The organism is Fictibacillus sp. 7GRE50 (assembly GCF_015903875.1).
GTDB classification, from domain to species: domain Bacteria; phylum Bacillota; class Bacilli; order Bacillales; family Fictibacillaceae; genus Fictibacillus; species Fictibacillus phosphorivorans.
The window spans coordinates 573,922-631,592 of record NZ_JACZDW010000002.1 but is presented as its reverse complement, the minus strand read 5'-3'; the positions used below and the strand labels follow the sequence as shown (position 1 = coordinate 631,592).

General features: G+C 40.5%; 63 protein-coding genes and 1 riboswitch (1 of these 64 running past the window's edge). Of the genes, 50 read left to right on the top strand and 13 right to left on the bottom strand.

Translation table 11 applies throughout. The features are described 5' to 3' along the window. The first annotated feature begins 56 nt into the window (after positions 1-56). From IHV12_RS10390 to paaX, 20 genes are all read left to right on the top strand, one after another. A complete protein-coding gene (locus IHV12_RS10390) occupies positions 57-719 on the top strand; it encodes a type 1 glutamine amidotransferase domain-containing protein (RefSeq protein ID WP_144702828.1) in 663 nt (220 codons plus the stop codon). A 93-nt stretch (positions 720-812) separates the two neighbouring features. After that, positions 813-1,793 carry a zinc-binding dehydrogenase gene (locus IHV12_RS10385; RefSeq protein ID WP_197190808.1) on the top strand — a complete coding sequence of 327 codons (981 nt, stop codon included), beginning with the start codon at positions 813-815 and terminating at the stop codon, positions 1,791-1,793. A 12-nt stretch (positions 1,794-1,805) separates the two neighbouring features. Beyond that, complete coding sequence (locus tag IHV12_RS10380) at positions 1,806-2,096, top strand: putative quinol monooxygenase (protein WP_197190807.1); 291 nt, start codon at positions 1,806-1,808, stop codon at positions 2,094-2,096. A 76-nt stretch (positions 2,097-2,172) separates the two neighbouring features. Next, positions 2,173-3,048, top strand: coding sequence for a LysR family transcriptional regulator (locus IHV12_RS10375; RefSeq protein WP_197190806.1), 876 nt, complete (start codon positions 2,173-2,175; stop codon positions 3,046-3,048). A 56-nt stretch (positions 3,049-3,104) separates the two neighbouring features. Further along, positions 3,105-3,839: an MBL fold metallo-hydrolase gene (locus tag IHV12_RS10370; protein ID WP_197190805.1), complete on the top strand. Its 735-nt coding sequence runs from the start codon at positions 3,105-3,107 to the stop codon at positions 3,837-3,839. A 27-nt stretch (positions 3,840-3,866) separates the two neighbouring features. Next, entirely contained in the window at positions 3,867-4,856 is a 990-nt protein-coding gene (locus IHV12_RS10365) for a lipoate--protein ligase (protein ID WP_197190804.1), read from the top strand. A 333-nt stretch (positions 4,857-5,189) separates the two neighbouring features. Continuing rightward, positions 5,190-6,518 (top strand): phenylacetate--CoA ligase family protein, encoded by a 1,329-nt coding sequence (locus tag IHV12_RS10360; protein ID WP_197190803.1) that lies wholly within the window; start codon positions 5,190-5,192, stop codon positions 6,516-6,518. Positions 6,519-6,588: 70 nt separating this feature from the next. Beyond that, entirely contained in the window at positions 6,589-7,554 is a 966-nt protein-coding gene (gene paaA / locus IHV12_RS10355) for a 1,2-phenylacetyl-CoA epoxidase subunit PaaA (protein WP_137790508.1), read from the top strand. Positions 7,555-7,577: 23 nt separating this feature from the next. Then, positions 7,578-7,925 carry a 1,2-phenylacetyl-CoA epoxidase subunit PaaB gene (gene paaB, locus IHV12_RS10350; RefSeq protein WP_066391438.1) on the top strand — a complete coding sequence of 116 codons (348 nt, stop codon included), beginning with the start codon at positions 7,578-7,580 and terminating at the stop codon, positions 7,923-7,925. Continuing rightward, positions 7,922-8,728, top strand: a complete 807-nt coding sequence (gene paaC, locus IHV12_RS10345) for a 1,2-phenylacetyl-CoA epoxidase subunit PaaC (protein WP_197190802.1) — start codon at positions 7,922-7,924, stop codon at positions 8,726-8,728. Before paaB ends, paaC begins: the two co-directional genes overlap by 4 nt. A 26-nt stretch (positions 8,729-8,754) precedes the next feature. Further along, on the top strand, positions 8,755-9,255 hold the full coding sequence (paaD, locus tag IHV12_RS10340; protein WP_370568792.1) for a 1,2-phenylacetyl-CoA epoxidase subunit PaaD: 501 nt from the start codon (positions 8,755-8,757) through the stop codon (positions 9,253-9,255). A 37-nt stretch (positions 9,256-9,292) separates the two neighbouring features. Beyond that, a complete protein-coding gene (locus IHV12_RS10335) occupies positions 9,293-9,598 on the top strand; it encodes an EthD family reductase (RefSeq protein ID WP_066235887.1) in 306 nt (101 codons plus the stop codon). Beyond that, entirely contained in the window at positions 9,591-10,367 is a 777-nt protein-coding gene (locus IHV12_RS10330; RefSeq protein ID WP_197190801.1) for an enoyl-CoA hydratase/isomerase family protein, read from the top strand. The genes IHV12_RS10335 and IHV12_RS10330 overlap by 8 nt, the downstream gene beginning before the upstream one ends. A gap of 13 nt (positions 10,368-10,380) precedes the next feature. Then, entirely contained in the window at positions 10,381-11,154 is a 774-nt protein-coding gene (locus tag IHV12_RS10325) for an enoyl-CoA hydratase-related protein (RefSeq protein WP_197190910.1), read from the top strand. 27 nt (positions 11,155-11,181) lie between these two features. Next, positions 11,182-12,687 (top strand): aldehyde dehydrogenase family protein, encoded by a 1,506-nt coding sequence (locus IHV12_RS10320; protein WP_197190800.1) that lies wholly within the window; start codon positions 11,182-11,184, stop codon positions 12,685-12,687. 52 nt (positions 12,688-12,739) lie between these two features. Beyond that, on the top strand, positions 12,740-12,982 hold the full coding sequence (locus IHV12_RS10315) for a hypothetical protein (RefSeq protein WP_197190799.1): 243 nt from the start codon (positions 12,740-12,742) through the stop codon (positions 12,980-12,982). A gap of 32 nt (positions 12,983-13,014) precedes the next feature. Next, positions 13,015-13,887, top strand: a complete 873-nt coding sequence (locus IHV12_RS10310) for a 3-hydroxyacyl-CoA dehydrogenase (protein WP_197190798.1) — start codon at positions 13,015-13,017, stop codon at positions 13,885-13,887. Next, entirely contained in the window at positions 13,887-15,092 is a 1,206-nt protein-coding gene (locus IHV12_RS10305; RefSeq protein ID WP_197190797.1) for a thiolase family protein, read from the top strand. The genes IHV12_RS10310 and IHV12_RS10305 overlap by 1 nt, the downstream gene beginning before the upstream one ends. A 14-nt stretch (positions 15,093-15,106) precedes the next feature. Continuing rightward, complete coding sequence (locus IHV12_RS10300) at positions 15,107-15,883, top strand: enoyl-CoA hydratase-related protein (RefSeq protein WP_197126901.1); 777 nt, start codon at positions 15,107-15,109, stop codon at positions 15,881-15,883. A gap of 188 nt (positions 15,884-16,071) precedes the next feature. Next, positions 16,072-16,965, top strand: a complete 894-nt coding sequence (gene paaX, locus IHV12_RS10295) for a phenylacetic acid degradation operon negative regulatory protein PaaX (RefSeq protein WP_197126902.1) — start codon at positions 16,072-16,074, stop codon at positions 16,963-16,965. 65 nt (positions 16,966-17,030) lie between these two features. Here the strand turns inward: paaX and IHV12_RS10290 are convergent, their stop codons facing one another. Then, positions 17,031-17,546, bottom strand: coding sequence for a gamma carbonic anhydrase family protein (locus IHV12_RS10290; protein WP_197190796.1), 516 nt, complete (start codon positions 17,544-17,546; stop codon positions 17,031-17,033). A 66-nt stretch (positions 17,547-17,612) separates the two neighbouring features. On the opposite strand from IHV12_RS10290, the gene IHV12_RS10285 reads away from it, so the two are divergent. From IHV12_RS10285 to IHV12_RS10270, 4 genes are all read left to right on the top strand, one after another. Beyond that, positions 17,613-18,563 carry an NAD(P)H-dependent flavin oxidoreductase gene (locus tag IHV12_RS10285; RefSeq protein ID WP_197190909.1) on the top strand — a complete coding sequence of 317 codons (951 nt, stop codon included), beginning with the start codon at positions 17,613-17,615 and terminating at the stop codon, positions 18,561-18,563. A 36-nt stretch (positions 18,564-18,599) separates the two neighbouring features. Next, positions 18,600-19,934: a sodium-dependent transporter gene (locus tag IHV12_RS10280; protein WP_197126905.1), complete on the top strand. Its 1,335-nt coding sequence runs from the start codon at positions 18,600-18,602 to the stop codon at positions 19,932-19,934. Positions 19,935-20,036: 102 nt separating this feature from the next. Continuing rightward, positions 20,037-20,756: an SDR family oxidoreductase gene (locus tag IHV12_RS10275; protein ID WP_197190795.1), complete on the top strand. Its 720-nt coding sequence runs from the start codon at positions 20,037-20,039 to the stop codon at positions 20,754-20,756. Positions 20,757-20,913: 157 nt separating this feature from the next. Next, positions 20,914-21,333, top strand: coding sequence for an AhpC/TSA family protein (locus IHV12_RS10270; RefSeq protein WP_197190794.1), 420 nt, complete (start codon positions 20,914-20,916; stop codon positions 21,331-21,333). Positions 21,334-21,513: 180 nt separating this feature from the next. On the opposite strand, the gene IHV12_RS10265 is transcribed toward IHV12_RS10270, so the two are convergent. Next, positions 21,514-21,924 carry an HIT family protein gene (locus IHV12_RS10265; protein WP_197190793.1) on the bottom strand — a complete coding sequence of 137 codons (411 nt, stop codon included), beginning with the start codon at positions 21,922-21,924 and terminating at the stop codon, positions 21,514-21,516. Between the two features lie 166 nt (positions 21,925-22,090). Between IHV12_RS10265 and IHV12_RS10260 the strand changes: the two genes are divergently transcribed. The 12 genes from IHV12_RS10260 (at position 22,091) to IHV12_RS10210 (ending at position 33,320) form a co-directional block, all read left to right on the top strand. Beyond that, entirely contained in the window at positions 22,091-22,486 is a 396-nt protein-coding gene (locus tag IHV12_RS10260; protein ID WP_197190792.1) for a thioesterase family protein, read from the top strand. A gap of 93 nt (positions 22,487-22,579) precedes the next feature. Further along, positions 22,580-23,680 (top strand): Leu/Phe/Val dehydrogenase, encoded by a 1,101-nt coding sequence (locus IHV12_RS10255; RefSeq protein ID WP_197190791.1) that lies wholly within the window; start codon positions 22,580-22,582, stop codon positions 23,678-23,680. Between the two features lie 15 nt (positions 23,681-23,695). After that, complete coding sequence (gene pdhA / locus IHV12_RS10250) at positions 23,696-24,760, top strand: pyruvate dehydrogenase (acetyl-transferring) E1 component subunit alpha (protein WP_197190790.1); 1,065 nt, start codon at positions 23,696-23,698, stop codon at positions 24,758-24,760. Beyond that, on the top strand, positions 24,760-25,755 hold the full coding sequence (locus tag IHV12_RS10245) for an alpha-ketoacid dehydrogenase subunit beta (RefSeq protein WP_197190789.1): 996 nt from the start codon (positions 24,760-24,762) through the stop codon (positions 25,753-25,755). Before pdhA ends, IHV12_RS10245 begins: the two co-directional genes overlap by 1 nt. A gap of 13 nt (positions 25,756-25,768) precedes the next feature. Further along, positions 25,769-27,046, top strand: a complete 1,278-nt coding sequence (locus tag IHV12_RS10240) for a dihydrolipoamide acetyltransferase family protein (RefSeq protein WP_197190788.1) — start codon at positions 25,769-25,771, stop codon at positions 27,044-27,046. Then, positions 27,047-28,480: a dihydrolipoyl dehydrogenase gene (gene lpdA / locus IHV12_RS10235; RefSeq protein ID WP_197190787.1), complete on the top strand. Its 1,434-nt coding sequence runs from the start codon at positions 27,047-27,049 to the stop codon at positions 28,478-28,480. Positions 28,481-28,925: 445 nt separating this feature from the next. After that, positions 28,926-29,990, top strand: a complete 1,065-nt coding sequence (locus IHV12_RS10230) for an undecaprenyldiphospho-muramoylpentapeptide beta-N-acetylglucosaminyltransferase (RefSeq protein WP_197190786.1) — start codon at positions 28,926-28,928, stop codon at positions 29,988-29,990. Positions 29,991-30,071: 81 nt separating this feature from the next. Then, positions 30,072-30,797, top strand: a complete 726-nt coding sequence (locus IHV12_RS10225) for an AzlC family ABC transporter permease (RefSeq protein ID WP_370568791.1) — start codon at positions 30,072-30,074, stop codon at positions 30,795-30,797. Then, complete coding sequence (locus tag IHV12_RS10220; RefSeq protein WP_197126916.1) at positions 30,790-31,095, top strand: AzlD domain-containing protein; 306 nt, start codon at positions 30,790-30,792, stop codon at positions 31,093-31,095. The genes IHV12_RS10225 and IHV12_RS10220 overlap by 8 nt, the downstream gene beginning before the upstream one ends. A gap of 96 nt (positions 31,096-31,191) precedes the next feature. Beyond that, entirely contained in the window at positions 31,192-31,323 is a 132-nt protein-coding gene (locus tag IHV12_RS22880; RefSeq protein ID WP_255520061.1) for a hypothetical protein, read from the top strand. A gap of 128 nt (positions 31,324-31,451) precedes the next feature. Then, positions 31,452-32,312, top strand: coding sequence for a Cof-type HAD-IIB family hydrolase (locus IHV12_RS10215; RefSeq protein ID WP_197190785.1), 861 nt, complete (start codon positions 31,452-31,454; stop codon positions 32,310-32,312). A 150-nt stretch (positions 32,313-32,462) separates the two neighbouring features. Beyond that, positions 32,463-33,320, top strand: a complete 858-nt coding sequence (locus tag IHV12_RS10210) for a glycerophosphodiester phosphodiesterase (protein WP_197190784.1) — start codon at positions 32,463-32,465, stop codon at positions 33,318-33,320. Positions 33,321-33,345: 25 nt separating this feature from the next. On the opposite strand, the gene IHV12_RS10205 is transcribed toward IHV12_RS10210, so the two are convergent. The 4 genes from IHV12_RS10205 to IHV12_RS10190 all read right to left on the bottom strand — a co-directional run bounded on the left by IHV12_RS10205 (position 33,346) and on the right by IHV12_RS10190 (position 36,441). Then, positions 33,346-34,038: a YetF domain-containing protein gene (locus IHV12_RS10205; protein ID WP_197126919.1), complete on the bottom strand. Its 693-nt coding sequence runs from the start codon at positions 34,036-34,038 to the stop codon at positions 33,346-33,348. Between the two features lie 91 nt (positions 34,039-34,129). Further along, positions 34,130-35,179 (bottom strand): ABC transporter permease subunit, encoded by a 1,050-nt coding sequence (locus tag IHV12_RS10200; protein WP_197190783.1) that lies wholly within the window; start codon positions 35,177-35,179, stop codon positions 34,130-34,132. Further along, on the bottom strand, positions 35,169-36,053 hold the full coding sequence (locus IHV12_RS10195; RefSeq protein ID WP_197190782.1) for an ABC transporter ATP-binding protein: 885 nt from the start codon (positions 36,051-36,053) through the stop codon (positions 35,169-35,171). Before IHV12_RS10195 ends, IHV12_RS10200 begins: the two co-directional genes overlap by 11 nt. Next, positions 36,037-36,441 (bottom strand): GntR family transcriptional regulator, encoded by a 405-nt coding sequence (locus IHV12_RS10190; RefSeq protein WP_197126922.1) that lies wholly within the window; start codon positions 36,439-36,441, stop codon positions 36,037-36,039. The genes IHV12_RS10195 and IHV12_RS10190 overlap by 17 nt, the downstream gene beginning before the upstream one ends. Before the next feature lie 143 nt (positions 36,442-36,584). Here IHV12_RS10190 and IHV12_RS10185 point away from each other — a divergent pair, with 143 nt between their 5' ends. Both IHV12_RS10185 and IHV12_RS10180 read left to right on the top strand, forming a co-directional pair. Then, positions 36,585-37,412: an HAD family hydrolase gene (locus tag IHV12_RS10185; protein ID WP_197190781.1), complete on the top strand. Its 828-nt coding sequence runs from the start codon at positions 36,585-36,587 to the stop codon at positions 37,410-37,412. Between the two features lie 88 nt (positions 37,413-37,500). After that, positions 37,501-38,766 (top strand): M48 family metallopeptidase, encoded by a 1,266-nt coding sequence (locus IHV12_RS10180; RefSeq protein WP_231618093.1) that lies wholly within the window; start codon positions 37,501-37,503, stop codon positions 38,764-38,766. Positions 38,767-39,257: 491 nt separating this feature from the next. Here the strand turns inward: IHV12_RS10180 and motB are convergent, their stop codons facing one another. Further along, entirely contained in the window at positions 39,258-40,031 is a 774-nt protein-coding gene (gene motB, locus IHV12_RS10175; protein WP_197126924.1) for a flagellar motor protein MotB, read from the bottom strand. After that, positions 40,024-40,809, bottom strand: coding sequence for a flagellar motor stator protein MotA (motA, locus tag IHV12_RS10170; protein WP_197126925.1), 786 nt, complete (start codon positions 40,807-40,809; stop codon positions 40,024-40,026). The genes motB and motA overlap by 8 nt, the downstream gene beginning before the upstream one ends. Positions 40,810-41,034: 225 nt before the next feature. Here motA and IHV12_RS10165 point away from each other — a divergent pair, with 225 nt between their 5' ends. From IHV12_RS10165 to IHV12_RS10150, 4 genes are all read left to right on the top strand, one after another. Next, positions 41,035-41,607 (top strand): RNA polymerase sigma factor, encoded by a 573-nt coding sequence (locus IHV12_RS10165; RefSeq protein WP_197126926.1) that lies wholly within the window; start codon positions 41,035-41,037, stop codon positions 41,605-41,607. Next, positions 41,585-42,340 (top strand): anti-sigma factor, encoded by a 756-nt coding sequence (locus tag IHV12_RS10160; RefSeq protein ID WP_197190780.1) that lies wholly within the window; start codon positions 41,585-41,587, stop codon positions 42,338-42,340. The genes IHV12_RS10165 and IHV12_RS10160 overlap by 23 nt, the downstream gene beginning before the upstream one ends. A 151-nt stretch (positions 42,341-42,491) precedes the next feature. Beyond that, positions 42,492-43,061 carry a TlpA disulfide reductase family protein gene (locus IHV12_RS10155; RefSeq protein ID WP_197190779.1) on the top strand — a complete coding sequence of 190 codons (570 nt, stop codon included), beginning with the start codon at positions 42,492-42,494 and terminating at the stop codon, positions 43,059-43,061. Between the two features lie 265 nt (positions 43,062-43,326). Next, on the top strand, positions 43,327-44,742 hold the full coding sequence (locus IHV12_RS10150; RefSeq protein WP_197190778.1) for an ATP-binding protein: 1,416 nt from the start codon (positions 43,327-43,329) through the stop codon (positions 44,740-44,742). Between the two features lie 56 nt (positions 44,743-44,798). Here IHV12_RS10150 and IHV12_RS10145 read toward each other — a convergent pair whose 3' ends face one another. Together IHV12_RS10145 and IHV12_RS10140 are read right to left on the bottom strand one after the other, a co-directional pair. After that, positions 44,799-45,416, bottom strand: a complete 618-nt coding sequence (locus tag IHV12_RS10145; RefSeq protein ID WP_197190777.1) for a CAP domain-containing protein — start codon at positions 45,414-45,416, stop codon at positions 44,799-44,801. An 88-nt stretch (positions 45,417-45,504) separates the two neighbouring features. Beyond that, positions 45,505-46,038 carry a histidine phosphatase family protein gene (locus IHV12_RS10140; RefSeq protein WP_197190776.1) on the bottom strand — a complete coding sequence of 178 codons (534 nt, stop codon included), beginning with the start codon at positions 46,036-46,038 and terminating at the stop codon, positions 45,505-45,507. Between the two features lie 332 nt (positions 46,039-46,370). On the opposite strand from IHV12_RS10140, the gene IHV12_RS10135 reads away from it, so the two are divergent. Continuing rightward, entirely contained in the window at positions 46,371-47,000 is a 630-nt protein-coding gene (locus tag IHV12_RS10135) for a hypothetical protein (RefSeq protein ID WP_197126932.1), read from the top strand. A gap of 286 nt (positions 47,001-47,286) precedes the next feature. On the opposite strand, the gene IHV12_RS10130 is transcribed toward IHV12_RS10135, so the two are convergent. Genes IHV12_RS10130 through IHV12_RS10120 form a run of 3 tightly spaced genes read right to left on the bottom strand, consistent with a single transcriptional unit; the run spans position 47,287 to position 50,134 of the window. Beyond that, the gene (locus IHV12_RS10130) at positions 47,287-48,279 is read right to left on the bottom strand and encodes an NAD-dependent epimerase/dehydratase family protein (protein WP_197190775.1); all 993 of its coding nucleotides are present in this window, start codon (positions 48,277-48,279) and stop codon (positions 47,287-47,289) included. Positions 48,280-48,288: 9 nt separating this feature from the next. After that, the gene (locus IHV12_RS10125; RefSeq protein WP_197190774.1) at positions 48,289-49,536 is read right to left on the bottom strand and encodes an MFS transporter; all 1,248 of its coding nucleotides are present in this window, start codon (positions 49,534-49,536) and stop codon (positions 48,289-48,291) included. Between the two features lies 1 nt (position 49,537). Then, complete coding sequence (locus tag IHV12_RS10120; protein ID WP_197126935.1) at positions 49,538-50,134, bottom strand: ArsR/SmtB family transcription factor; 597 nt, start codon at positions 50,132-50,134, stop codon at positions 49,538-49,540. A 173-nt stretch (positions 50,135-50,307) separates the two neighbouring features. Between IHV12_RS10120 and IHV12_RS10115 the strand changes: the two genes are divergently transcribed. From IHV12_RS10115 to IHV12_RS10085, 7 genes are all read left to right on the top strand, one after another. After that, positions 50,308-50,775 carry a MarR family winged helix-turn-helix transcriptional regulator gene (locus tag IHV12_RS10115; protein ID WP_197190773.1) on the top strand — a complete coding sequence of 156 codons (468 nt, stop codon included), beginning with the start codon at positions 50,308-50,310 and terminating at the stop codon, positions 50,773-50,775. Positions 50,776-50,988: 213 nt separating this feature from the next. Then, positions 50,989-52,119, top strand: coding sequence for a stage II sporulation protein P (gene spoIIP, locus IHV12_RS10110; RefSeq protein ID WP_231620703.1), 1,131 nt, complete (start codon positions 50,989-50,991; stop codon positions 52,117-52,119). A 569-nt stretch (positions 52,120-52,688) separates the two neighbouring features. Further along, a complete protein-coding gene (gene cls, locus IHV12_RS10105; RefSeq protein ID WP_197190772.1) occupies positions 52,689-54,191 on the top strand; it encodes a cardiolipin synthase in 1,503 nt (500 codons plus the stop codon). 107 nt (positions 54,192-54,298) lie between these two features. Beyond that, positions 54,299-55,081 (top strand): undecaprenyl-diphosphate phosphatase, encoded by a 783-nt coding sequence (locus tag IHV12_RS10100; RefSeq protein ID WP_197190771.1) that lies wholly within the window; start codon positions 54,299-54,301, stop codon positions 55,079-55,081. A gap of 78 nt (positions 55,082-55,159) precedes the next feature. Further along, a riboswitch (cyclic di-AMP (ydaO/yuaA leader) is annotated at positions 55,160-55,315 on the top strand. A 139-nt stretch (positions 55,316-55,454) separates the two neighbouring features. Next, complete coding sequence (locus tag IHV12_RS10095; protein WP_144702694.1) at positions 55,455-56,111, top strand: potassium channel family protein; 657 nt, start codon at positions 55,455-55,457, stop codon at positions 56,109-56,111. A gap of 3 nt (positions 56,112-56,114) precedes the next feature. Then, positions 56,115-57,467 (top strand): TrkH family potassium uptake protein, encoded by a 1,353-nt coding sequence (locus IHV12_RS10090; protein WP_231618094.1) that lies wholly within the window; start codon positions 56,115-56,117, stop codon positions 57,465-57,467. Positions 57,468-57,607: 140 nt separating this feature from the next. Then, positions 57,608-57,671 carry the 5' portion of a GerAB/ArcD/ProY family transporter gene (locus IHV12_RS10085; RefSeq protein WP_197126940.1) on the top strand. 1,049 nt of this gene lie beyond the right edge of the window, so only the first 64 of its 1,113 coding nucleotides appear in the window; its start codon is at positions 57,608-57,610; its stop codon lies beyond the right edge, outside the window.

The following is a 57,671-nucleotide window of genomic DNA, read 5'->3' as shown; positions in this document are numbered from 1 at the left end:
ACTACAATAGGTATTGTTAGAGTAATAACTTACTTTTTGTTAGGAGGAATTAGACGATGTCTAAACATATATTAATGGTCGTAACTACGGCTGATAACATGAACAACGAACACTCAACAGGATTATGGCTTTCTGAATTTGGTGAAGCCTATGTGGAGTTTGCCAAAGCGGGTCATACTATTACTGTTGCAAGTCCTAAAGGTGGAAAAGCGCCTGTAGATGACCGCAGCTTAGAGGGTGAAGTGCCTCAAGAGATACTAGACACAGCCAAATATCTTGAAAACACATTAAAACTAGAAGAAATCAAAGACCTTGATGGTTTTGATGCTGTCTTCTTGCCAGGCGGACATGGAACTATGTTTGACCTTCCAGAAAACACAAAACTGCAAGAAGTCATCCGCGACCTATATGAGCAAAATAAAGTAGTAGCAGCGGTATGTCATGGTCCAGCAGGTCTAGTTGGAGTCAAACTTTCTGACGGTACTCCGTTAGTAGCTGGGAAAAAAGTGACTGCTTTTACAGATGCTGAAGAAGTAGCAACAACGCTTGATCAATATATGCCGTTCTTGTTAGAAACACGCATGCGTGAACTAGGTGCACAATTTGTCGCTGCTGAAAATTGGTCAGATCATGTCCAAAGAGATGGACAACTCATTACGGGTCAAAATCCACAATCTACAGTTTCTGTGGCTAAAGAAGTTCTAAAACAGTTAGCATAATTATAGGTGAACCTGCAGACCTTTATAATAAAAGGTTTGCAGGCTTTATTTTTTGTGAACATTGAAAAGGAATATGGGAGAGGAGAATTTCGGATGAAAGCATTACTTTTGAAAGATCTCAATCAATGGAAAAAAATGAAGGTAGAAGAAATAGACATGCCAACTGCAGGAAATGGAGAGGTAGTAGTAAAAATTCATGCGGCTGGCCTAAATCCTGTAGATTATAAAACGGCAACTGGAGGAAATCCGAACTGGACGTATCCTCACATTTTAGGGCTTGATGCGGCAGGTACCATACATGAAGTTGGAGAAGGTGTAACGGATTGGAAGATCGGTGATCGTGTTGTGTATCACGGAGATTTTAACAAAAAAGGGGCATACGCTGAATATGGAGTAACAACAGCACATACCATCTCACGTATTCCAGATTCTCTATCATTTGAAGAAGCAGCGGCTCTTCCAACAGCAGGCTATACAGCTTATCAGGCACTGTTTAGAAAATTACCTATGTCTTCAATCGATACGATCTTGATCCATGCAGGTGCGGGTGGTGTAGGTGGGTTTGCGGTTCAGCTTGCAAAACATGCAGGGAAAACGGTGATCTCTACTGCTTCATCTCACAACCATGAGTACGTTCGTTCTTTAGGAGCAGATCTTGTGATCGACTATAAGGAAGACGACGTTAAGGAAAAAGTGATGGCTTTTACAAACGGTAGAGGTGTTGATGCAGTTCTAGATACAGTCTCTAGAGACAATGCAATTGCATCACTCGACTTGATCGCATACAACGGGCACATCGCACATATTGCCGGCGCACCTGATTATTCGAAAGTAAAACCATTCACACGAGTGATCTCATTCCATGAAGTGGCATTAAACGCCATCCATCATAACCAAGACGAAGTGGCAGAACGCGACTTAGCCAAAATGGGTGATGAATTGTTGGCACTGGTTGCAGAAAAGAAAGTTTCTTCTTTACTTGAACAAGTGATCACACTTGAAGAAGTACCTGAAACTCTTGTAAAACTTTCAGAGAGACATGTTAAAGGCAAGATTGTTTGTAAGATTGTTTAAGGAGATGATTTTTTGACAATTACCATTAACGCAATACTCAAAGCAAATCCAGGTAAAGAGGAAAGTTTGCGCGAAGAATTGATTAAGGTTGTACAAGCATCAAGGAAAGAAGAAGGATGTATCAGCTATACACTTCACGAATCTACTGAGAACCCTGAGACGTTTGTTTTTTATGAAAACTGGCGTGATGAAGATGCGCTTAACAGGCACATTGATTCACAGCACTATAAAGCCTATCGTAAGAATATAGAAACACTTGTTCAGGAAAGAGAAGTATACCGCTTAAACATCATTGATCTATAGGATAAAATTCTGCATCGTGCCTCATCCGGATCGGTGCAGTTTTTTATGTTGATTCTTTAGAAGGGGGGCGATTTTTATGATTGATTTTGAATGGTACAGAAGCTTCATCAGCATCTACAAACACCGTTCTGTTTCTGCTGCTGCAAAAGCTAGAATCTTAACACAGCCTGCTATGAGCCAGCATCTAGCAGCTTTAGAAGCAGAAATAGGAGAGTCTCTATTTATTCGTGCTCCCCGTAAAATGGTACCAACGGATAAAGGCAAAGAACTGTATACAAAAATTGTTCCGCTCATTGAGAACTTGGAAAATACGACACTTCAAATGCTTCATAGTTCATCTGGCAATGGACGTGCACCTGTTATTCGAATCGGTTCGCCTGTAGAATATTTTACGATACGAACTCTTCCTAAAATCCGAGATTTAGATATTCGTTTTTTATCTCAGTTTGGAGTGGCGGGTACGTTACTCGAAAAGTTAGAGAAGGATGAAGTCGATCTTATTCTGACGACTCAAAAAATGCAACAGCAAGGAATTGAATTTCAAAAACTTGAAGACGAAGTATTTGTTGCTGTGGGACCACCAACCTATGAAACGAGTGCAGAAAGTACTGCTGAAATAGAGGCGTGGCTGAACAAAAAGAACTGGCTGAGCTATGGATTAGAACTTCCTATCATAAGAAGGTATTGGCGTGATCATTTCAAAAAGCGACCAGACTTTCAACCTTGCCACGTGATACCTGATCTAAGATCGATCTTAGAGGGCATCGAAAATGGGTTAGGAATGAGCATACTTCCCACTTATCTTTTTGAAAAATCATTACTAGAAAAACGTGTGAAGGTATTATTTCCTGAACTAACCACAGAAAACACAATCTATGCCGCATATAAAGTAGAACATAAAAACAACCCCGTTTTAGTAAAAGTACTAGATGCTCTAAAACGCAAAAACTAGTGTGAAGAGTCGGGCATTGTGTAAACTAGTAAATAAAAAGGCGGAGGGCTAGAGTTATGAAACTAACGGTCATCGGATATTGGGGTGGTTATCCAGGAGTGGGAGAAGCCACATCGGGATATCTTCTTCAGAGTGGGGGATTCAATCTGCTCATCGATTGTGGAAGCGGCGTTCTCTCACAACTTCAAAAGTATATAAAGCCAGAAAAATTAGATGCGGTCGTATTATCGCATTATCACGCAGATCATTTAGCTGATGTAGGTGTTCTTCAATACAGTCGTCTCATCCAGTCGTTTTTACAAAAAGGAATACAGCCACTTCCAATCTATGGCCACGATAAGGATCAAGATGGTTTTCGCTCTCTCACGCACGGGACTACCACAAAGGGAATTCCTTATCATCCAGATGAAGTGTTGAAGGTCGGCCCTTTTACGATTACGTTTCAACTGACAAAGCATGCTGCGGTTTGCTATGCGATGCGCATTACAGACGGAAAACATACCATCGTATATACGGCAGATACTGCGCTCATTCCTGAACTCGTTCCGTTCAGCCGATATGCGGACTTGTTAATCGCAGAATGTAACTTTTACAAAGGAATGGATGGAAGCGGCCCAGGCCACATGACATCAGAGGATTGCGGCAAGCTAGCACATGAGTCCGAAGCTCGTGAACTGCTTCTTACTCACCTTCCTCATTTTGGTCAGTTATCACAGCTTGTCACAGAGGCAAAAGAGGTGTATAACAATAAAGTGGAGCTTGCCTCTTCCGGCTGGACGTGGGGAGCTTAAAGATAGGGACTGAAAGAGGAGAGAAATATGCTTTTTATTGATAATGAAAATATTACAGACCCAAGAGTGAATCTAGCTATAGAAGAGTTCGCTTTAAAACATTTAGACATCAATGAAACGTATTTGCTTTTTTATATAAATGAACCATCGATCATCATCGGTAAGAATCAGAATACCGTTGAAGAGATCAACGCGGACTATGTTCGTGATGAAGGAATTCATGTGGTTCGTCGTTTATCAGGTGGCGGTGCCGTATATCATGATCTCGGAAACTTAAACTTTAGCTTTATCACAAAAGATGACGGTAATTCGTTTCATGATTTTAAGAAGTTTACCGATCCTGTTGTAAAAGCACTGAAAAAACTCGGTGTGAACGCTGAATTAAGTGGACGAAACGATATTCTGGCTGACGGTAAGAAAATTTCCGGAAACGCACAGTTTTCTACAAAAGGCCGTATGTTTAGCCATGGAACATTACTTTTTGATTCTGAGATCGAAAATGTAGTTTCTGCCCTAAACGTACGAATGGATAAGATCGAGTCAAAAGGTATCAAGTCTATCCGCAGCCGAGTAACCAATATCCGTGAGCACTTGGATGAAGATATGACGATGGAAGAGTTCAAACAAACCCTTCTTACGTATTTATTCGAAGAGTTGGATTCTGTACCGAAATACGAATTGACCGAAAGCGATTGGGAAGAGATCCGCAAAATCTCAAGAGAACGTTATGCAAACTGGGATTGGAACTACGGAAAATCACCAAAGTTCAATGTTGAACTTTCAAACCGATTTGCAGCGGGTTCTGTTGATATCCGTCTTCACATCGTTAAAGGAATCATTCAAGAAAGTAAGATCTTTGGAGATTTCTTCGGTGTAGGTGACGTATCAGATATCGAAAACAAGCTGAACGGTGTTCGTTATGACCGTGAAGCGATCGAGGAAGTGCTTGAGGATCTAGATTTAAGTCACTATTTCGGAAATGTAACGCGTCAGGAGTTCCTTGATCTATTATATTAGGGAGAAAACCGCCTTTTCATGGGCGGTTTTTTGTTGTTTTTATCGTTTATAAGTCTTCAGTTTGATTTATAAGTCTTCAAAAAAATTTATAAGTCTTCAAATTTTTTTATAAGTCCTCATCATCAATTTATAAGTCTTCACCATTTCATGTGTCTAAACGGCCTAAACGGCCTAAACGGCTGTTTCAGCACTCAAAATCATTTGACAGAAAATTATTATAAATGATAAGCTGAAACCAAATACATCACACAATAATTAGATAACGGTACAAAAACGTCATATTTTTTTAATCTCAATTGTAATCGCTTACATATTATAAAGGGAGATGAAAGAATGATCCTCCATCCACAAGTGGAATGTATGAGTCGTGATGAAAAAGAAGAGCTTCAGTTTCATCGGTTAAAGCAGACGATACACAATGTATATGAGAATGTCCCTTTTTATAAACATGCATTTGATGAAAAAGAAATTCACCCTTCTACGATCGAATCATTAGAAGATCTTCAAAAACTTCCTTTTACCGTAAAAAAAGATCTTCGCGATCATTATCCTTTTGGACTTTTCGCAGTTCCGAACGATCACCTTGTCCGACTGCATGCCTCTTCTGGAACGAGCGGTAAACCGACAGTGGTGGGCTATACAGAAGGAGACATCGAGCGATGGAGTAATATGGTTGCACGTTCTATCGCGATAGCAGGGGGAGAACCAGGTCACGTGCTTCATAATGCATATGGTTATGGTCTGTTTACTGGAGGGCTCGGCCTTCATAACGGATCAGAGCGGCTAGGCATGATTACCGTTCCTGTTTCGGGAGGAAACACAGAGCGGCAAATCATGTTGATCGAAGACTTTAAACCGCAGGTGATCTGCGGAACGCCATCTTATATTTTAACCATCGCTGAAAAGATGGAGGAGATGGGAAAAGATCCGAAAGCGACTTCGATAAAATACGGAATATTTGGAGCAGAGCCCTGGTCTGAAGAGATGCGTGCGACGCTTGAAGAGAAGCTTGGCATCAAAGCAATGGACATTTATGGATTAAGCGAAGTGATGGGTCCTGGTGTAGCGATGGAATGTCATGAAGCACAAAACGGGCTTCATATTATGGATGATCATTTTTTAGCTGAAATCATTAATCCTGATACGCTTGAACCTATGCCTGACGGTCAGTATGGCGAACTTGTGTTTACGAGTTTAACGAAGGAAGCTTTTCCGATCATCCGATATCGTACAGGAGATATTGCTTCCATCAACCGCATGCCTTGCAGTTGCGGAAGAACTTCCATACGAATGAGTCGTGTTAAAGGACGGATCGATGACATGATTATCGTTCGTGGAGTTAACGTGTTTCCGTCTGAAATCGAGAACTGTCTTCTTTCTATAGAGGATATCGTTCCTCACTATCAAGTTCATATCTTAACAGAAGGATTAAAAGAGCATATTGAACTTCATGTTGAGATGACGGAACAGCTTTATGCTGTAACAAACGGTGACGAAAATCATGAGGCGACACACCTGTTAAAGAAGACGATCACAAAAAAGATCAAAGACACATGCCTCGTATCTATGAATATTAAAGTGTATCCACCAAAAGGAATACCACGTTCTGAAGGTAAGGCGATTCGTGTGGTCAGACAGATACAGAAAAAAATGGGTGTTTAACTACTTTTCAATCGTATGACGTTAATTTATAATTACGGTAAATAAACGTAATATAATAGGAGGGAACAACATGACAGTTGGTATGAGTTTTAATCAGCTTAGTGAAGAAGAGAAAATGACTCATTTTCTTGATCGGATCAACGCCGGTGAGAAGATCGAACCGGATGACTGGATGCCGGAAGATTATCGCCTGCAGCTGATTCGTTTGATTTCGATGCATGGCATTTCTGAAATTATGGGAGCGCTTCCAGAGAAAGAGTGGGTTCCTAAAGCGCCTTCACTTCACCGCAAACTCGCGATCATGGCTAAAGTTCAGGATGAGATGGGACATGGACAGCTCTTGCTTCGTGTGGCAGAAGATTTGATGGCCCCTCTTGGCAAGAACCGCCACGACATCATGGAAGATCTTTTTTCAGGTAAATTAAAATTTCATAACGTGTTTCATATGGATGCTCCAACTTGGGGTGATGCGGGAATTATCGCTTGGCTTGTGGACGGGGCGGCAATCATCTCTCAGAGCATGATGCTTGATTCTTCTTATGGGCCATACGCCAGGGCGTTAAAGCGTATCTGTGCGGAGGAAGTTTTCCACGCGCAACATGGGGAGAGCATCATTTTAGCGATGGCAGAAGGAACTCCGGAACAGCGTGAAATGCTGCAGGATTCGTTAAACCGCTGGTGGGAATCACTGATCATGTTCTTTGGACCAAAGTCAGCAAAAGAAACCGGAAATTCAAACGCTGACAAGAACATCATGTACAAGATTCGTACAAAAACAAACGAGGACCTCAGACAAGAGTTCTTCACAAAATATATTCCGCGTATTTGGTCGCTTGGGCTAACGATTCCAGATGATACGATCCGTTTTGATGAAGACAGTCAGATGTGGATCTATAAGGATGCTGACTGGAGCACGTTCAAACAGATCGTTTCTGGTAACGGGCCACAATCACAGAACCGTTTAGATCTTCGACGCCGCTCATATAAAAATAACGAGTGGGTTCGCGCGGCACTCGCTGCTAAAAAGGCGATCTAACAGCGGAAAGGAGAGAAACAAAGGTGAACGAATCAACAAATGAATTTTACAACGTGTATGAAGTATTCAGCAAAAAAACAGATAAATCTCCGTTTCAACATAGCTTCAGCCTTTTAGCACCAAACGCGGATATGGCACTCATCATGGCAAAAGAGAACTTCTTCAGAAGAGAAACGGTCGCTGACATCTGGGTTGTGAAAAGAGAGAACATAAGGGGTCTTAACCAGGACGAAAGAGAAATGCTTAAACGCCTAGATAAACAATATAGAGAAACAAAAGGATATGGCTATCTGAAGAAGAAGTGGCGTGACTACAACCAGGAGCAGTTTACCGAACAGCACATCCTTGGCGGAAGGGGAGACAATTCATGACACAGGAAACGTTAAAACCACAAGAAAAGAAAGCGTTGATCGAGCTTCTTTATCAGCTTGCAGACGATGATTTTCTTCTTGCGTTTCGCGGATCGGAATGGCTTGGTCTAGCACCGCACATTGAAGAGGATGTTGCCTTCTCTTCTATCTCACAAGACATGATGGGACACGCAAATTTGTACTATAACCTGCTAGAGAACCTTGGAGAAGGCGAAGCAGACAGGATTGCTCACTTGCGATCTCCTGATCAGTTTCGAAATGCCATCATCTTAGAAGAAGTGAACGGACCTGGCACGTACTTAAAAGAACCAGATTACGACTGGGCGTTTACCGTTGTACGAAACTACTTTTACGCGGTTCACAAGCATATTCGTTTAGACTCATTGCGTCACTCTTCCTATGAACCTCTAGCAGAAGCAGCCCGTAAAATCATGACAGAGCAGTATTACCATCTGATGCACTGGGAGATTTGGTTCAAGCAGCTTATGACAAGTACAGATGAAGCAATCCTGCGAATGACAGCAGCAATCCAAAAGGTTTGGAAAGATTTTGGCGGAGTTCTTACGCTAGGACCGTACTATGAAGATATCGTGAAAGCAAATTTTATTGATGACGAGAACGTTATGAAAAAGAGATGGAACAACAAGATTGAAGCTGTCTTAAAAGAAGTAGGTGCATCCTATCCGGGTGAACCTCGCATGGAAAGAGGCAATGGCCGAAACGGCGTGCACACGGAAGACTTGAAGCAAGCAACTGCAACACTTTCTGAAGTTTATGCAACAAATCCTTCAACTGGCTGGTAAGACGATTTAGAAAGGAGATGAACCACGTGTCCGAATTAAAGAGCAGCATGACTGATAGTGTGATGGACGCGCTTGGGGATGTAAAAGATCCTGAAATCGCCTCTGTCAGTATATTGGATCTCGGTATGGTGCACGAAGTTGACGTGACAGATGATAGGGTAAGAATTTCTGTTCTTCCTACGTTCTCTGGCTGTCCAGCTCTTCACATCATCGAACGAGATATAAAAAAAGCGATTGAAAATGTAGAAGGAATTACTTCAGCAGAAGTGAAATTTGTATTTACACCATCGTGGACAACAGATCGCATTACAGCCGAAGGGCGTGAGAGGTTAAAAGAGTTTGGCATCTCACCGCCACCTGCGAACCATGTGATGGGTGAACCTTGGGAGATCGATTGTCCGTATTGTGGATCAACGTACGTAACGATGGAAAACATCTTTGGGCCAACAGCCTGCAGAAGTATCCTATATTGCAAGTCGTGCAAGAACCCGTTTGAAGCGATGAAACCTGTTGCTGACATGGGGTAAGAGAAATGATGATTTTAAAAATAGGGAGGAAACACACATGGTAAAACTAATCGCACTTTACAAAACACCTGAAAACTTGGAGCAGTTCGACGAGCACTATTTTGGACATCATACAGAGATCACGAAAAAGATTCCTGGACTTCGCAAAATGGAAGTAACAAAAATCGTAGGTTCACCGATGGGGAAAAGCGACTATCACATTCTTTGTGAGATGTACTATGACGATCATGATGCGTTGAAAGCCGCTATGAAGTCTGATGAAGGTAAAGCTTCAGGAAAAGACTTGATGAGCTTTGCAGCTGAACTCGTAACGCTTATGATCGGTGAGGAAATCAATGAGTAATTACGAAACAATTCTAACCTCTGTTGAAGATGGAATCGCCTCTATTCAATTAAACAGGCCGCGTGTGTTAAACGCGATCAATAGGCCGATGGTTACGGAACTATTAGATGCTTTTGAAAGCTTCGACCGTAATGACGAGGTAAAAGCAATTGTTTTAACAGGCAGTGAGCGTGCATTTGCAGCCGGTGCCGACATTGATGAGATGAAAGAAGATACAGCGGTCTCTCTTGAACTATTAAATCAGTTTAAAGAATGGGATCGTCTCGCAACGATAAAAAAGCCGATCATCGGTGCAGTCAACGGCTATTGCTTTGGAGGAGGCTTTGAACTAGCATTATGCGCAGACATCCTCTTCGCAGCAGAAAATGCACAGTTCGGATTTCCTGAGATCAAACTTGGTGTGATGCCAGGTGCTGGTGGAACAGTAAAACTTACAAAACTTATGGGTCAAAAGAAAGCACTTGAGTGGCTATGGCTCGGTGATCCGATGACAGCGGATGAAGCTCTTCAATACGGAGTGATCAACCGTGTCATCGCACCTGAACTTGTTGTGGACGAGGCGAAAAAATATGCTAAAATCGTAGCTTCGAGAGCACCTTTATCTACTCGTTTAATAAAAGAGACCGTTTATAAGTCTATTGATTATTCCACACACGAAGGCATGCAGTTCGAACGTAAAAACTTTTATCTATTATTCTCGTCTCAAGATCAAAAAGAAGGCATGAAGGCTTTCGTTGAAAAGCGTCCAGCCGAATTTAAAGGGAAGTAGAGGGGATATGAACATGTATGAAACGATCAGCTACGAAACAAGAGGAAAAACGGCTTGGATTACTTTAAATCGTCCGGATAAACTCAATGCATTCACATCACTCATGCATAAGGAAATGGTTTCAGCGATAAAGGAAGCTAACAAAGACAGCAATGTAAGAGCCGTTGTTATAACTGGCGCTGGGCGTGCATTCTGTTCCGGTCAAGATTTAACTGGTTCACCAGAGGGCGCTGATTATGGTGATGTTCTTCGTAAAGGATATAACCCTATGGTGCAAGCATTAGTTGCCATGGAAAAGCCAGTCATCGCAGCTGTGAACGGGGTAGCAGCTGGTGCAGGAATGAGTCTCGCTCTAGCTTGTGACTTCCGTATCGCAAGTGAGAAAGCGAGCTTTATAGAAGCGTTCATCCATGTTGGTCTCGTACCTGATTCTGGGAATCTTTACTTCTTGCCTCGTTTAGTCGGTCATGCAAAAGCGATGGAGTTAGCTGTGTTAGGTGAGAAGATCACCGCTCAACAAGCGAAAGAGTTTGGTCTCGTTACTAAAACAGTTAGTGAAGAGGAGTTCATGCTCGAAGTGGAAACGTTCGCTGAGAAACTAGCAAATATGCCAACAAAAGCGATCGGCCTCATCAAACGCTATATGAATAAAAGCTGGGAAAGCGATTTGAACGAAGTGTTGGAATATGAAGCTCAAGCGCAAAAAATTGCTGGAGAGTCAGCGGATCATCAAGAAGGTCTGCATGCATTTATAGAAAAGAGAAAACCAGCATTCACAGGAAAATAGACATCTAGACTAAAAGGAGTGGAGAACATGAGTACAAAAACAGAAGTTAAAGCGGTAAAACGTGACGTATATGAAATGGTGATCGGCGGACAAAGTGTTGGTGGATCTGAGGGAGAATACTTTGTTACATATAACCCGGCAACAGGTGAACCGTTAGCGAAAGTAGCAAAAGCAACAAAAGCGGATGTGGATTCTGCTGTAAAGGCTGCAAGAACTGCTTTTGAAACAGGAAAATGGAAGCGCTCTCCTGTGAATAAACGTTCTCGCACGATGAACAAAATCGCTAGTATCATGCGTTCTCGTTATAACGAACTTGTTGAGCTTGAAATTTTAAACAGCGGAAAATCGTTAAGTGCTGCACAAGGTCAAGTCATGCAAGCGATTGAAGATTTTGAGTTTTACGCTGGGGCTATCGTAAGCCACCGCGGTGCTGTAAACCCGATGCCAGGACCGTTCATGAACTACACGTTAAAAGAACCTCTAGGTGTTTGTGCACAGATCATTCCTTGGAACTATCCGATGATGATGGCAGCGTGGAAGATCGCACCAGCAATCGCAACTGGTTGTTCGGTCATTCTAAAGCCTGCGAGCTTAACGCCACTAACAGCGATCGTAATGACAGAGATCTGCCATGAAGCGGGTGTTCCAGAAGGTGTTGTAAACATCATTACAGGTGACGGAGCTACAGTAGGTTCATACCTTGCTGAACACGAAGGTGTTGATAAAGTCGCGTTCACTGGTGAAACAGGAACAGGAAAAGACATTATGGCTAAGGCGTCTCAAACGTTAAAACGTGTAACGCTTGAACTTGGCGGGAAATCTCCTAATTTAGTTTTTGCGGATACAGATATTGATGCGGCAGTCGACGGCTCATTATTTGGTATTTTTTATAACACAGGTCAATCTTGTGAAGCACGTTCTCGTCTTTATATCGAGGAAAGTGTATATGATGCATTCATGGAAAAGTTCGTTGAAAAAGCGAAGAAGCTTGTACTAGGTAATCCACTCGATCAAGGTACACATGTTGGAGCAATCATTTCAGAGCGCCAGCTTGAAGTGATCGACGGTTACGTGAAATCGGCTGAAGAAGAAGGAGCAACTATCCTTCTAGGCGGTGGACGTGCAAAAGTGGACGGTTATGAAAACGGTCATTGGTACCTTCCGACGATCATCACAGATGTAAATGAAGACATGAAAGTAGTTAAAGAAGAAATCTTCGGACCGGTTGTCGTGGTGTCTACGTTTAAGGACGAAAAAGAGGCTGTGAAACTAGCAAACAACACAGACTTTGGTTTAGCAGCAGCGATCTGGACGAAGGATCATGCGAAGGCAACTCGTGTTGCAGGCATGATTCAAGCTGGAACGATCATGATCAACTCACCGTTCTCTGCATTCCCGGGAACACCGTTCGGAGGCTATAAGCAATCCGGTTTCGGCCGCGAGCTATGTATCGAGACACTTGATCTTTATTCAGAAACAAAGAGCGTCGTGTCCTACACAGGATCACGTCCGTTGAATCCTTTTAATCTGTAATTTAGTTTATGTCTAGCTCTGTTAACTTGCGTTGAGAGATCTAGTAACAAACTTGGAAAAGCGGGCCATCGTGCTCGCTTTTTATACAATGTTTTATTTGAAAAGGTTCTTTATCTATAGCTTCAATGACCAGTTGTTTGGAGTGCAAGGTGCGAGACTCCTGCGGGACTGGCGGTCAGGTGAGACCCTTAAGGGCGCAAAGCGGCAAGGGGCTCACCGCCTGCCCCGCGGAAAGCGAGCATCCTGGAGCGGAAAACAACTACTTACAAAAGCATCTATGCATACAAAACGTTAAACACTTGTTTAAAAGAAAGGCAGGAGAGACTATTGATACAAAATGCTGTTGTCATCGGATCTGGTGTGATGGGAAGAGGAATCGCCTATGTGAGCGCAGTTGGCGGTTTTGATGTTCAGCTCGTTGATGTAAAAGAAGAACAACTACAAAATGCAAAAAAAGAGATCGATTCTATTTTTTCAAAAGCAGTATCTCGCGGAAAGTTATCACAAAGTGTAGCTGAAGAAGCGCAAGCGAGGCTTTCATATGCTACGAATCTCTCAGCGGCCGTTAGCGGTGCAGACCTAGTGATTGAAGCTGTTCCAGAAAACATAGAGATCAAGCGTGCTGTTTTTGAAGAACTAGACCGTTCTGCACCTGAACATTGTTTGCTTGCGACAAACACTTCTACGATGAGTCCAACTGAGATAGGATCTTTTACGAAACGTCCGGAAAAAGTAATCGCCATGCACTTCTTTAATCCGGTCCATAGAATGCCACTCGTTGAGATCGTTCGCGGGCATGAAACAAGCGATGAAACGGTTGAACTCGCTAAGGAAGCTGCTGTGAAGATGGGTAAAGAAACAGTAACCGTTAATGAGTTTCCAGGATTCGTTACAAGCCGAATCTCTGCCATGATTGGGAATGAAGCTTTCTATATGCTGCAAGAAGGTGTTGGTACACCAGAAGATATCGATAAAGCCATTAAACTTGGTTTGAATTTTCCAATGGGGCCGTTCGAGCTCGGCGATTTAGTAGGTCTTGATACACGACTGAATAACTTGAACTATCTTCATAAAACGTTAGGCGAAAAATATCGTCCGGCACCCCTATTAGTGAAGTATGTTAAAGCGGGAAGACTTGGCCGAAAGTCAGGTAAAGGGGTATACGACTATACCAGGGAAGACAGCGGGGTGAAAAAGTAATGAAAGAGGTCGTCATCGTTGATGCTGTCCGTACGCCTATAGGAAGATATAAAGGTGGACTAAAAACGGTTCGCCCCGATGATTTAGGAGCAGTGGTAATCAAAGCGCTTGTTGAAAGAAACCCTGAACTTCCTGTTGGAGAGATCGAAGAAGTAATATTCGGAAACGCCAATGGAGCAGGAGAAGATAATCGTAACGTGGCAAGAATGTCTGCTTTACTCGCTGGACTTCCTGTTGAAGTAGGTGGAACGACGATCAACCGCTTATGTGGATCTGGTATGGATGCGGTCATTTACGGTGCCAGGGCTATCTTGGCAGGAGAAGGTGATATCTTCATCGCGGGTGGAACGGAGAGTATGACACGCGCACCACTCGTAATGGGAAAGCCTGAGGTCGACTATCCTCGTGGTGATATGAAAATGTTTGATACGACGATCGGATGGCGTTTCGTTAATCCGCTTCTGCATGAAAAGTTCGGTACAGACTCTATGCCTGAAACAGCAGAGAACGTAGCGAAGAAATATGGAATTACAAGAGAAGAACAAGATCAGTTCGCATATGATTCTCAACAAAAAGCAAAAGAAGCTACCCTACAGAACCGATTTAAAGAGGAGATCGTTCCTGTAAGAATAGTAGACCGAAAAGGAAACGAAACGTGGGTGACAGAAGATGAACACCCTCGTCCTGAAACGTCGCTTGAAAAGCTTGGTATGCTTAAACCGTTATTTAAAAACGGAAGCGTCACAGCGGGAAATGCTTCTGGGGTGAACGATGGAGCTTCTGCATTACTGTTGATGAGCCGTGAAAAAGCAGATCAGCTAGGATTAAAGCCTTTAGCTCGATATGTCTCTTCAGGTGTTGCAGGTCTGGAACCAGCTATAATGGGTGTAGGTCCGATCGAAGCTTCCAAAAAAGCATTGAAGCGGGCGGGTCTCTCTATAGCTGACCTTGATTTGGTCGAGTTAAATGAAGCTTTTGCATCACAATCTCTTGCCTGTATGAGCGAACTGGGACTTGATCAGAGTAAAGTTAACGTGAACGGCGGTGCGATTGCGTTTGGCCATCCACTTGGAGCTAGCGGTGCGCGCATTTTAACAACGCTTATTCACGAAATGAAAAAGCAAGGATCGCGCTACGGTCTCGCAACAATGTGTATCGGTGTTGGTCAAGGTATTGCTTCCATCGTGGAAGCGATCAATGAATAGGAGGGTCACCTAAAGTGAGTGCTATTTTATACGAAGTAAAAGATTATGTTGCTTATGTAACATTAAACCGTCCGGAAGTATTGAACTGCTTTAATTTTTCAACGTTAAAAGAGCTTGAAGAAGTAGTAGAAGACATTCATCACAACAGTGATGTTCGTGTTGTAATTTTTACAGGTGCAGGGGAGAAAGCATTCAGTGCAGGAGCTGATCTAAAAGAACGCCGTACGCTGAGTGAATCAGAAGTAAGAAGAAATGTGCGCAAGATTCGCGATGTGTTCTCTGCTGTTGAAGCTTTGCCGCAGCCTACGATCTGTGCAATCAATGGCCATGCTTTTGGAGGCGGCTTCGAGTTGGCTCTAGCTTGTGATCTTCGAGTTTCTGTGAGAGAAGCGTCAATGGGTCTTACAGAACTTAGTTGGGCAATCATCCCTGGTGCGGGAGGAACTCAGCGTCTTCCGAGACTGATCGGACAAGCGAAAGCGATGGAACTGATCTTAACAGCAAAAAAAATGATGGCTGAAGAAGCTTTTTCTTACGGCATCTTGAACCAAGTGACGTCAAGAGAAGAATTGATGGCGGTTTGTGAAAACTATGCTGGTCTTATTATGAAGAATGGACCAGTAGCTGTTCAGCAAGCAAAGTATGCGATCAAGCATGGAACAGAAGTTGATCTGCAGACAGGACTTGCGATTGAGGCGAAAGCGTATGAAGTGACGATTCCTACAAAAGATCGAATGGAAGCGCTCGTTGCTTTTGGAGAAAAAAGACCACCTGTATTTAAGGGAGAGTAACTTGTTTCTGTCTCAGTAATCCTACTATTATAGAGTATAACTTTTTTGCATGATGTTTTTCGACGAGGTTCCAGATTTAAGTCGATCGTATGAGTGCAACTAAATTGAAGTGAAAGACTTGATGTCAGCTAAGTTTTCTTTATGGTAGGATTGTACAGACAATAACAGGTACAAATGAGGGTATGAACATGCAGAATAGTTTAAACACACGCTCCATGATTTTCACATTGTACGGAGACTATATCCGGCATTATGGCAGTGAGATATGGATCGGCAGCTTGATTCGATTGTTAGAAGAGTTTGGTCACAACGAACAGGCCGTAAGAGCAGCGATTTCCAGAATGAATAAGCAAGGCTGGATCGCAGCTAGAAAACAAGGGAATAAAAGTTATTATTATTTAACAGAGCGTGGAAAGAAGCGGATGGATGAAGCGGCAAAGAGAATCTTTAACGCACAACAGGAGCCGTGGAACGGCGAATGGATGATGTTCACCTATACGATTCCTGAAGAGAAAAGAAGCATTCGTGATGAGCTTCGAAAAGAACTGGTCTGGAGCGGGTTTGGTCTACTGGCAAACAGCTTTTGGATCTCACCGCACGCATACTCAGAGCAGATTCAATCTATGATCGATAAATATGACATCAAAGACTATGTTCATTCTTTTACAGCCGTTTACAATGGGCCTAATGAGAATGAAAAGCTAGTTTCTGAGTGTTGGGATTTAAACGACATTAACGAGAAATACAACGAGTTTATCGTAACGTATTCTCAAAAATATGTGATCGATAAGAATAAGATTGAAAAAGGTGAGATGACAGACGGAGAATGCTTCGTAGAGCGCACTAAGCTTGTTCACGAATACCGTAAGTTTCTTTTCATCGATCCAGGTCTACCGAAGGAGCTTCTTCATGCAGAATGGCTAGGTGATCACGCAGCTTCACTCTTCAGTGATTATTACCGTGCACTTGCAGGACCAGCAAGTCGTTTCTTTGAAAGCATCTATTCGGATGGAAACAATTTAAAGAAAGATTCAGAGTTTGATGCTCTTAATCATCCTCTTATTCAGGAGAACCGGTCATAAAAGAATTAGGTTAGATACAACTAAAAAAGCACTTTCGCAAGTTATCGTACGAAAGTGCTTTTCTACTATTCTTTTAATTCGTCACGAAACTGTTTCCCTTTTTCATAATACGTGTCGATCGTAAGCTGAATAAGCTTTAGATCATCGTCGTTCAGTTCGCGTATGATTTTACCCGGTGAACCCATGACCATGACACGCGGCGGTATTTTTTTGCCGGGAGGAATTAGTGTGTTCGCACCGATGAATGCTTGTTCGCCAATTTCTACACCATCAAGAATGGTAGACCCCATGCCAACGAGTGCACCTTTTTTAATCGTACATCCGTGCAGGATGACGTTGTGACCGATCGACACCTCATCTTCTAGAATGAGGGGATACCCTTCATATAGGTGAAGGGTACAATTGTCTTGAACGTTAGTCTTTTTACCGATGGAGATAGGTCCTTCATCACCGCGAAGAACAGAGTTAAACCAGATGCTTGCTCCTTCTTCTACTGTAACGTCGCCAATCAAGTGAACCCCAGGCGCGATAAAAGCGCTTTCATGAACATCTGGTGTTTTGCCATTAAACGTGTATTTCATAATGAGCCTCCCTCGTAACAGGTTATAGGTTCAGTATAACAAAGGTTAGAATGGGAAGTGGAGAAATTGAATTCCATCTGTGAAAAGTTAAACATTCAGTATCCGATCCTTCAAGGCGGAATGGGAAATGTTAGTAATGCAGAACTAGCTTCTGCTATATCAAATGCAGGTGGGTTAGGCACGATCGGTGCTGGTACGATGTCACCTGAAGAGGTAGAAAATTTGATAATTGCAACAAAGGGGATGACAGACAGGCCATTTGCTGTTAATGTACCTTTAACCGTTGCATCAAATGTACAAGAAATTCTTAGACTTCTGATCAAACATAAAGTGGAAGTTGTTTCCTTATCTGCAGGTAATCCAGCACCTTACATACCGAAATTAAAGGAACATGGATTGAAGGTTATCTGTGTTATAGCTTCTGTCTATCATGCCAAAAAAGCAGAAGCAGCAGGAGCAGATCTGCTAGTAGCTGAAGGCTATGAAGCTGCGGGACTAAACTCACCTTATGAGACGACGACTATGGTTCTATTGCCTCAGGTCTCCAAGAGTGTAACTATTCCAGTCATCGCGGCTGGAGGTATAGCAGATGGAAGCGGTATGGCAGCTGCCTTTGCTCTTGGTGCACAAGGTGTTCAGATGGGAACTCGTTTCATCGCAACAAAGGAAGCACCATTTCATGAGAAATACAAAACTTCCTTAGTAGAAGCAGATGATACAAAAACGTTAATCGTTGGCCGCTCAACCGGAAAGATCAGAAGAATTTACGATACACCTTACGCTCAGAAGTTGATTCAACTTGAAAAAAATGGCGTCTCACCTGAAGAGTTTGTTACACACACCTCAGAAGATCATCATATTTTAGGAGCTGTAAAAGGGGACTTGGAGAACGGTTTTATTAATAGCGGTCAGATCGCAGGTGTGATTTCAGATGTACCGAGCGTGAAAGAACTGCTTGAAACCATGATGAAAGAAGCAAGAGAAGCAGTAAGTATGTTAAACAATCGTTTCATCTAATTCAGTAGTATTAGTAACAGGAGGGTGTATGTAATTATGAATCAGCAAGACCAGTGGACGTCAAAGTTAGCCTTTATTCTAGCTGCAGCAGGGTCAGCAATCGGACTCGGTGCGATTTGGAAATTTCCTTATGTAGCTGGTACTAGTGGTGGGGGAGCTTTCTTCCTTCTCTTTTTATTGTTTACGTTTCTTATCGGCTTTCCGCTTTTAATGGCTGAGTTTGTTATCGGCCGAGGAGCGCAAAAAGAGGCGGTTTCCGCTTATCGAAAGATCGCTCCAGGTTCAGCATGGCCATGGCTAGGCAGAATGGGTGTAGCGACTGCATTTATTTTATTATCTTTTTACAGTGTAATTGGTGGATGGATCATTCTCTACCTTGGAAAAAGTTTTTCAGGAGACTTCTTTAACCATGACTTTAGTCAAATGTTCGGAGAGTCAATCTCGAGTACATGGCCGGTTTTGATCTCTCAGTTCATCTTTATGATGGTTACGATTTTCGTTGTTAGCCGTGGTATTAAGAATGGAATTGAAAAAGCAAACCAAATCATGATGCCAGCACTTTTTGTATTGTTTGCTGTTTTGATTATTCGTTCACTAACATTAGATAATGCGATGGAAGGCGTAAAGTTCTTCTTGTTCCCTGACTTTTCTAAAATCGGTGGAGACGATATTCTATTTGCTTTAGGTCAGTCTTTCTTCTCATTAAGTGTGGGTATCTCTGTAATGGTTACGTACAGTTCTTATTTGAGCAAGAAGGAAAGCCTTACGAAATCGGCAACAACGATTGTATTACTCAACGTATTGATCTCCTTATTAGCGGGATTAGCGATCTTCCCAGGGGTATTTTCATTAGGCCTAGAACCAGCGGAAGGACCTGGATTGTTGTTTGTAGTACTTCCTGCCGTTTTTGATCAGATCGTGTTCGGACAATTATTCTTTATTGTGTTCTTAGCATTGTTCTTGTTTGCTACACTTACATCAGCATTCTCGATGTTAGAGATCATCGTTGCTTCTATCACGAAAGGTGAGTTAGAGAACCGTGCAAAATGGTCTTGGATCATCGGAATCCTTATCTTTGTATTTGGTGTACCATCTACGTTGTCATATGGAGTTTGGTCAGATTTCACGCTGTTTGACAAGATTATCTTTGATCAACTCGACTATTTAGTGAGCAACATCCTGCTTCCTTTAGGAGCGTTGTTCATCGCGTTGTTTGTAGGATATCGTTATCCTAGAGAGATGCTTCTTGAAGAGTTTAGAGCAGGTTCATCTGTTTCGGTAAAAGGCTTTGCGCTTTGGCTAATGTTGATCCGTTACGTCGTTCCTGTTGTGATCATCATCGTATTTGTTAACATGCTTGGACTTTTTTAAAAGAAAATTAGAAAGAAAGGCGCGGACCATAATTGGTTTTAGCGCCTTTTTTGTGTTAATAATAGAATTTGTGAAATACAGAAGTGAAGGGAAGAATGAATAATGTTGAAAGACAAGATTGCAGTAGTAACGGGAGCAACTCGTGGGTGTGGGAAAGCTATAGCAGAAAAGTTAGGAACATTAGGAGCAAAACTTGCTATCATTGGTTCGTCTGATGGCATCTTCAAAACGGGAGAAGAGTTAAAAGCTAAGGGATTCGATGTTCTTGCCATAAAAGCAGATGTGACGAAAGAAACGGACGTAGCAGAACTGTTTAAACAAACGTTTGAAACGTTTGGTAACATTGATATTCTAGTAAACAATGCTGGAATCGGACAGTTTAAATTAGCAGAAGAACATTCATTAGTAGACTTTCAAAAAATGTTTGAAGTCAACGTACAAGGTGTATTCTTATGTAGTACAGCGGTTGTTCCACATATGAAAGAGCGAAAAGAGGGGACGATCATCACGATCTCATCAGATGTGGGTCGAAGAACGATTGCTAACGGCTCTGTCTATACAGCTACAAAGTACGCAGTTCAAGGATTTTCGGGTTCTCTTGCACAAGAACTGAGAGAATTTGGCGTTCGTGTAGGTACTGTAAATCCAGGTGCGATTGATACGTACTTTGCTGATTCTGAACAAGGTCTTGATTTTAAAGAAGATTGGCTAAAAGTAGACGATATCGCAGAAGCTGTAGCGTATATGGCAAGCGCACCAAAACACATGGTCGTTGATGAAATCATGCTTCACCCTCTTTCTCAGGAATACCCGAACGTATAATACGAGGAGGCGATCTGGGTTGAAACTAGATCAAGAAGTGGTATCCATTGAAGGTTCAAAACCTGTTACGCTGCATGAGTTGTTTGGTGAAGAACAAACTTTTTTTGTGTTAGTCAGACACCTTGGCTGACCATACTATCAAGAATTCCTTGCGCAGTTGCGCGAGTCATTTGAGAAGTTTGAACGCTTAGATTTTAAGGTCGTTGTCGTAGCACCAGCTAATCGTGATCAGATTCAAGAGTTTTTGAATGTACATGGCCCATTTCCGTTTGAAATCTACGGTGATCCAGAGCTAGACCTATACGAGGAGATGGGGAACCACCACATGACCACCGTGAAAAGCATGCTGTCTGTAGGGGCCGATCTCTTAAAAGGTGAAGTGAAGATAAGCGACATTGTGCCTAAAGACAAGACGGAAAGAAAGCATTTTTTAAGCGCAGTGAAAAATCAAGACGTGAACATTCAAGGAAGTTCGTGGCTGTTTGATCAAAATGGAGATGTTTTGTGGAAGCACATAGATGATACTCCTGAAGATCATGCGAAAGTCGACGAAGTGTTGAAGCAGTTGCGGAAATGATAATAAAAAAGCTGATATAGCATGTGCTGTATCAGCTTTTTCATGCGGTAGGGAGCTTCGGCTGAACTTAATCAAATAAAAAATAGCGTCGATCACATAAAAATGGTGATCAATCATATAAAAAAGAAGATGAATCACATAAAAATGGACATCAATCACATAAAAAGGAATAGCAGATTTTTAAAAAGTCTTACTTACACTGTTAGGCCTGCGGTTATCCTCAGACTTTATCCACGAACGAATGCCTCTGCCGGCAAATGGCTCGTCATCAAATCGAGGGATGATGTGAAAGTGAGCGTGAGGAATACTCTGTCCTCCTACTGGATTTACGTTCCACCCCGTGCTATAGCCCTCAGGTTCAAACTCTGAGTCTAGCAAACTTTTAGCTTTTTGCATCAACTCATAGGTATCTCTCCACTCTTTTTCATTTAAATCAAATACAGTCTCTTTATGAGCTTTTGGAATAATCAATCCCGCACCTTCTAAAATATCTTGCGCTTTTGGACTCTGCAGAAAGTAGCAGCTTTCATTCTCAAACACTATTTTTTGTTCTGGAAAACTCATCGGGTTACAAAATAAACAATCATCCATTAATAAAAACACCTCCAATGCTATTTTTGCACATTTTTTATATTTCTTACAAATCAAACAATTCTGGGGATTCATTGACCGGATATCACACAAAATGTTATGATTACGTTAAGAAAACGTTATATAAATCGTTATATAAATTAGATGAAAGATATGAGGTGTGTGCATGAAATCAGGCATGAATGTTGGCCAAAGTGCTACCATCAAAGCTACCGTTACACCCGATATGTTTGCTCAATTTGAAGGAAAGTTAGTCCACCCAGCTTATTCAACTGTTAGCATGGTCTATCATATGGAATGGGCAGCGAGACAGATTATATTACCATATCTTGAAGATCATGAAGAAGGAATCGGAGGAGGAGTTGCAGCCAAGCATATGGCTCCGACACCAGAAGGCGCTGAACTTACTGTTACGGCAACATTAAGAGAAGTTAAAGGAAAGGCAGTCATATGTGATGTGACCGTCTATAACGGAAAAGCGATAGCAGGCGAAGGAGAAGTTACACAATATATCCTTCCGAGAGAAGCGATCTCACAAAAAATTAAAGAGATGAAGATTTAAATTTTTTTGCACTTTAATGAAAGCGCTTACACTTTAAAGCAGCAAAGTAAAGAAGGAATAGAGTAAGTAGAGACATACTAGGGGGATTTACACATGTTTGAAAAAATATCACAGCATGAGCAAGTTGTATTTTGTAACGATCCATCAACAGGTCTCAAGGCGATTATCGCCATACATAACACTACATTAGGTCCAGCACTCGGCGGATGCAGAATGAGACCGTATGGATCGGTAGATGAGGCATTAGAGGACGTTCTTAGGCTGTCAAAAGGAATGACATACAAATGCGCAGGTGCAGATGTTGACTTCGGTGGGGGGAAATCGGTCATTATCGGAGATCCGACGTCAGATCGTACACCAGAGTTATTCCGAGCATTCGGACAGTTTGTAGATTCTTTAAACGGTCGCTTTTATACCGGAACTGATATGGGTACGACACCTGAAGACTTTGTCCACGCGTTAAAAGAAACGAATTGCATCGTCGGGGTACCCGAAGAATATGGTGGCAGCGGCGACTCATCTGTTCCAACAGCACAAGGAGTTATATACGGACTTCAAGCTACTATCCAGACGCTTGAAGGAACAGATGATCTAGCGGGTAAGTCTTACTCTATACAAGGACTAGGAAAAGTAGGATTTAAGGTCGCGGAGCAACTTCTCGCTGCCGGTGCCCAAATCTATGTTACCGATATTAACGAAAGAGCATTAAAGATGATTCAAGAACGAGCAGAACTGCTACCTGGAAATGTGGAAGTAGTGGAAGGAAGCGACATCTATGGGGTGGACGCTGACATTTTCATACCTTGTGCACTCGGAGGAATCATTCACGACGAGACGATCGAACAGTTGAAAGTAAAAGCGATCGTAGGAAGTGCCAACAATCAGCTTTTAGAAGATAAACATGGGCTTTATCTGCAACAAAAGGGAATTCTATACGGCCCAGATTATATTGTGAACGCAGGAGGGCTTATTCAAGTAGCAGATGAGCTTTATGGAGCGAACAAAGCTCGTGTATTAACAAAAACAAGAGCGATCTATGACAGCCTGATACAGATTTATAGTGAGAGCACGAAGAACCAGATATCTACGATGGAAGCAGCAAATCTTTTCTGTGAGGAAAAGCTTCAGGCCCGATCAAAACGAAACAGCTTTTTCGCTCACAACCGAAGACCAAAATGGCAAGTACGAAACTAAGGAGGGAAATTTTCTATGGAAAAGTTATTTCCAAAAATGCAGATCATTAATGAGAACGGCGAGTGGAATGATGAAACATACCGCGGGGAGATCACAGAGGAACTAACGAAAGAACTTTACACGAAGATGCTTCGTTCGAGGCTTTTTGACCGTAAAGGGGTAAACCTGCAGCGTCAAGGACGAATCGGTACGTACGTTCCTTTTGAAGGGCAAGAAGCGTCACAGATCGGAAGCGCGATGGCGATGGGTGAAGGCGATTGGATGTTTCCAACTTATCGTGATCATGCGGCAACGATGACATTTGGTCATTCTCTAAAAACTCTCTTTCTTTATTGGAAAGGTCGCCAAGAAGGTTGTATTCCTCCAGAAGGGAAGAATATTTTCCCTCCAGCCGTACCGATCGCATCACAGCTTCTTCATGCAACTGGCGCAGCTTGGGCTGAAAAGTTAAAAGGTACAGATCGTGCATCCATCGTTTATTTTGGAGACGGTGCAACATCAGAAGGTGATTTTCACGAAGGCCTAAACTTTGCCAGTGTGTTCAACGCTCCTGTTGTTTTCTTTAATCAAAATAATGGGTTTGCCATTTCTGTACCGATCGAAAAGCAGATGAAAAGTAAAACGATCGCTCAAAAAGCAGTAGCGTACGAGATGGAAGGCGTTCGATTAGATGGAAATGATGTGTTCGCTGTATATTTCCACACACGTACAGCAGTCGAGCGTGCAAGAAAAGGAGAAGGACCAACGTTGATTGAAGCTGTAACGTGGCGTTATGGGGCACATACAACAGCTGATGATCCTTCCAAATACAGAAACCAAGAAGAGTCTGTGAATCGCCGTGAAACGACAGATCCGATTCTTAGACTAGAGCGATTTATGAAAAACGAAAACATGTGGGATGAGAAATGGGCAACTGATCTTAAAGAAACGCTTACACTTGAGATCGAAGCAGCAGTAAAAGAGATGGAAGAAGCTCAAGCACCACATTATAACGATGTGTTTGATCATGTGTTTGCAGAGAATCCTTGGCCGATCGAAAGCCAAAAAGAAGCATACGCTCATTCAAGAGGTGATCGCTAATGACAACGCTAGTAGATACGAAAAAATTAACGATGGTTCAAGCTGTAACAGACGGTATGAGAGTGATGATGAAAGAGCACGAGAACGTTATCGTGCTTGGTGAAGATGTTGGACAGAACGGTGGTGTGTTCCGCGCAACAGATGGTCTAGTTGCTGAATTCGGAGAGAACCGAGTGATTGATACACCGCTTGCTGAATCAGGCATTATCGGTACGTCGATCGGACTTGCGATGAACGGTTTTAAACCGATCGCAGAGATGCAATTTCTTGGATTCATCTATCCCGCTTTCAATCAAATCATGACGCATGCGTCTCGCATCCGCGCGAGAACACTAGGACATTTTACAGTGCCAATGGTCATTCGTGCCCCATTTGGAGCAGGCGTTCGGGCACCGGAAATCCACTCTGATTCTGTCGAAGCATTGTTTACAGGAATGCCTGGAATGAAAGTTGTCGTTCCATCTAATCCATATGATGCAAAAGGAATGCTTGTTTCAGCGATTGAAGATCCTGATCCCGTCCTATTTCTAGAGCCGATGCGCTGTTACAGAAGTACAAAGATGGATGTACCTGAAGGAAAGTACAATGTTCCACTCGGGAAAGCTGCTCGGCTACAAGAAGGAAGCGATGTAACGATCTTTGCTTATGGCGCGATGATCGAAGTTGTAATGAAAGCTGCAAAATCTGCTGAAGAAAAAGGAATCAAGTGTGACGTGATCGATCTTCGTTCACTCTATCCATTAGATAAAGAAATGATTGCAGAAAGTGTACAAAAAACGGGCCGTGCAGTCATTGTTCACGAAGCACCGGGAACGGGTGGACTTGGAGAAACAATCATGTCATTGATCAATGATACATCTTTCCTGTATATGAAAGCTCCAATTGAACGCGTAACAGGTTTTGATACTCCGGTTCCAATGTTTGCACTAGAAGATCACTACTTGCCAAGCGCAGATCGTATTGTTCAAGCTATTAATAAAGTAACGCAATTTTAGGAGGTGAGTGTGAGTGGTAGAAGTAAAATTGCATGATATCGGAGAAGGAATGCATGAAGGAGAAGTTATACACTTTTTCGTAAAAGCAGGAGACTCCGTTAAAGTTGATCAGCCTTTAGTAGAGGTTCAAACGGATAAAGTAACCGCAGAACTACCATCCCCAGCAGCCGGAACGATTAAAGACATCAAGGTAAAAGAAGGAGATGTAGTGACTGTAGGATCTGTCATCTTAACGATTGATGCTGCCTCCGCGCCGTCTTCTCAAAATGCAAAAGAAGTTCCAGAATCTAATGATCAACCGGTCGTTGAAAAAATCGTTAAAGCACCGAGCAACACTACCTTTGCTGGCGGTATTGCAACACTGAACAAACGTGTTCTAGCTGCTCCTTATACGAGAAAAATTGCTCGAGAGAACGGTGTGGATATCGAACAGGTCAATGGCACTGGACCTGGGGGACGAGTGACTGACCAAGACGTTTATAATTATATGGATCAGCCTACTACAGCAGCAGAAACAGAGGAAACACCATTTAGTTCTGTAGAAGAAAAAGCGACTACATCGACTCAAGTGTTTTCAACAAGTGACACGGAAGAAATTCCATTTAAAGGTCGAAGGAAGCAGATCGCGAAGAAAATGGTTCAATCTCTTGCGACGATTCCGCATGTTACTCATTTTGAAGAGATCGATGTTACAGCTGTCATGGATCTGAAGAAACAGCTTAAAGCGATGGACCCTGACAACAAGCGTGGGATGAACGTGTCAGTTGCTGCGTTTTTCGTAAAAGCGATTCAAATTGCACTCAAGGACTTCCCTATTTTTAACGCGAAACTGGACGAAGAGAAAGAAGTGATTCGTCTTGAGAAGAACGTGAACATCGGAATTGCTACCGATTCTGATGAAGGGTTGATCGTACCAGTTATCTCTCATGTGGAACAGAGAAATGTAAGGGATATCGCGGTTGACATGAAAGACAAGATCACGCGTGCTAAGACAAACAAGTTGAAGGGTTCAGATATGACTGGCGGCACATTTACAATTTCTAATGTTGGACCGCTTGGATCGATCGCTGCGACACCGATCATCAATCACCCTGAAGTGGCACTGATGGCTTTTCATAAAACAAAGAAAACGCCTGTTGTGATCGGAGATGAGATCGTGATCCGTTCTATGATGAACGTATCTATGTCGTTTGACCACCGAGTTGCAGACGGTGCAACGGCTGTCATGTTCACGAACCGAGTAAAAGAACTCATCGAGAATCCTTACTTCATGACACTGGAGCTGATATAGATGGTTGTAGGTGATTTTGCAACAAAACGACAACTCGTTATTATCGGAGGCGGACCTGGTGGATACCATGCTGCAATTCGTGCGGCACAGCTTGGAATGGAAGTTACGCTGATCGAAAAAGAAAAGTTAGGCGGCGTTTGCCTTCATAAAGGATGTATTCCTTCAAAGAGCCTTACACAGTCTGCTTCTAACTTTTCAAGCCTTTCTCAGTTTAAAAACATGGGAATTTCAGTTTCAGAAGCAAGCTTTGAATATGATACATTCTCAAACTACTATTCTTCGGTTGTAACTGGACTTCAAAAGGGAGTAGAAGCCCTTATAAAAGCGAATAAAATTGAGCATTTAACGGGTACAGCATCTTTCATGTCCAGTGAGAGAATAGGAATTGATTCAGGCCATCATTTTGAGATGTACGAATTTGAGCACGCGCTTATCGCTACAGGAAGCTCACCATTGTTGCCAGAACAGGCCACGTTATCTAATAGATTGGTGACACCACACACGTTGTGGGAGTTGAGAGAGCTTCCTGGAAGTCTATTCATCTATGGTGATGATTACTTCGCGCTTGAAGCTGCTATGGCCTACAAGCAGCTTGGAAGTGATGTTACGATAGCTATTCCAAGTGATGGATTTGGTCTAGACGCGAGCATCGAAAAAGAACTGCAACGAGTCTTAAAGAAAAATAAGATAAAAGTATTTAAGAATCATCTATGGGAAAGCGCAGAAGAGATGTCTGATTCAGTAACCGTAACGTTGATAAAAGACGGTGATGAAAAAGTTTCTGTTGAGACTTCTCATGTATTGTATGCCGCTGGCTATTCGCCGAATGTGGATAGTCTAGGACTAGAAGCGATTTCGATCGAACGTGACGAGAATGGTTTTATTATCATAAACGAACATAGCCAAAGTTCTGTTTCTAACATTTACGCAGCTGGTGACTGTACGATTGGGATGAAGTTAGCATCAAAAGCGATCAAGCAAGGAAAGACGGCAGCTGAACATATGACTGGATTACAGTCTATGTTTAATTTAAGCCTAGTTCCTTATGTTGTTCATACGAATCCCCCGATTGCTTCAGTAGGTATGACTGAAGAGCAAGCCAGAGCTGAAGGCTATGAAGTGAAGACGGGTCAGTTCTCTATGAGCGGCAATGGCTTTGCATCTATTCTTGGTCAAAAAGAAGGTTTGTCTAAAATTGTGATTGATTCAAAGAGCGATGTTGTGCTTGGTATTCATATGATGGGAGCTGGAGCTGCCGAAATGATTCAAGCTGGAACGTTTGCACTAGAGATGGTAGCACGTGAAGAAGACTTATCGTACCCAGTTTATGCGCATCCAGCTTTAAACGAAGCATGGCTTGAAGCGATTGAAAGTGTGAGTGGAAAAGCAATTCATGTACCGCCTGCTCGCAAAAAAGAAAAAAGTTCAGTATGAATGATAAATGATGATGTTAAAAAACGGTCTTGTAGGCCGTTTTTTTTGTTGAGGTAGAGGGTATATCGCGTCTAGAGTTTGTCGAGTTCTGTCTTCTCGCCGATATATGATTAAAACTCGCCGAATTATCACCAAACTCGCCGGAATAAGTCCGGAATTTCTAGAATTAATTACTGAATTTCTAGAATCAGCACGTTTATACCCCCGTAGGTATCAGTGGGAACGTCTTTCGATGAGCTATATGACCTTTATATAGGCTACCCCTGAACTGAAATTACTAAAACTTTCATCCATAACCGAAAAAAACGTGAAATTCAATCAGAATAAACAAACAATTATCACTCACATGCCATTTTCTTTTTTGGGCTACATATATTAAAATGGCGATAAGATAACATCCGCTATAGGAAAGCACGGCGGATATAAAAGAAGTGAGGAATGCTGTTTGAAGAAGTTAGTTTTAACTGGCGGTGGTTCAGCTGGACACGTAACGCCGCATCTTGCCTTAATACCTAAATTAGAGAAGATGGGATGGGACTTGAATTATATCGGTTCTGTTGATGGTATAGAGAAAAGTTTGATCAAAGATGGAACGAACGTGCCCTATCACGGCATATCAAGTGGGAAATTGCGTCGTTATTTTGACTTGAAAAATATAAAAGATCCTTTTAAAGTCGCAGCGGGTGTTGCACAAGCTTATTTTAAGCTCGGAAAAATAAAACCAGATGCTGTTTTTTCAAAAGGTGGTTTTGTGGCTGTACCTGTAGTTATCGCCGCATGGATGCGTAAGATTCCTGTTTACATCCATGAATCAGATATTACCCCAGGTCTGGCTAACAAAATCTCATCTAAATTTGCTTCAAAAATCTTCGTTACGTTTGATGAAGCGAAGAAACATTTTGTTGCAGGGCAAGCGATCGTAACAGGTTCACCGATTCGTGATGAACTGCTTCAAGGATCAAGAGAGAAAGGTTTGTCCTTCTTAGGCTTTCGAAGCCATCTACCTGTACTAACAATCATGGGTGGTAGTTTGGGTGCGCGGAAGATCAATGAAGCTCTACGTGAAGCACTGCCTGAATTGTTACGCTCTTATCAGATCGTACACATCTGCGGAAAAGGCAACATGGATGAAAGTTTGGATAATACAGAAGGTTACAGACAGTTCGAGTATATTCAAAGTGAACTTCCAGACGTGGTTGCTGCAACAGACTTTGTGATTTCTCGTGCTGGATCGAACAGTATTTTTGAATGGCTGACGCTCAAGATTCCGATGCTGCTCATCCCGCTTTCAAGAGCGGCGAGCAGAGGGGATCAGATCCTTAATGCTCAATCCTTTGAAAAACAAGGCTATTGCCACGTCCTTTATGAAGAAGAACTAACAAAGGTGACATTGATCTCCTCTTTAAAAGATCTTAAAGCTGATCAAGAGCAGATAAAGAAAAGCATGGAAACATTTAAAGCTTCTGATAGCGTAGACCTTATTCTTCGCACCATTACAGGACAGAAGTAATGATAAGGGGTCTGTCCCGGGGACAGACCCCTTACAATTTATTCACCATTCACATCTTACAAAAACGGAGATGAAAAAGAGATGATGCCAAGCCCTGCCGTACATAGAGAAGAAACACCTGCATACTGGAAAAAGGGTGTTCAAGCTGGTTTGCCGATCGCGATTGGTTATATGCCAGTTGCATTTACATTTGGTCTGCTCGCTAAAGCTGCAGAGTTAAGTCTATTTGAAACGATAGGGATGAGTGTTATCGTGTTTGCTGGTGCTTCGCAATATATCGCCTTATCGATGATTGTTGCACTAAGTGGGGCTGCAGAACTTATCCTGACTACTTTCATCATGAACATCAGGCATCTTCTTATGAGTGCTTCTCTAAAGGAACGTGCTGAGGATGAACCTAAATGGCTGCGTGCGATCTACGCTTTTTTTATAACGGATGAAACTTTTTCTGTTGCTGCAACCTCAACCGAAAAAAAGATTACGGGAAGCTACCTGCTTGGATTAGGGCTCGTTGCATACAGCTGCTGGGTGATTTTTTCAGGAGTCGGTTATGTGATGGGGTCGGGACTTCCTCAATCGCTGCAGGACAGTATGGGGATCGCGCTTTATGCGATGTTTATCGCACTACTCGTACCTGCTGCCAAAAAGAGCAAGAAAGTAATTGCTCTTGCGGCTAGTGCAGGAGTATTAAATTCGATTTTCTCACTTGTCCCAACTTTAAAAGGGGGCTGGGGAATCATTTTATCCACATTGATAGCAGCAGTCTCAATTGAGTTTTTTATGAAAGGGGATGAGGGAGATGAGTGATCAATTCATATGGGTAATTGTCGGAATGGGAATCGTAACCTATATTCCAAGGATGTTGCCGCTCGTTCTCTTTCATACGAATCATCTACATCCAAGAGTGCAAGGAATATTGAAGAACGTTCCTTTTGCTATATTGGGGGCTCTCATTTTTCCTGGTGTGCTAACAATAAATCCAGAAAATTATCTATATGGATTCATAGGCGCTAGTGCAGCATTCATCGCCGCTTGGTTGAACTTAAATGTAATCGTGGTCGTGCTATCTTCTATCCTCGTTTTGTACGGTTATACGTTCTTGTAGGATATTGTCATAATTTACTTTGTAAATATTACACCTTATGAATTGATTTGTTGAAAAGGTGGGCGTATAATCACAATTAAAAGGAGGAGATACAAGATGCCTCATTTAGTTCGTTTTGTACTAATTGGTTTGTTTTCCGTTTCAGCTTTATCTGTACTCTCTTTTCAAGCCGTTGAGATTTTTCATGCTGTAACGGACGTTGTACAATCTTTTATCTATAAAGATTAATAATTTGTAAAATCGGAGAGCTATCTATAGCTCTTTTTTTTGTTACCTGATAAGCTTCAAATAATGATTAACAAGCTTTCAATTATGGGTACACTTACTAATGGACTAAGCAATAAAGGATGATTTAGATGAAATTAATCGCAATTGATATGGATGGAACTTTAGTTAACCGACAGTTAAAAGTTACAAAAGAGAACAGCGAAACCATTAAGGAAGCTGTAAACGATGGCCATCATGTTGTCATCGCAACAGGCCGTTCTTATGATGAAGCAAAACACACGCTAGAAGATGCTGATCTTCATCTACCGCTTATTTGTGTAAATGGTGCAGAGATTCGATCAGAAGGGTGGGAGATCCTTTCTTCAATTCCTTTAAAGTTTGAGCAGTACGAGGATATAAAAAAGATTTTAGATGAAGAAGATATTTATTATGAGCTCTACACGAGCAAAGGTACGTTTACAGATGATCGTGAAAAAGCATACGAAGTAATGAAAGATATCGTATTAACTTCCAATCCAGAAGCAACAGATGACGACGTTCAAAAAGCAGCTCTTCGACGTTTTCGCTTAGGATTAGTAAGTGTAGTGGGAGATTTTGATAAACTATTGAGTGAGAATGGTATTGAGGTATATAAGTTCCTTGCTTTTTCTGCAGATACTGGGAAACTCCAACGTGCTTTTCAGCATTTAAAAAGTGTTGAATCTCTTGCTGTCAGTGCTTCTGCTGATAACAACTTAGAGATTACAAACAGTGAAGCACAAAAAGGTGTGGCTGTTAAAAGATACGCTGAACTCAAAGGAATCTCGTTAACAGACACGATGGCAATCGGTGATAACTACAACGATGTTTCCATGTTAGAAGTGGCAGGTTTTCCTGTAGCGATGGGAAATGCTGTGGATGAGGTAAAAGAGATGGCCGCATTTGTTACGAAAGAAAATGATGAGAGTGGTGTCTCGTTTGCCATCAAGAAATTCTTAGAACAAAAATAAGCACTTACAAAAGCTGGTTCGAACATTTCGAACCAGCTTTTTTGTATACAAAAACTTCACATGTGATTTACAGAAATGCAAAAGCAAGTTCATATTTCCTTGTTACAGTGACAAAGTAGTTCACTTACAACAAAGGGAGAGTGCAGCATCATGAAGAATATATTTAAAATGGGTGTAGGAGCTTTAGCATTAAGTCTGACATTTATAGGGGCTGATTTTTCTGTGGTTGATGCAAAAGAAAAACATAAAGACATCTTAAATGTTGCGCATCGAGGAGCTTCTGGTTATGCACCAGAACACACGATTACATCTTATAAGATGGGTGAAAAAATGCATGGAGATTACATTGAAGTCGATCTTCAGATGACTAGAGACGGTGAGTTAATCGCAATGCATGATGAGACACTGGATCGTACAACAAACGGCACAGGACAAGTAAAAGATTTTACTCTAAAAGAAATCAAGCAACTTGATGCAGGAAGCTGGTTTAATGAGAAATATCCAGAACAAGCAAAGGCAAAATACGAAGGTCTTCAAGTTCCGACATTGGAAGAAGTCTTTCAAACCTTTGGCAAGAATGCGAACTATTATATTGAAACAAAATCACCTGAAGTTTATCCGGGTATGGAACAAAAGCTTCTTGATGTAGTTAATGATTATGGAATTAACAAAGATAAGCTGTTGGTTCAATCGTTCAGCTCTGAAAGCTTGTTGAAGATGAACGAGATCGATCCATCCGTGAAACTTGTTCAGCTTTTAGAGTATACAACTCCTGCTGATTTAACGGATAGAGAAGTGCAATCAATCAAGAAATATGCGATGGGAATCGGGCCGAACAGCGATATGATCGACCGCGAGTATGTTCAGAAAGCCGTTCAGAATGGTCTAGAGATCCATCCGTATACTGTAAATGAAAAAGAAGAGATACAGAAACTGATTGATTGGGGTGTAACAGGTATTTTCACCAACTTCCCAGATCTTCTGCATGAAGTGAAAAAAGGGAAATAAGGAAGGAAAGCAGCTGATATAGATCTCAGTTGCTTTTTTCTTTTTTTACAAAAAAGACGTCGCCATCGTCCTGAAGCTGTGCGAAGAAGACCTCTTTAACATCTTGATAGCCCGCACTCTTCAATTGCTGATCCAACCAATCGTCTGACAAACTGTATTCCTTAAAAGGCTGATCTATTTTCTCACCGTTAGAGATTAGCATTGTGGGCAAATATTGAGGAGCATCTGGTGGAATATTTAGATCTTCTTTTGTGACAGAATCTTTGAGTGGTTTTTTTAACACACTTAGTTGTCCGTTAGGCTCCATGACAGCATATTCTACTTCAGTAATATCAAAGACCGCACTGATCCTGAGCAGCATCAATAAGTCATCCATAGACATCTGCATCCGCTTCAGCTCTTTTTGCATAATCTGCCCTTTTTTTATAACGATCGTCGGCTGACTCTTCGTGAGTTTTGTGAGTAGGGGAGAATGTCTGTTGAGAAATTCTATACCGAACACGGCTAACGCCCAAAAGCTAAGAGACGCCAAACTCTCCCAAACCGTGATCTCTTTGTGGACAACCATATCTCCGATGATATTACCCATTGCGATGCCTGTTGCATAGTTAAAAAAAGTAAGTTCACCAAGTTGTTTTTTTCCGAGTAACCTCATGAGCATCAACAAAAAGGCAAAGCCTAGAACCGTTCTATAGATCGTGATTAAGATTCCATCCATCGTCATCCCTCATTTACATGTGCTGTTATCAGGATGCCCAAACAAAAATAAGGCAAACAAAAAAGAGCGAACATGTTGTCCGCTCTTCTCTTTATTTGCCAAACTGCATACGGAAATGAATTAATTTTTTCAACATAAAGAATGCTAAAACCCCGCCTATCGTTGCAGATAGGTAATAGCCAATAAGCGATCTGGAATCGTAGTCGCCGAATATACCGCCACCTAACATACCGAATGTTAGAGCAAAGCACAATACAACGCCAAAGGTGAAGAATCCTCTACCTTTTTCAAAAACAAGTAATCTACCGTTGTTTTCGTTCTTAGTTCTGCTAAAGAGCCATGTTCCAAAAGCTACAGATAGAATCGTATAAGCTAGTGGAATCAGTAACATGACATATGGTATATGTGAGAAATCAGTAAAAGAATTATCTGAGAGATCTATATAATAACGAAATTCTATAATAGGAATTGGCAGTGTGAAACTGTTGATCAAATCGTTAAATAATACAGTAGATGGTGCATTATGATTGATAGAAATCCCGTGATATTCTAAAAATGAAACTATAAGAGATATAAAACCGAGTGGAAAGAATAAAAAGATCCCACTCAATACTAGTTGAGAAATTAAATTTCCTGCAATCGTTCCAATAAAAAGACTAAAAGAGAAAATAGCGATCGAGAACGGAATAACCACCATCATGAATTTCAAAAGAAATGCAGCATCTGTTACTTCTGAAAGAATCGTAAACTTTACAATCAGCATACATAATAGCAAGTTGATTAACAGACCTGTTATGATATGACCTACTCCAAAAATCCATTTTGATAGAAAGATATCTTTACGTTTAAAAGGGAGTGAGAACGTTAGGTCAGTCGCATGAGTCGTTCTTTCACTGCCGACTAGAAGAGCAGCTAATCCTACGATTAAAAATAAGAAAACTACGATATCTGCACCAGTAAAATGAAAGTTCATGTAATAGTTTTCAGGTGCATCCGCATAAGGATCATTTTTTTGAGTTAACATGGTTTGGGCTTTTCCAAAGAAAGAATACGGTAAAAACAAGAACAATGAAATATAGATCCCCCATACGGCAGGGCTTCCTAGTTTTTGGTTCCTCATCCACAATGCTTTATGAAACATGTGATTCACCTCCAAGTGTTGAAATGAAAATATCTTCGAGAGTCATAGGTAGTTCTTCTAGCAATAGCGGATTTTCTCCGTTCATCTTTTGGAGTGTCGCTTCAATGTTTCCTTTGATCATCAATGTATAGACACGTCCTGTTTGATTTAAGATGTTCACGTTGTTCAATTGCTCGATCTTTTCAGGCAGAGAGTGTTTGTAAACCACTTGAACTTTACGGAACGATGATTTTGCATCCTCGATAGAGGTTGTGGATTCAATTCGTCCTTCTTTAATCATGATAAGAACATCTGCCATCTTCTCTACTTCCTCTAAATGATGAGTAGAGATAAGAACGCATAGCTGTCGCTCACTCACTTCTTCAATAATAAATTGCAAGATGTTTCTTTTTACGATAGGGTCAAGTCCGTTTGTTGGTTCATCTAAAATGATAAGATCCGATTTCGTTGAAAAAGAAAGGATCATTAAGAACAGCGCCTTCATGCCTTTGGAATATGTTCTGATTTTTTTATTTTTAGGAAGTTTAAAGCGGTCTAGAAGAGAGTAGAAGTATACAACATCAAAATCTTCATAAATTGCATCATATAGCTTTACGATTTCTTTAACGCTATAACTCTTTAAAATCTCAGTCGAATCTGGAACATAAGTAATCTTTTGTTTAATCTCAGGATTTTGATGAATATCTGTGTCATTAAAGAACACTTCACCTTCATCCGGATCTAATATGCCTGCGATTACGCGAAGTAGCGTAGACTTTCCAACACCATTTCTTCCGACTAAACCTGCAATCGTACCTGGTTCCAGTGTGATGTTCACATGGTCTAACACTTGAGAACCCTCTATCGTTTTACTAATATTATTCACTTTCAGCATGACTGTTTTTACCCCCAAGCTCTTCTGAAAAGTTTTTCAACCACTTTGATAATGTTTGGTGATCGATACCAAGATAGGAAGCGTCAATAATTAGCTGCTTCAGCTGTTGTTTGAGTTCTGTTGTCTTCTGATCATCTGCTTTAGGAATGATAGAAGCGGAAACAAACGTGCCTTTTCCTCGCAATGTCTCAATGATGCCTTGGCGTTCTAACTCTTGATAAGCTTTACTCACTGTATTTGGATTGATCAGTAATGTTCCTGATAGTTCGCGTACCGAAGGCAATTTTTCTTCTGGCAACAAAATTTCTCGCAAGATCAGTTCCTTGATCTGATGAACAACTTGTTCCCATATCGGTGTATTGCTTCGGGGATCTAAATTCAATATCATGTTATCCCACCTTTATATACTATATGTGTGTATTACTGTGTATAGTACACTTATAACATACAAGATTAGTAAATTTATGTCAACGTACTTTTCTTTACTTTTTTTGATTAGGATTACTACAATGAAAGAAGGAGGGATGAGACGTGAAATCGATTATTGATGATGCGAAGTTGCTTATTTTTGATCTGGACGGAACGCTATATGAAGATACAGACCATTTCGATTATTACTGTAGATTGTTACAAAAAAGGGTGTCTGATGAGAAAAAGAAAGACTTTTGGGATACATATGAAAGTATGAAGAAGGGGACACACCCTGTTGCAATCGGTAAAGTGTATGATATTAAAAATGATGCAAGTGTTACCGTCGATCCAATGACACTGCAAGTAACAAAAGTAACATCCTTTGATGGGGTTGAGTGGTCAGAGGACAAAGTGAAAGCAGAATTTTCGGGTGAGCTTGTATATGACTTTGAAAGATTGATCGCGATCGGTGATGGATGGTGGCTGCCGTATGCTACAGCTATGCATTTCGGTGTGAAGCAAGCAGATACGTGGGAATGCTATAACGCTACAAAAGAGTACATGGTAACCGATCAGTTCCAGCTATCGAAAACACCAGGCCTTAAACAGGCTTTGAAACTTTTCAAGGAAAAGAAAAAGGTAGTCCTTTTAACGAACAGTGAAAGAGAAGATGTAAAACGCTTGTTAAGTGAGTTGGAGCTAGATGGAATGTTCCATGCTCTCTATACTGAGAGTGAAAAACCGTTGAAGACGAAAGAAAAGCTCCAGACGATATTGAATGAATATGGTATAAAGCCTCATGAAGCGGTATCAATCGGTGATAATTTTATAAATGAAATCGCACCTGCACTTCTTATGGGATTAAAAGCGGTTTACATTCAGCCGAATTCTATAGAAGTAGATCATGAAAACCTTCATATCGTCCCGACCCTTGCAAATGCTCTTTAAGATTTTACAAAGTATTTTATGAAAGCTTGTTCTAATTTGGACAATTCGCCCTACACTTTATAGTAGGTAATAAAGGGGGGCGCATGCTTTGAAAAAATCGTTACTTTTTGTGATCGGCTTTGCTATATACGCGGGTTTGATGTGGTTCTATCTGTTTCAAGGAGCAGACGCAAACTTGCCTGTGCATCTGAAGGGCTCTGCTGCGGATCCAGCAGTCTTTATGACAGACCGTGAACTGGAACTTAGCACTGATTTTTCAAGAATAAAGGATTTTATCTACTTCATATCTGTGCCGCTCGAGTGGTTGATCTATCTGTTTGTACTAGGATTCGGCTTATCAAGATGGTTCCGAAAAGCATCTAGCGGTTTAACAAGGTTCTCTATTGTTCACACTGGAATCTATGTGCTTTTGCTTTCGTTTGCTAGCTGGGTGTTAACATTCCCACTACGCTACTACAGTTTTACCGTTTCCAAAAGCTTTAATATATCTGTTCAATCTTTTCACAGCTGGATGAGAGATGGATTAGTGGATTTCTGGATCAACTGGCTATTAACAACTGTGATGGTTGCTGTTATGTATTGGCTGATCAAAAAATATGAAAAAAGATGGTGGCTATACGCTTGGCTGCTTTCCGTTCCGTTTACTTTGTTTCTCTACTTCATCCAGCCCGTTGTAATCGATCCGTTGTATAACAAGTTCTATCCGCTGCAGGATGAAGTGTTAAAGGGTAAAATTCTAGATATTGCGGAAAGAGCGGACATTCCGGCAGAAAATGTTTATGAAGTGAACATGTCTGAAAAAACAAATGCATTAAATGCTTATGTAAACGGAATCGGATCAAATCTACGGATCGTCCTATGGGATACAACACTTAATAAATTGAGTGATAACCAAGTTCTGTTTGTAATGGCCCATGAGATCGGACATTATGTGATGAACCATCTGTATTGGAACTTGATTTCATCGGTGGTTCTCTCGTTCTTAGGATTATGGCTCGGAAATATGATCTATCGAAAATGGATAGAGAAGTACGGCAAGACATGGGGAATAAAGGGAGTAGGAGATCTAGCGGCACTTCCTGCATTGCTATTGATCTTTTCGTTATTGAGCTTTGCCGTATCTCCACTGGAGAATGCGGTCTCAAGAAAAGCAGAGCGGGACGCTGATCTGTATGCGATTCAGATGACAAACAACCCGAAAGCAGCAGTAGGGGCATTTCAAGAGCTTGCGACCGTTTCTTTAAGTGAAGTAAACCCACCAAAAATCGTAAAATGGTTTTTATACGGTCATCCGACCATGCTTGAGCGTATCCATTTCTTAGATAGCTATAAAACGAGTAAAAAGATGGAATAAAAATAAAAACTGGCTTCTTTGGTAGTGGTTAATGCCACTTCAAGAAGCCAGTTTTTTTTGTAGATGTATTAGATGAGGTGTGAAGAAAGTGTTGTGTGAATTGTGTTCTTGAGCGAATCTCGAGATTTATGAGCGATTTTCGAGATTTATGAGCGATTTTCGAGATTTATGAGCGATTCTCGAGATTTGTGAGCGATTTTCGAGATTTATGAGCGATTTTCGAGATTTATGAGCGATTCTCGAGATTTGTGAGCGATTCTCAAGATTTGTGAGCGATTCTCGAGATTTGTGAGCGATTTTCAAGATTTGTGAGCGATTCTCGAGATTTATGAGCGATTCTCAAGATTTATGAGCGATTCTCAAGGTTTATGAGCGATTCTCAAGATTTGTGAGGGGATCTCGAGATTTGTGAACGATTCCCAAGATTAATAATCGATTTTCAAGATTCACCATTCATCACTCCAGCATACACCACCCTCTGACTTAACTCATCACTGTACAGATTTCAAACTAACATTTGGCAGTACAAGTACTTCAACACGACGGTTTTTTGCTCGACCTTCTGGAGTTTTATTCTCTGACTTTGGACGATATTCTCCATAACCGCTTGCGCTGACTTGGTTCGGTTTCAATGAAGGATTTTCAAGCAGAACGCGCATAAAGTTAATCCCTCTCAACGCGCTGAGTTCCCAGTTTGATTGAAAGTTTGCCGTGCTGATCGGTACGTTATCTGTATGGCCCGCGATAACAATATTTCGTGGTGGCGTGGTAACAAGTAGATCAGATAATTTTTTGCCGATCTCTCTAGAACCAGGTTTTACAGTTGCACTACCAGAATCGAATAAAGCATTATCTAAGATGGTGATCAATAAGCCGTTTTCTGTCAGCTTTGTTTGAAGACTAGAATCTAACTTGTTTGTTTGAATATAAGCATTGATCTTTTTTTCCATCTCTTCTAATTGTTCCAGTTCTTTCTTCGCTTCTTCAAGCCGTTCTTTTTCTTCTTTGGAAATGACTTCTTTTTGCGCATCAGGAATTGGTGTGGAGTCAGGAGAAGGGATCGGTACTTGTTCTTCCATTACGCCTGTGCCGCCTGTGAACTCATTTCGAAAAGCACTTGCCATCTGTTTAAACTTTTGAGCATCGATCTCACTCATGGCAAACAATACGATAAACAAAGCAAGTAAAAGCGTGAGCATGTCTGCATAAGGAATGAGCCAAGATTCATCCACATGTTCGTCATGATGCTTTTTCTTTTTAGCCAACTGAACCACCTGCTTTGTATTGATCGCGTTCGCTAGTTGGAATATACGTTAACAGCTTTTCTTCTAAAATTTTTGGGGATGTCCCATCTTGAATAGATAACAGCCCTTCGATCATAATCTCTTTGATCATGATTTCTTTCTTTGACTTTCGTTTTAACTTATTAGCGAAAGGATGCCACAACACATAGCCAGAAAAAATACCGAATAAAGTAGCGATAAAGGCTGCTGAAATGGCTTTTCCTAAAGCTGTGATGTCGGCCATGTTTCCTAGTGCCGCGACTAAACCTACTACTGCACCTAAGACACCGAGAGTTGGTGCATATGTACCCGCTTGAGTAAAGATGGTAGCGTTGCTTGCATGACGTTCTTCCATTGTTTCTAAGTCTTTCATTAAGACATCTTTAATAAATTCAGGAGGCTGTCCGTCAACGATCATCTTAATTCCTTGTTGAAGGAAAGGGTCATCCACTTCTTCTGCTTTCGGTTCTAATGCGAGCAAACCTTCTTTACGAGCGACCGTTGCCCATTCAATGAAAATCGTTACTAGATCCTTCATATCAATGAGCTTTTGTTCTTTGAATAAAATCTTGAAAAGAGCAGGGATTTTTTTAATCTCGTTCAATGGAAATGCAATGAGGATAGCTGCTGCAGTTCCGGCAAATATAATAAGCAATGCTGCTGGATTCAATAATGCTGTAGGACTTGCGCCTTTTAAAAACATCCCGACACCTACCGCAAGTATGCCTAGAATGACTCCGATTAATGTTGTGCGATCCATAATGATGTTCCTCACTTTATCTTTAAATTCTGTATCTATTTTTCCTGAGCTATATTTTCTTTTATATCGGAAAGATAGAAGGAAACTTAATGATAAAAGTTGGAAAATATGTGATCCAAATTGCTTTATTTAACGTTATCTTTATACATCCATCGTAAAAAAAGACAAATACTGCCTCATTTTGTTATGATAGATTTATTCTGTGAGCAGTAAAGGAGACAAAAGATGGGTAGAACTTCTGATTACGAACTTTATCAAAAAGTTCAAGAAGAAAATAAAGAAGCCCTTGAAATGCTGTATGATCGATATGAGAAGCTATTGTTTTCTTTTTCATTTAAAATGTTGAGGCAAAAAGAGTTGGCTGAAGAGGCAGTTCAAGACGTTTTTATGAAACTGTGGCGAAAAAAGGGACTCTATTCGGAGGATAAAGGGAAATTTTCTTCATGGCTTTTAACCGTTACACGAAATGCCTGTATTGATTTAATACGAAAGCAACAAAAAAATGAAGTTGAGATTCTTGAAAAAGACATAGATTACGAACGAACAGAAAGTGTAGAAGAAACCGTAACATGGAATGAAGAAAGAGAGGGTCTGAAGAAAGCTGTTTCTACTTTAACAGAAGAGCAGCAAGACATTGTAGAAATGTTCTATTTCAAAGGCTACTCACAATCAGATATTGCAGAGCAAAAGAACATTCCTTTAGGAACGGTAAAAGGAAGGATACGTTTAGCACTGAAACATTTAAAAAAGATCTATGGTGAGAGGGGGGATAAATATGGAACCGAAAACTTGCGATAATTTGCTCCATTATTATAACGGGTTGTTAGAAGGTAAAGAAAAAGATGCCTTTGAAAAACACTTAAAGCAATGCGACGCCTGCCAGGAAGAATGGACAGAATGGCAAGACCTTACAGCAGATCTTCCATATTTATCAGAAGAGGCACAACCTCCGATTGGTATGAAAGAACGTATTTTAACAAATGTAACGGCTGATGACTCCAGCCTTACACAACAAGAAACGCAACCTGGTGTTAAAACAGATGAAGTAGCAACAAAGATTTCACCTATTTCTAAGCAGAAACCCAAACCATGGGTACAAGGATTACTTGCTGCTGGACTTTTGCTATCACTTGGCACGAACGCGTATTTGTATAATGAAAATAACAAGAATGAACAAGTGATCCAAGAACAGGTCAATAAAACATTCAAAACGGTTCAACTAGCTTCTGAAGAAACAAAATCGACAGGTGTAGCATCAATGGTAAAGGAAAACGGTAAGATGAACCTTGTCGTTCAATCGAGTAACTTAACTCAAGTTAAAGGAACAGAAACCTATCAAGTTTGGCTGATTGAAGGAGACAAACCTTATCGAGCTGGCACATTTACACCAGACGAGAATGGAAATGGTGCAGTCGTGTTCCCTGTTAAATTCGAAGGTGAACACAATTGGGATGCTGTTGCTATCTCGCACGAACCAACCCCAAATAGTAAGAAGCCAGTAGGTACGATTGTTATGGCCTCTAATTTATAAGTACCCGACAGACAACAGCTTAAACATAAGTTGTTGTCTTTTCTCATTTTTAGGAAAAAGGGTTCATCTTTAACTTAATCGCCATGAGACGAACAAAGGGAACTTTGCAGTTGCAGGGCAAAATCCTCTATAATGAAAAGGGTGAACCAACTTGAAAAGAGGAATTACTTTGAGAATAAAATCGATCGTTATATTTCTCCTATTTGCTGGCTTAATTGGCCTTGCATTTTATACGGCAATGGATAAGAAAGAAGAAAAGCCAACTGAAGTTAAGAAAGAAGAAAATACCGGACTGGAACGTGGAAGTATAGCGCCAAACTTTTCATTAAAAACGCTAGACGGGAAGCAAGTTGATTTAAAGGATTATCGCGGTAAAAAGATCATCGTTAACTTTTGGGCTACGTGGTGTCCTCCATGCAGGGAGGAAATGCCCGAGATGGAGAGATTCTATAAAGATTATAAAAATCAGGATGTGGAAATATTAGCGGTTAACCTTGAATACTCTGAACCAAATACAGAGAAAGTGAGCAAATTTGTTCAGGAATATAAGCTATCTTTTCCGATTCCTCTTGATGAAAAGAACACGATTGGGAAACAGTATAGGGCCGTTTCGATCCCGACAAGCTATTTTATTGATGAAAAAGGAATGGTCAGTACTTCTCATATAGGTCCAATGGATTATAAATTTATGAAGAACGAAATCAACAAGATGAATAGGTAAATATTGTTTTAAAGCCTTTGAATAATTTTCCAAAGGCTTTTTTGCTTGCATTATATTTAACACTAAAATATTTCTGTTTAAAAAATAATGCTAAAGACCTGTAACAAGGAATTAGAAAAATGGGAAAGTTGTCCAATAGGGGAATCGATAAAATTTGTCGAATTAAAAAGCTTAGTGAAAATGTGGAATATAATGAAGTGGTTAAAACTCACAATAGCCCAAGCAACAGATTTTGATACTCTGTAAATAAAAAGGGGACTACTTAATGAACAAGCAATATGAAGAAGTTGAAATTAAACGTATTGCCGATTTTCACCATTCTCTTAACCATTGCCCTATCCATCTTTTCGGATTACGAAGAGATGCTGAAGGTGAATATAAATTTACATATTCTGCAGGATCCATGCTTGATGAACTGGGTGTGTCCATAAAACCCTCTCCAGGAACAAGCCTTAATGACCTATATGCTAAAGAGTTGATCGCAGAATGGACTGACCCATTAGAAAAAGCCTTTTCAGGTTTGATACAAACCGCAAATATTAACTTAGGCTTTAGAAGTATTCGCACAACCATATATCCTGTAACAGGGAAGAATCAAGACATATTGGAAGTTGTGGGAACATCATATATTACTTCCAACAGTGAATTAGAAAATGATCAAAACTTGAAAAAGTTTAAACAATTGTTTAACCACGCAATGGAAGCAATCGTGCTTTGCCGTTCCGATATGGAAATTGCCGAAGTAAACGACCGTGCATGCGAACTTTTACAGCTTTCAAAAGAAGAACTCATCGGTCATAGTGCAGATCAATTTTTTGTGGGAAACGGAAAAGAATTAATTCGAAAGAAATGGAAAGAAGTTTTGTACGGAAAAAAGATCAAGGGAGAGTTTCGCTACAAAACTCCAGATGGTTTAGTGAAAGAAATCGAATATTCATGTGAAAAAGATATAGTAGATAAACTACATGTTACGGTCTTGAAAGATGTGACGGATCAAAAGCTTACCGAACAAAAATTATTAAAAGCGGAAGCGTTAAATGTAGTAGGAGAGCTTGCAGCAGGTGTAGCACATGAAATACGTAACCCTTTAACTTCATTGAAAGGTTTTGTTCAACTGATTCAGAATCAAACAGATGAGTTTGATCAATATCTCACGATTATTCTTACAGAAGTAGATCGAATTGAGCATATCATAAAGGAGTTTTTGGTACTTTCAAAAAGCAATTCGCAAAATTTTATGATGTCTTGTGTTACGGATATCATAAACGACACAGTTGATCTGTTGAACACACAAGCTATCATGAAAAATATTGAGATTAAAAAAGATCTAGAGGATCATATACCACTGATCTTCTGTGACCCTCTGCAGCTTAAACAAGTGTTTATCAACTTTTTAAAGAACGCGATTGAAGCTTCTGCTGTTGGAGATTGTGTAGAAATTAACATGAAGTTATCAAGAGAAAAAGATTTTCTTCAGATTCAGATACGTGACTACGGATGTGGTATGGATGAGACGGTCATGAAGAAGATCGGTAAACCCTTTTTCACAACAAAAGACGAAGGGACCGGATTAGGATTGATGGTAAGTACAAATATCATCAAGCATCATAACGGGAGATTAGATGTAAAAAGTAAAAAAGGAAAAGGTACGATGTTCACCATTACCATTCCTATTAAATAAAAGTTATTAAACGACAAAAAAAGCTTTCCCTCAACGGGAAAGCTTTTTAATACTTATTATCCTTTAAACATTTGAACGAACATTTTACCATATTGTCCACCGTCTACAACACCGATACCAACGCTAGTGTATTCAGACTTAAGAATGTTCTCACGGTGACCTTGAGAGTTCATTAGGCTAGTGTGAGCACCTTCTACAGATGAGTTACCTGCAAGGTTTTCACCAGCTGTATTATATTCAACACCAAACTTCTTCATCATATCGAATGGAGAACCGTAAGTTGGTGAATTGTGGTCGAAATAGTTGTTGTCGATCATGTCTTTTGCTTTAACGCGAGCAACTTTTGTTAACTCAGGATCAGCTTTTAGTGCTGGTAATCCTTGTTTTTCACGCTCTTGGTTCACAAGATCTAACATTTGTTTCTCTTGTGCAGTAAGTTCAGCACCTGCTTCAGCTTTTGGTGCTGCTTCAGCTGGAGCTTTTGCTTGCTCTTGTTGTGGAGCTGGTGCTGGAGCAGCTTGTTGTTGCTGTTGTGGAGCTGGAGCTGCCTGAGCTTGTTGAGTTTGATTATTATTTAAAGAAGCGAATGGGCATGAAGATGCTGCTTCTGAGATTCCTGCATTTGCGCCGAATAGGGAAGCGCCTAATACTGATGCTACTACTAATTTTTTCATAAGATGTTTCCCTCCTAATAATTTATCTTACGTGTACAGGTTTCGGGGTTTCAGAAGGAGGGTTGGGGGTCTGGAATTATGTACCAGTTTAAGACACCCACAGCTTGGATACATCTTTTGATAAAACGTCGATTAGAAACACATCCGGATTGGACAGAAGCTCCCATTCCTTAAAGCCGAATGATGAATCATACAAATTAATCATTAGGCTAAGCAGGTTTCCATGCGTAACGATTAGAACAGACTTATAGGATTTTGCTTGCAAATCATAAATGAGGGAAGTGATTCTCTGCTTTGCTTCAAATGTGGACTCCCCACCAGGAAACTTTAAATGTTCTTCCTTATATGTACGTTCAAGATTATCTCTCCAATTTGGATCATCTTCTATAGAAAGAATCCGTTCAGCTAATCGTTCATCTACCTTTATCGTTCGATTATTTAACTCTGCATAAGGTTTAATGGTGTTGATGGCTCTATTGAATGGACTCGAGATCACACAATCAAAATGCTGACCCTCTAAAAAGACAGCAAGTTCTATAGCTTGCTGTTCTCCTTCAGCAGTTAAAGGAGCATTACTTTCTTGACCTTCAGCTTTACAATGTCTAATCGCCGTAATCTTCATGAATTCATCCTTCTTTCTAATAGGTATGACTAAAAAGGATGTTGATGTTAGGTCTCTTAATTATTTACTCCATTGAAAAGTTGATTGGAGTGTAGGGTGCGAGACTCCTGCGGGACAGGCGGGCAGGTGAGACACTTAAGAGTGAAACGTTCGAATGTGGCTCACCGCCTGCCCCGCGGAAAGCGAGCGCCTGGAACGGAAATCAATAACATGCAAGTACTTCGCTGATACCCAAAACATCATCCGATTTAAACAGTTGTTTAATCATTCGAGACGTTAAACCAAAATCCCTCCCGAATACTATTAATGTTGAAACTCGAAGGGAGATTGTTATGTATCCTGAATTAAATCATTTTAAGCAAATGAAAAAAGAATACGATATTGATATTGCTCGCGCTCAAGAAAAGTGGCAGCAACTACATAAACAAAAAGAATGGTCTTCAAATGAATATGAAGAGTTACTAAATGCTTATGGTGTAAGAAACTCAAAAATCACGATGGATGATCTTACAGAAGTAAAGAATAAGTACCTTTTAGCAATGGAAAAAGAACGTAATGCAATGGAACAGCTAGATGAATTAAAAGAAAACCGTGATGACCGATTATCTGAGTATTTAAAAACTGTATACTCTTCACGCGACAGAGAATTAGACACAGCGAAAAATAGCATGGAAAAGAAAATACATCAGCTTGAACGTTTAAAAGCAGAGTACTTAATGATGGTCAAACAAATTCAAGAGATTCATGCGTATCGACAAAGTGTTGAAAAGGAAACACATGAAGCTATCACAAGTTATCAGCAAACCTATGAACCAAAAGAAATTCTTCCATTGTATCCGTCATTGGCACGTTTGGAGATTCCGCTTTCTGATATCCAACACGTTTTTCAAAAAGGTGAACTGCCTGACCATTTGAAAAAATATATCCATTTTAATGATGATCCTAAGCGTTTTCCAAGGTAAAAGGTTTGTCCTTTAAAAAAGGGAGTTAATGCAGGGAGCTCCCTTTTATCAAGGAACAAAAAAAGCCATAATCCTTAAGAAAGGATTATGGTAAAGAAAACCGAACGCATGATGAAGAAATGGGGGGTAGGGAATTGCTCTGCCGGCCTCTTGCCAACAGGAGAGATTTTGTATCTCACAATCATACTATATGTCCTAAGGAGACAATTGGTATGGACAAGTGCCATGGGCATTCATGTATTTTTAGATTTATTGAAAATAATATTGCTTGTTAAGTTCAAAAATATCACTTCACTTTTTCATTCCATTTTTTCAGAAGCGTCTTTTCTTTATCAGGATGTAGGCCGGCTTTCCAATCTTCTGGTTTTAAGTTTCGGCCGAGAGACCAATCAGCAGTATCTTTTATCGTTTCTTCTATTGGTCTAAAAAGCAAGCCTTTGTTTATTGCTTTCGAATCATCCGCATAATCCAAACCACGATAATCTTCACTTGAGATCCAGAGTGGCAACTCGACCCATTCGCCGACGTGCTCCTTTAATAAGAAAGATTCGGAAACAGGTACTATTGTTGAGTGTTCTTGACTAATAAGACATTTATGAACAACTTCATTGAAATCATACACGCCACCGACAGCTTGATAAATTCCATTTTCCTTGTTTTCAGCCATTCTTACAATCCAATTCGCTAAATCGCGAACATCAATGAATCGAACTGTCGGATCTTTCATCTCAGGAATTAAAATTTCGCCCCCTCGAACACCTCTAGCTGGCCAATAAGTGAAACGGTCCGTGTAATCATATGGCCCAACAATTAAGCCAGGACGAACGATCAAAGCGTTATCACCGAATACATCTAACACTTCTTGCTCACAAGCTGCTTTAAGGGCGCCATAATGTTCACCGACCTCAGTGATATTAGGATCAGTAAGTTCAGCCGTTTTTGAGTCCTCCGTAATGTTTCGAACGGACTGATCTTCATAAACAGATACGGAAGAAACAAAAATGTAGAAAGTTCCTTCTTTATGGAGTGCTTCAGCTGATCTGCGAACTTGTTTAGGAAAATATCCACACGTATCAACGATAATGTCCCATGATCCCTTTTCAAGTAAGGACAGATCGAGATCTCTGTCACCGATAATCTCATGAACGTTTTCAGTTACACCTTCTTTTGCTGTTTTCCCTCTATGAAACAAAGTTACTTCATGATGATTATTGTTAAAAGAATCTGCTACATGTTTTCCTAAAAAACGAGTGCCGCCAATAAGTAAGACTTTCATCATCTACACCACCTATTCCATTTTTCGTAAAGCAGGAAGTTTCCACATGATTAAAAGGTTTACAACAATTAAAGAGAGTGCACCTCCTGACATAATATTTTCAATAGAAAAGCCATAAGAGATGAGCAGGGATGTCGCTGCAAGTGATAACGGAGCGAGCCCCATGCTTGCCATGGTAAGCAGACCCATCAACCTTCCTAGCAGGTTTTTATCTACAGAAGACTGTACCGCTGATATGAGTGGTATATTGGTCGCTGGGAACGTAATTCCAATGAAGAAAATAGTAAACATACAAGCATATAGGCTGGAACTTTGACTAAATAAGAAAAAGAAAATATTCATGGCGAATAAAGAGACCGTCACCATCAGACCGCGTCTTTTTTTAACGTTTAGGATGCCTATGATAACGGAGCTAATCAGCATGCCTAGAGCCATAGCTCCTTCAATAAAGCTAAATTCAAGTGCGTTTCCGTCGAGCACGTTTTTTACGAAGATCGGCAAGCCCATCATCAAAGGCCCGATGACGAAAACATTTAGAAATATCGTACTAAGAAAGAGCGCCTTTAAAAAAGCGGATTGTCTAACTACATCAATTCCTTCTTTTATAGATTGCCACATACCAGGTTTTGCTGTGCTTGAACTAATGGTTGCAGGGACATTTAGCAAAGAAGCAAGAATGGCAGCCAGTAGCAGCATCACAGCGGGTACACCGAACGAGAGCATGTATCCTCCACTGCTTGCAACAAGAAGCCCTCCGATCATCGGACCAAGGATTAGTGAGCTTTGTTGGGTGGTCTGAATAACTGAATTTGCACGTGTTAATTGAGATTGATCGACAACATTAGGTAGAAGTGATCCATTTGCAGGCCAGACGAAAGCATCGAGTGCTCCAAAAAACAAACCGAAAATGATAAACGATAGGAGAGAGAGATGACCTGTTGCAAGCATGATTAACAAGCCAACTAACAACAGGGTTCTTAAAAAGTTAGCGACGAATAAAATTTTCGTTCGACTGACTCGATCTGCTAGAACGCCGCCGATAGCCATAAATAAAATACGAGGAACGTTGGCTGCAATAAATACAATGCCGAGTGAAGCTTCTTTGTCTAGAGTCTTTACGACGTACCAGCTCTGTGAGAATTGAAAAATGGCGATTGAAAAAGAAGAACAGATTGTTATCGCCCATATGAATAAAAAGGAGCGCTTTTTGAATAGGGACTCTGTTTCACTTTTATGGTGTACAGCTACTGTTTCGGCCATCTTACTGGAGCTCCTCTTCCGGATAAGGTGTCTCTTTCAAAGGAAAGGAGAGCATAAAGTAATGATAAATCTCACCATCGTCACTCTCGTTCTTTTTAAATTCTGAAATTAAGTCTGATATTTCTTTTGCTTTGTCATGTAGCAGTTTTACTTGATCAGAAGAAAGTTTTACATGTCTATAACCAAATTTAAGAGGAGAATCTGTATAAGCTAGTACTTCAGGATCTAATTTGCGCACCATAGACTTTGTTTTCTCTAAAGAAACTAATATATTCTCCTTCAGTGCATCAGAGAGTTCATCTTTCACTGCATGCCGTTGATCGGGCAATATTTCGGCAATTGAAAATGAATGAGCAACTGGTCTGTAGAACTTTTGTATAATGCCATTCTTTTCTTCTGTTCTTTCAACGTTTATTAAACCAACGCGTTCAAGTTCTTTTAGATGATAATGAATCTTTGGTGCAGGGACTTCTAGTAGATCTGATAAAATCTTTCCAGTCTTTGCTTCCTCTAATATCTCCCAAAGGATTTTAATGCGAAAGGGGTCAGAGATAACCTTTAACTGCTCAACTTCACGAATATGATAAATTTCCTGCATGTTCAACACTCCTGAAACGTTCAAATATATTTGAACGTAATATATCCTATTTATATGCTGGTCGTCAACTCTTTTACACATTATTTGTAAATAATAGTTCAAATGTTATGAAAATTCTTGTATAATGTTAGTATAATACTCGCATTACAACTTAGAGGCTGGAGGTTCATAGTATGGGGAATAAGGATTTGAAGTCCTATGTGGAGAGATTGGAGAAAGTGCACTACATTGTGTCAAAGCGTTTACACCCGGAGATTGCTATAGAGAAGGAGTTAACGAAAACACAGTTTGTACTTTTGAAGACGTTGTGTATCAGAAATAAATGGACCGTTTCAAAATTGGCTGACTATATGGGTGTAAAACCGAGTGCGATAACTGTTGGTGCGGATCGTTTGTACAAGCGCGGATTTGTAAGTCGTTACCGTAGTGATCTTGACCGTCGTATTGTTTATTTAGAGATTACTGACGACGGACACGAAATTTTAAGAGAGGCTGAAAATGAGAGAGTTGATTCCATAAGTAGCTATCTGAATCACTTATCTCCAGAGGAATTAGGTATTTTTATTGATATTTATGAAAAGCTTGCTAGCGGAAATCATTCAAACCAAGATGAGATCGTCCTTACAACACAAACCAGTTGAAGAACTGGTTTTTTTTTATGGACAGACCTCGATTCCTTCCTAAAGACCTCACTCCTAAACAAACCTTCAGAAAAAGAGCATTAGTAAGCAAACGAAGATAAGTCTCTATTATTTTTTCATAGATTGGATTCTATTTAAATGATTAGCTGCATAGGATGTGATAGAAACGTTAACAGAAGTGGAGGGCTATACATGTTCACCCCGCAATTGAATATGAAGCGTTTACCATTATTACTTGCTGGAGCCATGCTATTTATCGTCGTTGCCACTAGCTTCATCACATCCTTTGAACACAAATATCGATTGAGTTCATCAACCATGCATAAGTGGTTAACGGAATTTTCTGGAGAAGCACTTGTCTATTTCATAGGTTGGGAAAACCGATATTTCACGCAAGAGCTTCCAAAAGAAAGTGAACCGCCTGCATTATCAAGTGTATTGTTCGAATTAACAACAAGCATCAAGCCTGGTGATATCCGAAGTTTGTTAGGAAACGAACTTCCTGGCTTTGCACTCTATGATTCAACAATCATTGTTGCTGGGGAAGGAACGGATTATACAAACTTAGCGTATGAGTCACCACCACCGATGGAACTTCTATTAAGTGGTGAGGAAGCGGAAGTTCAAGATATCGAGCGGTTAGAAGATCCAGATCCATCTGATTCAGAGAACCCACCAGGTCAAACAACGAGTGGAAAGAAAATCGCTTATATCTATCATTCGCACAGTTGGGAATCGTTCTTACCTCACCTAAAAGGAGTAACAAATCCTGATCATGCTATTCATTCTAAAGTCAACATCACGATGGTAGGGAAAAAGCTAGGGGAAGAATTAGAGGCGAGAGGAATCGGTACATCCGTCGATATGACAAACATGACGGAGCTTTTGAGGAAAAATAACACAGACTATCGAAAGAGTTATCCGATGTCACGTACACTAGTTGAAAGTGCGATGGCGAGCAACAATGATATTGATTTAATCTTTGATCTGCATCGAGATTCTATGAGAGGAAAGTCTACAACAACACAAATTAATGGTAAGTCCTATGCGCGTACTTTATTCGTTATCGGTAAAGCGAATCCTAATTTTGAGAAGAACCAAAAAGCAGCACAAGAGATCAACGCGATCTTAGATAAAAAATACCCTGGATTAAGCCGTGGGGTTATTGGAAAAAACAAGACTCAAGGAAATGGTGTTTATAATCAAGACCTTTCTGACCATGCTTTACTCATTGAGTTTGGCGGAGTGGATAACAACATGGACGAGCTGTATAGAAGTGCAGAAGCGGTGGCAGATGCTGTGGCAGAGTACTACTGGAAAGAAAATGGAGCGAAAGCTGAATAAAGAATGTTGACTGGCTCCAGAGGTGGTGATAACCTCTGGAGCTTTTTTATGTTTTTCTATTTTTGCGGAAAATTAAAGTGGACAGTAAAAATAGCAGAGTGGACAGTAAACTTACAAAAGTGGACAGTAAATCATCAGAAGTGGACAGTAAAACTTAAAGAGTGGACAGTATTTTCGTCAAAGTCGACAGTAAGTGCTATAGAGGAGTCTATGCATGGGCGCCGTTTTGTTAATGACGGTAATTTTTCCAATTGACTAGTGAATCTGTCCGATTTGAAGATTAATCTGTCGGATTGGTTACATAATCTGTCCGATCCACCCAATAATCTGTCCAATTCAAAATTCACCACCGATCGGCCACGCAAATTTCCGAAGCGTCTGTCTATCAACCCAATGCGTACACAAAAAAACCATTTCGAATGATTGAAACAATACCTAATTTCATAACAGTCGTGATTTCTGCAAATCCTAAGAAAAAATGGTATAAAAAGAGAAGAGCCCCTTGTTTTAATTACATGGGGAAGGGAATAAAGAGAGAAAGAGAAGATTGGTAAAAAAGGAGCACGTGCATGAAACGAATATGGGAATTTTTCCTCACACTATTGTTACTTGTCTGTTTATACATCGTTTTCTTTGCAGAAGGATATGTGATAATCAAAACGGTATTTGGGCTCCTTTACATCGCAGTGATTCTGTATACGATTTATTCGTTAATGCTCGAGAACAGAACAGCTCAACATACACTTCTTTGGATTTATGTATTAATTCTATTTCCGTTTATCGGATATATGTTCTACCTGTATTCTGGACAGCTTTATTTAAAAGGCCACCTTTTTAAATCGAAACGAAAAAAAGACAGAGACGAGTGGATCAGGGTATCTAAACAAGAAGAAAAGCCGGACTTTAGTGATTTGAAAAGACATCAGCAGTGCTTTGCAACGCATGCTCATCACATCACACTTACGCGTTTGAACAGAAAAACGAGTTCGAAAATTTTAAAGAATGGTCAAGAGACGTTTCCTGAAATTTTTGCAAGGCTGGAAGAAGCCAAGGAGTATATACATATTCAGTATTATATCTTTCGTTCAGATCGCCTTGGTAAAGACATTATTGACCTTTTAATAAAAAAAGCGAATGAAGGCGTGAAAGTTAGATTTTTGTTTGATGGGATAGGAAGTCTGTCTCTTCAGCAATATGATATCGACAGAATGAAAAAAGCAGGAATTCTCGTTGAAGCATTCTTACCTGTTCGATATGGTTTTTTCAATCAAAAGCTTAATTTCAGAAATCATCGTAAAATTATTATTATTGATGGGAAGGTTGGGTTTGTAGGGGGCTTGAATGTAGGCGTTGAGTATTTAGGAGAAGATCCGGAGATTGGTTTTTGGCGCGATACACACATGGTTATGGAAGGAGAAGCTGTTCAAGTTCTTCATGCCATATTTTTAATGGATTGGGAATATGTTTGTGGAGAAGATCTCTTAGAAGATAATCATCTTACAAGAGCATACCCCGCTGAAGGGGATGGTACTGTTCATGTGGTGGCAAGTGGTCCTGATACTCAGCTTGGAATCATGAGTGATCTATTCTATTCTTTGATCTCATGTGCAGAGAAATCGATCTGGATCGCAACACCATATTTTGTTCCTAATGAAGCGATTCGAACGGCTTTAAGAGTGGCAGCAAAAAAAGGTGTCCAGGTCCGTTTGTTGGTTCCTGAGATTAATGATGGATTCTTGACGCAATATGCAACGCGCTCTTATTTTCCAGAGCTACTGCGTTCTGGAATAGAGATCTATTCCTACAAAAAAGGATTTCTGCATCAAAAAGTAATCATTATTGATGGCGATACTGCTTCAATCGGTACAGCTAATATGGATATGAGAAGTTTTCACCTTAACTTCGAAGTGAACGTATTCTTGCTGAATACATCATCTGTCTCAGATCTTGTAGAACAATATCAAGAAGACATGGTGGAATCTATAAAAGTGAAGCCCGTAGAGTTTTACAAAAGAGGTTTGTGGGAACGAACAAAGGAATCGTTTGCTCGTCTCTTCTCAGGTGTACTTTAATCACAAATGCTCGTTAGTAACACTAAATTGATATCAAAAAACTAGAATAGAAAATCCTCCTCATGAATAGGTTGTACGAGACCATGAAAGTTGAGGGGGTTCTTTTTATGGATTGGCTCGAAGCCTTAATATTAGGCATTGTGCAAGGGATAACAGAATTTTTGCCTGTCAGTTCTACAGGACACCTCCTTCTAGGCAGGCAAGTGTTTCAGCTAGAAGAAGCCGGGTTGTTTCTTGATAGCATGCTTCATATAGGAACACTTATTGCTGTGATGACGGTTTATTGGAGAGAAATCTTAGAAGTTATAAAAAGACCACTCAGCAAAACGGGAGTTCTGCTTATCGCTGGAACGATTCCAACCGCTGTTATAGGACTAGCATTTAAAGATTTTTTTGAAGAGATCTCAAAAACCGGGATCACGGTTGGATGGGAGTTCTTAATTACAGGTTTTTTGCTTTGGTGGGCGGATTCTTATAAGCGAAATGGATATAAAGGGATTGAAGATATAACAATAAGGGATGCACTTGTGATCGGTACGTTTCAAGGTGCGGCTATTCTTCCTGCTATTTCACGATCAGGACTAACGATTGCAGCAGCGCTCTTTTGCAAGATCGATAAAAAAGCAGCGGCCTATTTTTCTTTTTTATTATCCATACCATCTATCGCAGGAGGAGTAGTATTGCAGTCAAAAGATCTATTTACGGGTGGACATCCACCTATCTCTTATTCAGCCTTATTGGTCGGTACTTTAGCATCGGCTCTATTTGGATATGTGGCGGTAAAGTGGATGATCAAACTCCTTCAAACCGGTACGTTAAAAGGATTTGCTGTCTATGTTTGGTTGATTGGAATAGTAGTATTGATCCTTCAATTTTCAGGTATAATGTAAAGTATTTGTTAACACTAAAAAAATGGATTGACTTTTAAAAGATAGAGGATTACAGTATATGTAATTCAAAATTTAGCAGGCTTTAGATCGCTGAATTTACAGTTATTTTTATGGTGAAACTACTGTAAAACGGGGGAACCAATCTTTTGGGGTGAATTTTGCTCTATTTGCAAAAAGGGATACTCCAATCCCTAATCCGACAGCTAACCCCGTAAGCGTCATGTCACTGGAGAGGTCAATTTGGTGGAAAACCGGACCCGCTTCTTTGTGTGGTCTTTTTTTGCGTTTTTTTACTTAAATTTATATACCTCTTGACCAGCAAGGCTAGAGAACAACGAAGCAAAAACTTCATGGATTTTAAGGGGAGACCATAATGAAAAAACAGTTTGCAGTAATTGGTTTAGGACGTTTTGGAGGCAGCATCTGTCGAGAATTTGCGACGATGGGCTATGATGTTCTAGCTATAGATAAAGATATGGAAAGAGTAAATGAGTTTGCAACAATAGCTACTCAGGCTGTTCAAGCTAACTCTACGGATGAAAACGTAATGAAGTCTTTAGGAATCCGAAATTTTACACAGGTAATTGTTTCGATCGGTGAAGACATCCAAGCAAGTATCTTAACTACTTTACTTTTAAAAGAAGCAGGCGTTCAAAAAGTATGGGTAAAAGCACAGAATGACTATCATCATAAAGTGTTGGAAAAGCTAGGAGCAGACCGTATTATCCACCCAGAGCGTGATATGGCGCTTCGCGTTGCTCAACTCATATCTTCTGAAAAGATTATTGATTTTATTGAGCTATCGCATGAACACAGTATTGTTGAGATAGGTGTAACGGATAAGCTAGTGAATCGGACGCTAACAGATCTAGATGTTCGTGCACGCTATGGATGTAATATCGTCGCAATCAAACGCGGAGATGAGATACTCGTTTCACCGATTGCTGATGTATCTCTTCAATATGGGGATATACTTGTCGTGATCGGTCGTAACGAAGATCTAAATCGTTTTGAGGATGAGGAAGTGTAAGCATTGGCACTACATGTTAGAAAGCATAAACGTTTTTTGCACAACCCAATTAGATTGAACCCTCCTCAGTTTTTAGCGTTACTATTTTTATTTCTTATTTTCGTTGGGACGTGTTTGTTAAAGCTTCCTATTGCCCATGAAAAAACGTTATCGTGGGTAGATGCTTTTTTTATTGCAACTTCAGCAGCAACAGTAACAGGCTTAGCTACTGTTGATCCTGGCTCAACGTTCACACTCTTTGGTGAGATCGTCATCTTGTTCTTAATCCAAGTCGGAGGACTTGGGGTCATGTCATTTGCTTCATTAGTCGTTATTATGATGGGGAGGAAAATATCCATCAAACAACGTGTTCTGATGCAAGAAGCACTCAACCAGCCTTCTATAGGCGGGGTAATCCGGTTAGTTCGAAATCTGTTTGTATTTTCAATCAGCATCCAGATTATCGCCATCTTTTTTCTATCACTAAGGCTTGTTCCAGACTTTGGTGTTAGTAAAGGAATTTACTATAGCATCTTTCATGTTATATCGGCATACAACAATGCAGGATTCTCGTTGTGGTCTGACGGTCTAATGGGTTATGTAGGAGATCCGATGGTGAACATCGTCATATCGTTTCTGTTTATAACAGGGGGAATTGGGTTTACCGTATTGGTTGATATATGGGTGAGCCGAAGCTGGAAAAAACTTTCTCTTCATACAAGAGTGATGTTGCTTTCTACTTTGATTATTAATATTGTGGCAATCTTGTTCTTCTACTTATTTGAGTTTAATAATCCTAAGACCATTGGAATGCTTTCAGGTGCTGAGCAATTCTGGGCTTCTTATTTCCAAGGTGTAACACCGAGAACAGCAGGTTTTAACTCGATTGATATGACAGCCATAAATCCTGATACATCCTTGTTGATGATTCTTTTAATGTTTGTTGGGGCAGGAAGTACCTCTACTGGTGGAGGGATAAAGCTGACCACGTTTGTTGTTATTATTTTTACGGTTGCAGCTTTCTTAAAAGGGAAAGAAAGTACGGTTGTTATGAAGCGGACCATTCGAAATGCTGTTGTTTACAGAGCTCTTGCTATTACAACTATTTCTATTTTGTTTATCTTTGCCGCATTATTTATTATCACATATGTCCAGAAAGATGTTTCATTCATGGTGATCGTGTTTGAAGTCGTTTCTGCATTTGGAACAGTTGGATTAAGTATGGGACTTACCCCAGATCTCACAGTCATCGGAAAAATTGTGATCTGTGTGGTAATGGTTTTCGGTAAATTAGGACCGCTAACACTGGCGTTCAGTCTTGCTAAACAAACAAAAGATAATATTAGGTATCCAGACGGTGAAGTGTTCACTGGATAGAGGAATGAAAGCTGATGCAGAACGGGTGTATTCCCACATTTCGCGTCAGCTTTTTTGGTTATTTATGGGTTAATCTCTTTACTCTTGGGAATGCTAAAACGAGATTTCAATGCTGTTTCTAAGAGAGGAAGAGAATCGTCATGCAAAAAATTAAAGAAGCTTTTCTCGTTTCTCCCTTTCTTGTGTTTTTTCTTGTCCATTCTG

Bases quoted from the DNA above. Each gene is read 5' to 3' on its own strand.
- IHV12_RS10390 (WP_144702828.1), top strand. From the start codon at position 57: ATGTCTAAACATATATTAATGGTCGTAACTACGGCTGATAACATGAAC.
- IHV12_RS10385 (WP_197190808.1), top strand. From the start codon at position 813: ATGAAAGCATTACTTTTGAAAGATCTCAATCAATGGAAAAAAATGAAG.
- IHV12_RS10375 (WP_197190806.1), top strand. From the start codon at position 2,173: ATGATTGATTTTGAATGGTACAGAAGCTTCATCAGCATCTACAAACAC.
- IHV12_RS10370 (WP_197190805.1), top strand. From the start codon at position 3,105: ATGAAACTAACGGTCATCGGATATTGGGGTGGTTATCCAGGAGTGGGA.
- IHV12_RS10365 (WP_197190804.1), top strand. From the start codon at position 3,867: ATGCTTTTTATTGATAATGAAAATATTACAGACCCAAGAGTGAATCTA.
- IHV12_RS10360 (WP_197190803.1), top strand. From the start codon at position 5,190: ATGATCCTCCATCCACAAGTGGAATGTATGAGTCGTGATGAAAAAGAA.
- paaA (WP_137790508.1), top strand. From the start codon at position 6,589: ATGACAGTTGGTATGAGTTTTAATCAGCTTAGTGAAGAAGAGAAAATG.
- paaC (WP_197190802.1), top strand. From the start codon at position 7,922: ATGACACAGGAAACGTTAAAACCACAAGAAAAGAAAGCGTTGATCGAG.
- IHV12_RS10335 (WP_066235887.1), top strand. From the start codon at position 9,293: ATGGTAAAACTAATCGCACTTTACAAAACACCTGAAAACTTGGAGCAG.
- IHV12_RS10330 (WP_197190801.1), top strand. From the start codon at position 9,591: ATGAGTAATTACGAAACAATTCTAACCTCTGTTGAAGATGGAATCGCC.
- IHV12_RS10325 (WP_197190910.1), top strand. From the start codon at position 10,381: ATGTATGAAACGATCAGCTACGAAACAAGAGGAAAAACGGCTTGGATT.
- IHV12_RS10320 (WP_197190800.1), top strand. From the start codon at position 11,182: ATGAGTACAAAAACAGAAGTTAAAGCGGTAAAACGTGACGTATATGAA.
- IHV12_RS10305 (WP_197190797.1), top strand. From the start codon at position 13,887: ATGAAAGAGGTCGTCATCGTTGATGCTGTCCGTACGCCTATAGGAAGA.
- paaX (WP_197126902.1), top strand. From the start codon at position 16,072: ATGCAGAATAGTTTAAACACACGCTCCATGATTTTCACATTGTACGGA.
- IHV12_RS10290 (WP_197190796.1), bottom strand. From the start codon at position 17,546: ATGAAATACACGTTTAATGGCAAAACACCAGATGTTCATGAAAGCGCT.
- IHV12_RS10280 (WP_197126905.1), top strand. From the start codon at position 18,600: ATGAATCAGCAAGACCAGTGGACGTCAAAGTTAGCCTTTATTCTAGCT.
- IHV12_RS10275 (WP_197190795.1), top strand. From the start codon at position 20,037: ATGTTGAAAGACAAGATTGCAGTAGTAACGGGAGCAACTCGTGGGTGT.
- IHV12_RS10265 (WP_197190793.1), bottom strand. From the start codon at position 21,924: ATGGATGATTGTTTATTTTGTAACCCGATGAGTTTTCCAGAACAAAAA.
- IHV12_RS10260 (WP_197190792.1), top strand. From the start codon at position 22,091: ATGAAATCAGGCATGAATGTTGGCCAAAGTGCTACCATCAAAGCTACC.
- IHV12_RS10255 (WP_197190791.1), top strand. From the start codon at position 22,580: ATGTTTGAAAAAATATCACAGCATGAGCAAGTTGTATTTTGTAACGAT.
- pdhA (WP_197190790.1), top strand. From the start codon at position 23,696: ATGGAAAAGTTATTTCCAAAAATGCAGATCATTAATGAGAACGGCGAG.
- IHV12_RS10245 (WP_197190789.1), top strand. From the start codon at position 24,760: ATGACAACGCTAGTAGATACGAAAAAATTAACGATGGTTCAAGCTGTA.
- lpdA (WP_197190787.1), top strand. From the start codon at position 27,047: ATGGTTGTAGGTGATTTTGCAACAAAACGACAACTCGTTATTATCGGA.
- IHV12_RS10225 (WP_370568791.1), top strand. From the start codon at position 30,072: ATGATGCCAAGCCCTGCCGTACATAGAGAAGAAACACCTGCATACTGG.
- IHV12_RS10220 (WP_197126916.1), top strand. From the start codon at position 30,790: ATGAGTGATCAATTCATATGGGTAATTGTCGGAATGGGAATCGTAACC.
- IHV12_RS22880 (WP_255520061.1), top strand. From the start codon at position 31,192: ATGCCTCATTTAGTTCGTTTTGTACTAATTGGTTTGTTTTCCGTTTCA.
- IHV12_RS10215 (WP_197190785.1), top strand. From the start codon at position 31,452: ATGAAATTAATCGCAATTGATATGGATGGAACTTTAGTTAACCGACAG.
- IHV12_RS10210 (WP_197190784.1), top strand. From the start codon at position 32,463: ATGAAGAATATATTTAAAATGGGTGTAGGAGCTTTAGCATTAAGTCTG.
- IHV12_RS10205 (WP_197126919.1), bottom strand. From the start codon at position 34,038: ATGGATGGAATCTTAATCACGATCTATAGAACGGTTCTAGGCTTTGCC.
- IHV12_RS10200 (WP_197190783.1), bottom strand. From the start codon at position 35,179: ATGTTTCATAAAGCATTGTGGATGAGGAACCAAAAACTAGGAAGCCCT.
- IHV12_RS10195 (WP_197190782.1), bottom strand. From the start codon at position 36,053: ATGCTGAAAGTGAATAATATTAGTAAAACGATAGAGGGTTCTCAAGTG.
- IHV12_RS10190 (WP_197126922.1), bottom strand. From the start codon at position 36,441: ATGATATTGAATTTAGATCCCCGAAGCAATACACCGATATGGGAACAA.
- motA (WP_197126925.1), bottom strand. From the start codon at position 40,809: ATGGATCGCACAACATTAATCGGAGTCATTCTAGGCATACTTGCGGTA.
- IHV12_RS10165 (WP_197126926.1), top strand. From the start codon at position 41,035: ATGGGTAGAACTTCTGATTACGAACTTTATCAAAAAGTTCAAGAAGAA.
- IHV12_RS10160 (WP_197190780.1), top strand. From the start codon at position 41,585: ATGGAACCGAAAACTTGCGATAATTTGCTCCATTATTATAACGGGTTG.
- IHV12_RS10150 (WP_197190778.1), top strand. From the start codon at position 43,327: ATGAACAAGCAATATGAAGAAGTTGAAATTAAACGTATTGCCGATTTT.
- IHV12_RS10145 (WP_197190777.1), bottom strand. From the start codon at position 45,416: ATGAAAAAATTAGTAGTAGCATCAGTATTAGGCGCTTCCCTATTCGGC.
- IHV12_RS10140 (WP_197190776.1), bottom strand. From the start codon at position 46,038: ATGAAGATTACGGCGATTAGACATTGTAAAGCTGAAGGTCAAGAAAGT.
- IHV12_RS10135 (WP_197126932.1), top strand. From the start codon at position 46,371: ATGTATCCTGAATTAAATCATTTTAAGCAAATGAAAAAAGAATACGAT.
- IHV12_RS10130 (WP_197190775.1), bottom strand. From the start codon at position 48,279: ATGATGAAAGTCTTACTTATTGGCGGCACTCGTTTTTTAGGAAAACAT.
- IHV12_RS10125 (WP_197190774.1), bottom strand. From the start codon at position 49,536: ATGGCCGAAACAGTAGCTGTACACCATAAAAGTGAAACAGAGTCCCTA.
- IHV12_RS10120 (WP_197126935.1), bottom strand. From the start codon at position 50,134: ATGCAGGAAATTTATCATATTCGTGAAGTTGAGCAGTTAAAGGTTATC.
- IHV12_RS10115 (WP_197190773.1), top strand. From the start codon at position 50,308: ATGGGGAATAAGGATTTGAAGTCCTATGTGGAGAGATTGGAGAAAGTG.
- spoIIP (WP_231620703.1), top strand. From the start codon at position 50,989: ATGAAGCGTTTACCATTATTACTTGCTGGAGCCATGCTATTTATCGTC.
- cls (WP_197190772.1), top strand. From the start codon at position 52,689: ATGAAACGAATATGGGAATTTTTCCTCACACTATTGTTACTTGTCTGT.
- IHV12_RS10100 (WP_197190771.1), top strand. From the start codon at position 54,299: ATGGATTGGCTCGAAGCCTTAATATTAGGCATTGTGCAAGGGATAACA.
- IHV12_RS10095 (WP_144702694.1), top strand. From the start codon at position 55,455: ATGAAAAAACAGTTTGCAGTAATTGGTTTAGGACGTTTTGGAGGCAGC.